Annotated in this window: 51 protein-coding genes (1 of these 51 only partly in view); 21 read left to right on the top strand and 30 right to left on the bottom strand. The window is 65.2% G+C overall.

The genetic code is table 11. The features are described from left to right. The 3 genes from F3J45_RS21035 to F3J45_RS21025 form a co-directional block, all read right to left on the bottom strand. Positions 1-1,190, bottom strand: the 5' portion of a protein-coding gene (locus tag F3J45_RS21035; protein ID WP_167067288.1) for an NEL-type E3 ubiquitin ligase domain-containing protein. It extends 3,289 nt beyond the left edge of the window; 1,190 of the gene's 4,479 nt are visible here — the first part of the coding sequence; the start codon lies at positions 1,188-1,190; its stop codon lies off the left edge, out of view. 64 nt (positions 1,191-1,254) lie between these two features. Then, positions 1,255-2,277: an AraC family transcriptional regulator gene (locus F3J45_RS21030; protein WP_167067285.1), complete on the bottom strand. Its 1,023-nt coding sequence runs from the start codon at positions 2,275-2,277 to the stop codon at positions 1,255-1,257. 57 nt (positions 2,278-2,334) lie between these two features. Then, positions 2,335-3,198: a LysR substrate-binding domain-containing protein gene (locus tag F3J45_RS21025; protein ID WP_167067282.1), complete on the bottom strand. Its 864-nt coding sequence runs from the start codon at positions 3,196-3,198 to the stop codon at positions 2,335-2,337. Positions 3,199-3,310: 112 nt separating this feature from the next. On the opposite strand from F3J45_RS21025, the gene F3J45_RS21020 reads away from it, so the two are divergent. Both F3J45_RS21020 and phnX read left to right on the top strand, forming a co-directional pair. Further along, entirely contained in the window at positions 3,311-4,417 is a 1,107-nt protein-coding gene (locus F3J45_RS21020) for a 2-aminoethylphosphonate--pyruvate transaminase (RefSeq protein ID WP_167067279.1), read from the top strand. A 35-nt stretch (positions 4,418-4,452) separates the two neighbouring features. Continuing rightward, entirely contained in the window at positions 4,453-5,280 is an 828-nt protein-coding gene (phnX, locus tag F3J45_RS21015; RefSeq protein ID WP_167067276.1) for a phosphonoacetaldehyde hydrolase, read from the top strand. Positions 5,281-5,391: 111 nt separating this feature from the next. On the opposite strand, the gene F3J45_RS21010 is transcribed toward phnX, so the two are convergent. Then, a complete protein-coding gene (locus tag F3J45_RS21010) occupies positions 5,392-5,952 on the bottom strand; it encodes an NADPH-dependent FMN reductase (protein WP_167067273.1) in 561 nt (186 codons plus the stop codon). A gap of 158 nt (positions 5,953-6,110) precedes the next feature. Between F3J45_RS21010 and F3J45_RS21005 the strand changes: the two genes are divergently transcribed. Further along, a complete protein-coding gene (locus F3J45_RS21005; RefSeq protein WP_167067270.1) occupies positions 6,111-6,329 on the top strand; it encodes a hypothetical protein in 219 nt (72 codons plus the stop codon). On the opposite strand, the gene F3J45_RS21000 is transcribed toward F3J45_RS21005, so the two are convergent. From F3J45_RS21000 to F3J45_RS20985, 4 genes are all read right to left on the bottom strand, one after another. Next, a complete protein-coding gene (locus F3J45_RS21000) occupies positions 6,313-8,562 on the bottom strand; it encodes an Orn/Lys/Arg decarboxylase N-terminal domain-containing protein (RefSeq protein WP_167067267.1) in 2,250 nt (749 codons plus the stop codon). The genes F3J45_RS21005 and F3J45_RS21000 overlap by 17 nt on opposite strands. A gap of 159 nt (positions 8,563-8,721) precedes the next feature. Next, a complete protein-coding gene (gene dnaQ / locus F3J45_RS20995; protein WP_167067263.1) occupies positions 8,722-9,480 on the bottom strand; it encodes a DNA polymerase III subunit epsilon in 759 nt (252 codons plus the stop codon). 55 nt (positions 9,481-9,535) lie between these two features. Next, a complete protein-coding gene (gene rnhA / locus F3J45_RS20990) occupies positions 9,536-9,982 on the bottom strand; it encodes a ribonuclease HI (RefSeq protein WP_167067261.1) in 447 nt (148 codons plus the stop codon). A 13-nt stretch (positions 9,983-9,995) separates the two neighbouring features. After that, positions 9,996-10,769 (bottom strand): class I SAM-dependent methyltransferase, encoded by a 774-nt coding sequence (locus F3J45_RS20985; RefSeq protein WP_167067258.1) that lies wholly within the window; start codon positions 10,767-10,769, stop codon positions 9,996-9,998. An 85-nt stretch (positions 10,770-10,854) separates the two neighbouring features. Here F3J45_RS20985 and gloB point away from each other — a divergent pair, with 85 nt between their 5' ends. From gloB to F3J45_RS30565, 8 genes are all read left to right on the top strand, one after another. Further along, positions 10,855-11,634, top strand: a complete 780-nt coding sequence (gene gloB, locus F3J45_RS20980; protein ID WP_167067255.1) for a hydroxyacylglutathione hydrolase — start codon at positions 10,855-10,857, stop codon at positions 11,632-11,634. Positions 11,635-11,734: 100 nt separating this feature from the next. Beyond that, positions 11,735-13,159 (top strand): lytic transglycosylase domain-containing protein, encoded by a 1,425-nt coding sequence (locus tag F3J45_RS20975; protein WP_167067252.1) that lies wholly within the window; start codon positions 11,735-11,737, stop codon positions 13,157-13,159. 205 nt (positions 13,160-13,364) lie between these two features. Beyond that, positions 13,365-15,194, top strand: a complete 1,830-nt coding sequence (locus F3J45_RS20970) for an extracellular solute-binding protein (RefSeq protein WP_205300622.1) — start codon at positions 13,365-13,367, stop codon at positions 15,192-15,194. Continuing rightward, positions 15,191-17,017 carry an extracellular solute-binding protein gene (locus tag F3J45_RS20965; RefSeq protein ID WP_167067248.1) on the top strand — a complete coding sequence of 609 codons (1,827 nt, stop codon included), beginning with the start codon at positions 15,191-15,193 and terminating at the stop codon, positions 17,015-17,017. Before F3J45_RS20970 ends, F3J45_RS20965 begins: the two co-directional genes overlap by 4 nt. A 1-nt stretch (position 17,018) precedes the next feature. Continuing rightward, positions 17,019-18,092 carry a microcin C ABC transporter permease YejB gene (locus F3J45_RS20960; protein ID WP_167067245.1) on the top strand — a complete coding sequence of 358 codons (1,074 nt, stop codon included), beginning with the start codon at positions 17,019-17,021 and terminating at the stop codon, positions 18,090-18,092. 1 nt (position 18,093) lies between these two features. Continuing rightward, positions 18,094-19,113 (top strand): ABC transporter permease, encoded by a 1,020-nt coding sequence (locus tag F3J45_RS20955; RefSeq protein ID WP_167067242.1) that lies wholly within the window; start codon positions 18,094-18,096, stop codon positions 19,111-19,113. 1 nt (position 19,114) lies between these two features. Then, on the top strand, positions 19,115-20,716 hold the full coding sequence (locus tag F3J45_RS20950) for an ABC transporter ATP-binding protein (protein WP_167067239.1): 1,602 nt from the start codon (positions 19,115-19,117) through the stop codon (positions 20,714-20,716). 257 nt (positions 20,717-20,973) lie between these two features. Next, the gene (locus F3J45_RS30565) at positions 20,974-21,051 is read left to right on the top strand and encodes a DUF3077 domain-containing protein (protein ID WP_370526440.1); all 78 of its coding nucleotides are present in this window, start codon (positions 20,974-20,976) and stop codon (positions 21,049-21,051) included. A gap of 332 nt (positions 21,052-21,383) precedes the next feature. Here the strand turns inward: F3J45_RS30565 and F3J45_RS20940 are convergent, their stop codons facing one another. Both F3J45_RS20940 and F3J45_RS20935 read right to left on the bottom strand, forming a co-directional pair. Then, positions 21,384-21,767, bottom strand: coding sequence for a GFA family protein (locus tag F3J45_RS20940; protein WP_167067236.1), 384 nt, complete (start codon positions 21,765-21,767; stop codon positions 21,384-21,386). Then, complete coding sequence (locus F3J45_RS20935; protein WP_167067233.1) at positions 21,751-22,200, bottom strand: hypothetical protein; 450 nt, start codon at positions 22,198-22,200, stop codon at positions 21,751-21,753. The genes F3J45_RS20940 and F3J45_RS20935 overlap by 17 nt, the downstream gene beginning before the upstream one ends. A gap of 85 nt (positions 22,201-22,285) precedes the next feature. Between F3J45_RS20935 and F3J45_RS20930 the strand changes: the two genes are divergently transcribed. The 3 genes from F3J45_RS20930 to F3J45_RS20920 all read left to right on the top strand — a co-directional run bounded on the left by F3J45_RS20930 (position 22,286) and on the right by F3J45_RS20920 (position 26,801). Beyond that, positions 22,286-22,672, top strand: a complete 387-nt coding sequence (locus F3J45_RS20930) for a MerR family transcriptional regulator (protein ID WP_167067230.1) — start codon at positions 22,286-22,288, stop codon at positions 22,670-22,672. A 136-nt stretch (positions 22,673-22,808) separates the two neighbouring features. Next, positions 22,809-25,736: an aminotransferase gene (locus F3J45_RS20925; protein ID WP_167067228.1), complete on the top strand. Its 2,928-nt coding sequence runs from the start codon at positions 22,809-22,811 to the stop codon at positions 25,734-25,736. Between the two features lie 159 nt (positions 25,737-25,895). Further along, positions 25,896-26,801, top strand: a complete 906-nt coding sequence (locus F3J45_RS20920; protein ID WP_167067224.1) for a LysR family transcriptional regulator — start codon at positions 25,896-25,898, stop codon at positions 26,799-26,801. 23 nt (positions 26,802-26,824) lie between these two features. Here F3J45_RS20920 and F3J45_RS20915 read toward each other — a convergent pair whose 3' ends face one another. The 14 genes from F3J45_RS20915 to F3J45_RS20850 form a co-directional block, all read right to left on the bottom strand. Continuing rightward, the gene (locus tag F3J45_RS20915) at positions 26,825-27,517 is read right to left on the bottom strand and encodes a response regulator (protein ID WP_167067221.1); all 693 of its coding nucleotides are present in this window, start codon (positions 27,515-27,517) and stop codon (positions 26,825-26,827) included. Next, positions 27,514-30,168 carry a sensor histidine kinase KdpD gene (locus tag F3J45_RS20910; protein ID WP_167067218.1) on the bottom strand — a complete coding sequence of 885 codons (2,655 nt, stop codon included), beginning with the start codon at positions 30,166-30,168 and terminating at the stop codon, positions 27,514-27,516. Before F3J45_RS20910 ends, F3J45_RS20915 begins: the two co-directional genes overlap by 4 nt. 124 nt (positions 30,169-30,292) lie before the next feature. Continuing rightward, positions 30,293-30,838, bottom strand: a complete 546-nt coding sequence (kdpC, locus tag F3J45_RS20905) for a potassium-transporting ATPase subunit KdpC (RefSeq protein ID WP_167067215.1) — start codon at positions 30,836-30,838, stop codon at positions 30,293-30,295. Between the two features lie 10 nt (positions 30,839-30,848). Continuing rightward, entirely contained in the window at positions 30,849-32,897 is a 2,049-nt protein-coding gene (kdpB, locus tag F3J45_RS20900; protein ID WP_304623197.1) for a potassium-transporting ATPase subunit KdpB, read from the bottom strand. A gap of 16 nt (positions 32,898-32,913) precedes the next feature. Then, complete coding sequence (gene kdpA / locus F3J45_RS20895; protein WP_167067209.1) at positions 32,914-34,608, bottom strand: potassium-transporting ATPase subunit KdpA; 1,695 nt, start codon at positions 34,606-34,608, stop codon at positions 32,914-32,916. A 9-nt stretch (positions 34,609-34,617) separates the two neighbouring features. Next, positions 34,618-34,707, bottom strand: coding sequence for a K(+)-transporting ATPase subunit F (gene kdpF, locus F3J45_RS20890; protein WP_033696222.1), 90 nt, complete (start codon positions 34,705-34,707; stop codon positions 34,618-34,620). Between the two features lie 186 nt (positions 34,708-34,893). Continuing rightward, the gene (locus F3J45_RS20885) at positions 34,894-35,943 is read right to left on the bottom strand and encodes an AI-2E family transporter (protein ID WP_205299857.1); all 1,050 of its coding nucleotides are present in this window, start codon (positions 35,941-35,943) and stop codon (positions 34,894-34,896) included. Positions 35,944-35,952: 9 nt separating this feature from the next. Further along, positions 35,953-36,747, bottom strand: a complete 795-nt coding sequence (locus tag F3J45_RS20880) for a DUF4892 domain-containing protein (RefSeq protein WP_167067206.1) — start codon at positions 36,745-36,747, stop codon at positions 35,953-35,955. Positions 36,748-36,856: 109 nt separating this feature from the next. Continuing rightward, the gene (locus tag F3J45_RS20875) at positions 36,857-37,711 is read right to left on the bottom strand and encodes an alpha/beta hydrolase (protein WP_167067203.1); all 855 of its coding nucleotides are present in this window, start codon (positions 37,709-37,711) and stop codon (positions 36,857-36,859) included. Further along, positions 37,708-38,496: an alpha/beta fold hydrolase gene (locus tag F3J45_RS20870; RefSeq protein ID WP_167067200.1), complete on the bottom strand. Its 789-nt coding sequence runs from the start codon at positions 38,494-38,496 to the stop codon at positions 37,708-37,710. The genes F3J45_RS20875 and F3J45_RS20870 overlap by 4 nt, the downstream gene beginning before the upstream one ends. Before the next feature lie 94 nt (positions 38,497-38,590). After that, on the bottom strand, positions 38,591-38,959 hold the full coding sequence (locus F3J45_RS20865) for a hypothetical protein (protein ID WP_167067197.1): 369 nt from the start codon (positions 38,957-38,959) through the stop codon (positions 38,591-38,593). Between the two features lie 100 nt (positions 38,960-39,059). Further along, a complete protein-coding gene (gene sixA / locus F3J45_RS20860) occupies positions 39,060-39,518 on the bottom strand; it encodes a phosphohistidine phosphatase SixA (RefSeq protein WP_167067194.1) in 459 nt (152 codons plus the stop codon). Continuing rightward, the gene (locus tag F3J45_RS20855; RefSeq protein ID WP_167067191.1) at positions 39,515-39,862 is read right to left on the bottom strand and encodes a DUF4389 domain-containing protein; all 348 of its coding nucleotides are present in this window, start codon (positions 39,860-39,862) and stop codon (positions 39,515-39,517) included. The genes sixA and F3J45_RS20855 overlap by 4 nt, the downstream gene beginning before the upstream one ends. A gap of 23 nt (positions 39,863-39,885) precedes the next feature. Further along, positions 39,886-40,911 carry an NAD(P)H-dependent glycerol-3-phosphate dehydrogenase gene (locus F3J45_RS20850; RefSeq protein WP_167067188.1) on the bottom strand — a complete coding sequence of 342 codons (1,026 nt, stop codon included), beginning with the start codon at positions 40,909-40,911 and terminating at the stop codon, positions 39,886-39,888. A 423-nt stretch (positions 40,912-41,334) separates the two neighbouring features. Here F3J45_RS20850 and F3J45_RS20845 point away from each other — a divergent pair, with 423 nt between their 5' ends. The 6 genes from F3J45_RS20845 (at position 41,335) to F3J45_RS20820 (ending at position 49,264) form a co-directional block, all read left to right on the top strand. After that, on the top strand, positions 41,335-43,482 hold the full coding sequence (locus tag F3J45_RS20845; protein ID WP_205300621.1) for a TonB-dependent siderophore receptor: 2,148 nt from the start codon (positions 41,335-41,337) through the stop codon (positions 43,480-43,482). Continuing rightward, positions 43,482-44,372, top strand: a complete 891-nt coding sequence (locus F3J45_RS20840; protein WP_167067185.1) for an ABC transporter substrate-binding protein — start codon at positions 43,482-43,484, stop codon at positions 44,370-44,372. The genes F3J45_RS20845 and F3J45_RS20840 overlap by 1 nt, the downstream gene beginning before the upstream one ends. After that, a complete protein-coding gene (locus F3J45_RS20835) occupies positions 44,369-46,300 on the top strand; it encodes an ATP-binding protein (RefSeq protein WP_167067182.1) in 1,932 nt (643 codons plus the stop codon). The genes F3J45_RS20840 and F3J45_RS20835 overlap by 4 nt, the downstream gene beginning before the upstream one ends. Before the next feature lie 202 nt (positions 46,301-46,502). Next, positions 46,503-47,018: a 3-hydroxyacyl-[acyl-carrier-protein] dehydratase FabA gene (gene fabA / locus F3J45_RS20830; protein WP_054899906.1), complete on the top strand. Its 516-nt coding sequence runs from the start codon at positions 46,503-46,505 to the stop codon at positions 47,016-47,018. Positions 47,019-47,029: 11 nt separating this feature from the next. Continuing rightward, the gene (gene fabB, locus F3J45_RS20825; protein WP_167067179.1) at positions 47,030-48,247 is read left to right on the top strand and encodes a beta-ketoacyl-ACP synthase I; all 1,218 of its coding nucleotides are present in this window, start codon (positions 47,030-47,032) and stop codon (positions 48,245-48,247) included. A gap of 153 nt (positions 48,248-48,400) precedes the next feature. After that, positions 48,401-49,264 (top strand): pirin family protein, encoded by an 864-nt coding sequence (locus F3J45_RS20820; protein ID WP_167067177.1) that lies wholly within the window; start codon positions 48,401-48,403, stop codon positions 49,262-49,264. A gap of 81 nt (positions 49,265-49,345) precedes the next feature. Here the strand turns inward: F3J45_RS20820 and F3J45_RS20815 are convergent, their stop codons facing one another. The 4 genes from F3J45_RS20815 to F3J45_RS20800 form a co-directional block, all read right to left on the bottom strand. After that, a complete protein-coding gene (locus tag F3J45_RS20815) occupies positions 49,346-50,071 on the bottom strand; it encodes a dienelactone hydrolase family protein (protein ID WP_167067174.1) in 726 nt (241 codons plus the stop codon). A 79-nt stretch (positions 50,072-50,150) separates the two neighbouring features. Continuing rightward, entirely contained in the window at positions 50,151-52,058 is a 1,908-nt protein-coding gene (htpG, locus tag F3J45_RS20810; RefSeq protein WP_167067171.1) for a molecular chaperone HtpG, read from the bottom strand. A gap of 69 nt (positions 52,059-52,127) precedes the next feature. After that, positions 52,128-52,610 carry a PaaI family thioesterase gene (locus F3J45_RS20805; RefSeq protein ID WP_167067168.1) on the bottom strand — a complete coding sequence of 161 codons (483 nt, stop codon included), beginning with the start codon at positions 52,608-52,610 and terminating at the stop codon, positions 52,128-52,130. Beyond that, positions 52,607-53,083, bottom strand: a complete 477-nt coding sequence (locus F3J45_RS20800; RefSeq protein ID WP_167067165.1) for a PaaI family thioesterase — start codon at positions 53,081-53,083, stop codon at positions 52,607-52,609. The genes F3J45_RS20805 and F3J45_RS20800 overlap by 4 nt, the downstream gene beginning before the upstream one ends. 154 nt (positions 53,084-53,237) lie before the next feature. On the opposite strand from F3J45_RS20800, the gene F3J45_RS20795 reads away from it, so the two are divergent. Next, complete coding sequence (locus F3J45_RS20795; RefSeq protein ID WP_167067162.1) at positions 53,238-53,522, top strand: hypothetical protein; 285 nt, start codon at positions 53,238-53,240, stop codon at positions 53,520-53,522. 68 nt (positions 53,523-53,590) lie between these two features. On the opposite strand, the gene F3J45_RS20790 is transcribed toward F3J45_RS20795, so the two are convergent. Further along, positions 53,591-54,340 (bottom strand): DUF599 domain-containing protein, encoded by a 750-nt coding sequence (locus tag F3J45_RS20790; RefSeq protein ID WP_167067159.1) that lies wholly within the window; start codon positions 54,338-54,340, stop codon positions 53,591-53,593. A gap of 266 nt (positions 54,341-54,606) precedes the next feature. Next, positions 54,607-55,920: a branched-chain amino acid transport system II carrier protein gene (gene brnQ, locus F3J45_RS20785; protein WP_167067156.1), complete on the bottom strand. Its 1,314-nt coding sequence runs from the start codon at positions 55,918-55,920 to the stop codon at positions 54,607-54,609. Positions 55,921-56,541 lie beyond the last annotated feature (621 nt).

Below are 56,541 nucleotides of genomic sequence, written 5' to 3'. Positions count from 1 at the left end.
CCGGCCAGGTTGACCAGCGTCAGGCCCGCCGAGGCCAGTTGCGCCAGGCGTTCGGAGGTTTGCCGCGCCTGCACCTGGGCGGTGGGCACCGCAAGAAAGCGGGCATCGTCACGTATACGGTTGATCCGCAGGCTGGCCAAGCTCGCGAACAGTGAACCTTCCAGGTAGGCAGGCGCCGGGGCGAGGTCTGGCGCGGCATCCAGCAGGCGCTTGCCCAGGGTTTCAAGAAAGGCGCCCCGATCCTGCAAGGCAACACGCGCGAGCAACAATGCCCGCTTTTGCGGGTCGTTCATCCACTGCAGCAAGGTCGCATTGACCGCGCCCCAGCTCGCCAGGTGCAGCACCGGTTGCAACGGGTCGTCGGGCACGCACAGCAGCACCGCGTTCACCTGCGTGCGCGTGCCGATACCGCTCAGGTTGGGCGCCCACGAGCCACTGAGCTCGACCAGCCACATGCCAGACAACGTGCTGCCCAACAACTGAAGCTCAGCGCAGCGTATGAGCGGGCTGTTGATGTGGGCCGGCACCTGCCCCGTCCCCAGCGCACGCAACACCCCCAATTCGTCAACAGGCAGCAAGCGCCGCGTCGCGGCAACCTCGGTCATCACCTGGAACGTGCAGCGTATGTGCTCGGTAAGGTCGTGGGTGAAATCGCCGCTGAACAGCTGCTGCAGGTGGTCCTGGTATCGTTTGCCCGCATCGACCTGGCGGCACAGTGCCACAACCTGGTCAGATGCCTTGGTGATAACCTGTTCTTCGGCCCCGGTTGCGGCATCTGCCGGGTACACCAACGCGGTTTCGCTATAGAACGACTCACCCGCCTTGAAGTTCTGCATCAGCACCTGCAGCGCAGGCACCGTTACGAAGTACGAATCCCCCGTGGGCAGCTCGCCTGGCTTGACGACAAAGGTTCGCCGCTCTTCCCGCCAGCAGGCCAGGGCCAGGTCGATTTCCAGCCCCATCTCACGGCTGATGTGCGACTGCAGCACGCCCCGGACGAAATCGTCTGGCGCCAGCAGGCGCTCGTACACGCTCGCTACCTTGCGCAGGCTTTGCATGTGCGCGGCAAACGCACGGCGCAGGGTGGCCAGCTGGGCAGGGGGCGCCGCCTTCAGCCAGGGCGGCAGGATCTCGCCGATGAACTGGTCGGTGGCCTGTTCGATTTTGCTGGGTAATGTGGTTGTAGGCATTGCGGATAACCCCTGGAGGAAACCCGCAACGCTGGGCCATCGGCAGGCCGCGAAGCAGAGGGAATCAGTGACTGCATTGCCGCGCCAGGATCAACGCACGGTAGTGCCCGGGGTTGCAGCCGAACCACTTGCGAAACGCCTTGTAGAACGAGCTGCTGTCGGCAAACCCCAGGCGTTCGGCCACCTCCCCCATGGCCAGCTCCGGGGTGGCCAGCCAGGCGATCGCCAACTCCCGGCGCACGCTGTCCTTGAGCCCCTGGTAGGTCTGCCCTTCCTCGGCCAGGCGCCTGCGCAAGGTCGATGCCGACAGGCACAGGCGCTGTGCCAGAAGCTCGGCATCGGGCCACAGGCTGGGCGGTTGCTGTGACAGGTCGTGGCGAATACGCCGGCCCAGGCTGGCCGGGTCGCGGTACTTGACCAGGATGTTGCCCGGCGCTTCGGCCAGAAAGCGCTGCAGTTCTTCTTCCGTGCGCCGCAGCGGCACGTCCAGGCAGTCGGCGGCAATGATCATGCGGGTGCGCGGGCGCTCGAACTGCAGGTTCTCGGAAAACATCACCCGGTAGTCGTCGCAAAAGGGCGGCTCGGCGCAGCGCAGTTCGATGGCCAGAATCGGAATGCGCCGGCCCGCCAGCCAGCAGGCGACGCCGTGCACGATCATCCAGAAGGTGAAATAGGTAAAGGCCCGGCGCGGCGCATCGCGGGGTTCGTTGATTACCACCTCGGCCAGGCTCTGCTGGCGCACCAGGCCAGGCTGCAGGTCTTCGAGCATCAGCGACAGGAAACCCAGCGCGGTTTCCAGCCCCGCGCCCAGGGTCGGCTGGGCCATGCTCGCCCGGCACATGAAGGCCAGGCTGCCGCTGCGCAGGCCGCGTGGGTCCATGGCGAAGAACTCATCGTTGCAGCGCCGCGCCAGCAGGCGCCAGAGCCGGGCGTAGGCGTCGGCGCTGACCCTTGCCGCAGGCAAGTGCAATTGCTCGACGGCTATCCCGGCCCGTGCCAGCAAGCCACGGTCGGGCTCGCCGGCGGGGCAGGTTTGCAACAGCGCTTCGCGCACCAGCTGCATGGAAATGGTGTCTTTCTCGCTCATCGACGGTCCTGTCGGCTCAATGCCGGGCATCTTAGACCGCCCTGGGCGCCACGGCCATCACAGGCCGGCCGCCAAACCCAGGAACGCCTGAATCAGGCGCAACTCGCGGCGGCGCTCCAGGCAACCGATCAGGTGCTGGTTGACCAGGCCTTCGCCCACCAACGGCCGCGCCACCACCCGTGGGTCGTTGGCCACCTCGGTGGACGACACCACGCCGATGCCCAACTGCGAAGCCACCGCCTCGGTAACCGCTTCACGGCTGTCCAGCTCAAGCAGCACGCGCGGCTGCACCGCGGCCTTGGCGCAGGCCTTGTCGAAGGTGCGCCGGGTGGTGGAGCTGGGCTCGCGCAGCACCATGATCTGCTGGTGCAGCTCGGCCAGCGGCAGGTCGTGCTCGCCGCTGGCCCAGGCATGCCCGGCTGGCAGCAAGGCGCACAGCCGCGACTCGCACAGGGCCTGCAGGTGCAGGCCCTTGCGCGGCTCGATTTCGGTCAGCACGGCCACGTCGGCGTGCTCGCTGAGCAGCGCGGCCAGGGTTTCCTGGGCATTGCCCAGGCGCAGGTTGACGGTGATGCCCGGGTAGCGCTCGCGCAGCAGCGCCAGCATCGGCATGACCCGGTGCGGGCCGTCGGCGGCCACCTCCAGGCGCCCGGTCAGCAGCTGGCGGTTGGCTTCGAGCATGGCCTGGGCCTCCTCGGCCAGGCCAAACATGGCGCGGGTGATCGCCGCCAGGCGTGTGCCTTCCTCGGTCAATTCCACCCGCCGGGCGGTGCGCCGCAACAGGGTGATCTGGTAGTGCTCTTCCAGTGCCTTGACGTGCCCGGTCACCGCCGGCTGGCTGATGAACAGGCGTGCGGCGGCGCGGGTAAAGCTGCCCTCACGGGCGACGGCATCGAAGGCGCGTAGTTGGAACAGGTTCATTCGTATCGGCCTGACTTATAGCTCGGATAACAACAAACAATTTGATTGATAGCAGCCGCAATTGCAACCTAGGCCCCGTAGTTTCAGCCCACCGCTTGTGAGGAATAACGGAATGAGCAACGCCCCGATTCTGCTGACCCCAGGTCCACTGACCACATCAATCCGCACCCGCCAAGCCATGCTGGTGGACTGGGGCTCCTGGGACCGCGACTTCAACCAGCTGACCGCCAGCGTCTGCGAGCAACTGCTGGCGATCATCGACGGCAGCGCCAGCCACCACTGCGTGCCCCTGCAAGGCAGCGGCACCTTCGCCGTGGAAGCGGCCATCGGCACCCTGGTGCCGCGCGACGGCAAGGTGCTGGTACTGATCAACGGCGCCTACGGCCAGCGCCTGGCGAAGATCTGCAAGGTGCTCGGCCGCACCTACAGCACCTTCGAAACCGCCGAAGACCAGCCCACCACCGCCGCCGATGTCGACCGCCTGCTGGCCGCCGACCCGGCCATCACCCACGTGGCGCTGATCCACTGCGAAACCAGCACCGGCATCCTCAACCCGCTGCCGGACATTGCCCAGGTCATCAAACGCCACGGCAAGCGCCTGATCATCGATGCCATGAGTTCGTTCGGCGCACTGCCCATCGATGCCCGCGAGATTCCCTTCGAGGCGCTGATCGCAGCCTCTGGCAAGTGCCTGGAAGGCGTGCCCGGCATGGGCTTCGTATTTGCCGAGAAAACCGCCCTGGCCGCCGCCGAAGGCAATGCCCACTCCCTGGCCATGGACCTGCACGACCAGCATGCCTACATGGCCAAGACCGGCCAGTGGCGCTTCACCCCGCCTACCCACGTGGTCGCCGCCCTGCACGAAGCGCTGCAACAGTACAACGAGGAAGGTGGCCTGCCGGCTCGCCACCAGCGCTATGCCGACAACTGCAAGACCCTGCTCGACGGCATGGCCGCCATTGGCCTGCGCAGCTTCCTGCCCGCCGAGATCCAGGCGCCGATCATCGTCACCTTCCACGCCCCGAACAACCCGCGCTACCAGTTCAAGGACTTCTACGAGCGGGTCAAGGCCAAGGGTTTCATCCTCTACCCCGGCAAGCTGACCCAGGTGGAAACCTTCCGCGTCGGCTGCATCGGCGTAGTAGGTGCCGATGGCATGCAAGCCGCCGTGAATGCCGTGGCCCAGGTGCTGCGGGAAATGGAAGTGCTGGACATCTAACCCCTTTGCCCACCCGAATTCAGGAAAACGCGCACATGAACTACAGCAACCCTACCCAGCTGCAAGCCGCCATCCTTGACTGGGCCGGCACCGTGGTCGACTTCGGCTCCTTCGCCCCCACCCAGATCTTCGTCGAGGCGTTCGCCGAATTCGACGTGCAAGTGTCCATCGAAGAGGCCCGTGGCCCGATGGGCATGGGCAAGTGGGACCACATTCGCACCCTGTGCGACGTGCCGGAAATTGCCGAGCGCTACCGCAAGGTGTTTGGCCGCACGCCGACCGACGATGACGTCACCGCCATCTACAACCGCTTCATGCCCCTGCAGATCGAGAAGATCGCCGTGCACTCGGCGCTGATTCCCGGCGCCCTGGACACCCTGACCGGCCTGCGTCAGGACGGCCTGAAGATCGGCTCGTGCTCGGGCTACCCAAAGGTGGTGATGGACAAGGTGGTGGAGCTGGCGGCGAACAACGGCTACGTCGCCGACCACGTGGTGGCCACCGACGAAACCCCCAATGGCCGCCCGTGGCCGGCCCAGGCCCTGGCCAACGTGATTGCCTTGGGGATCGATGACGTGGCGGCGTGCGTGAAGGTCGACGACACCGTGCCGGGCATCCTCGAAGGCCGCCGTGCCGGGATGTGGACCGTGGCACTGGTGTGCTCGGGCAACGCCCTGGGGCTGACCTGGGAAGGCTACCGCGCCTTGAGCGCGGAAAAGCTGGAAAGCGAGCGCAAGCGCATTCACCAGCTGTTTGCCGGGTCGCGGCCGCACTACCTGATCGACACCATCAACGAGTTGCCGGAAGTGATTGCCGACATCAACCGCCGCTTGGCCAAGGGTGAGATGCCGCAGGCGTTCTGACAGATCGATGGTGGATCATTCGCGGGCAAGCCCGCTCCCACAGGGTATTGCGTTTGCCCCTGTGGGAGCGGGCTTGCCCGCGAATGCGTCAGCTCAAGAAACGCAGAAGGATCAAACTGCCCGGTTCAACTTCACCCAGGACGCAAACTTGTCGATAAACCCTTGCAGGAACGGCCGGGTCTTGTCATTGAGCTTGCCAGCCTCGTCGAACAGCGTGGCCGCCCCACCGATATATGCTTCGGGCATCTGCATGCACGGCATGTCGAGAAACACCAGCGACTGGCGCAGCGCATGATTGGCACCAAAGCCGCCAATGGCCCCCGGCGACACGCTGGCCACCGCGGCTGGCTTGCCGCTCCAGGCACTTTGCCCATAGGGCCGCGAGCCCACGTCGATGGCATTCTTCAGGCCGCCGGGCACCGAGCGGTTGTACTCCGGGGTCAGGAACAGCACCGCATCGCTGCGGCGGATCTCGTCGCGAAAGCGCTTCCACGCCTCGGGCACACCTTCGGCCTCGACATCTTCGTTGTACAGCGGCAGGTCGCCGATCTCGACGATTTTCAGGGCAAGGCTGGACGGCGCCAGCTCCGAAAGTGCGCGGGCCACCTTGCGGTTGTAGGAATCCTTGCGCAAGCTGCCGACGACGACCGCTACCGAATACACCTGGCTCATGGCGATTTCCAACCTTTGCTGGGGAAAGGGACGTCAGTAGTTATAGATGACCGTTCCTCGGCACCTTGGTTTTTTTTCCGCAAGGCGAAAACTTCCAGGTATCTTTCACGGTCTATCCCTGCAGACATTTCCTACGTAATTCAGAGGTTTTCACCCAAATGGCAGCAGTAATGGTCGGCCAATTCCACGCCCGTGACGCCGAAGGCCGTATCTACCCCGTCCACGAATTCCAGGAGTCCACCCTCCAGGCCGACGGCAGTATCCAGGGCGCCCCGATCACCACCTATCGCCTGGCCATCGGCGACCGCGTCAACCACCTGGGTGAAGACCGCTTCGAGCTGGCGCAGTCGGGCGTCGAGATCATTCGCATTCCTTGATGCAGTCCACCGTGTACTGGCCCCGCTCGTTCTGCAGGCCGTGCACATCGGCGACGAAGCCTGGGAAACCACGGTTGAACGCCCGGGCGAACGCCAGGTAGTCGAGGATCGAGCGGGTCGCTTCGGTGAACCGCTCGCCCGGCATAATCAACGGGATGCCGGGTGGGTATGGCACCAGCATCACGGCCGCAACCCGGCCTGACAGGGCCTCGATCGGCACCGCCTCCACCTCTCCCCGCACCATCTGGTCATAGGCCTGCGCAGGGCTCTGGGCCACCTCCGGCAAGCGGCTGAACAGGCGCTTGAGCTGCTTGGCCGTGGCATTGCTGCGGTAGCATTCATGCAACTGGCCGCACAGGTCACGCAGGCCCAACCCCTGGTAACGCGCAGCGTCCACCGCGACAACGCTGGGCAGGCAGCTCGCCAGTGCGGTATTGGCGTCGTAGTGGCGCTTGAACTCCAGCAGCTCGGTCAGCAGCGTGCTCCATTTGCCCTTGGTGATGCCCATCGAGAACAGCACCAGGAAGCTGTACAGGCCCGTCTTCTCCACCACCAGCCCACGCTCCCACAGGAACTTGCTGACCACCGCCGCGGGAATGCCACGCTCGCCCAGCACCCCGTCGGCACTGAGCCCCGGCATCACCAGGGTGACCTTGAGCGGGTCGAGCAGCACATAGCCTTCGGCCACCTCGCCAAAGCCATGCCAGGGCGCCCCCGGTTGCAGTTGCCAATCCTGGGCTGCCAGGCGGTGGATACCTTCGGTGGCCGGCGGCTGCCAGATGCTGAACCACCAGTCGTCGGCAGCAATGTGCTCGCGCAGGTTGGCCAGGGCGCGGCGAAAGCTCAGGGCCTCGTCGAACATTTCCTGCAGCAGCGAACGCCCCGCCGGGCCTTCCATCATGGTCGACGCCACGTCCAGCGAGGCAAGGATGCTGTACTGCGGCGAGGTGGAGATGTGCATCATGAAGGCTTCGTTGAAGCGGTCGCGGTCCAGCTGGCGCTGGGCCCCGTCCTGCACGTGAATCATTGACGCCTGGCTGAACGCCGCCAGCAGCTTGTGGGTGGAATGGGTGCTGAACACCAGCGGGCTGTCGCCGCTGCAGGCGGTGCCCATGGCAAAGCGCCCTTCGAAGAAATCATGGAATGCGGCGTAGGCGAACCAGGCCTCGTCGAAGTGCAGCACCTCGACACTGGCGCCCAGGGCCTGCTTGATCAGCCCGGCGTGGTAGCACAGGCCGTCGTAGGTCGAGTTGGTCACCACCGCCAGTTTGATCCGCGGCTCGCGGCCCCTGGCCAGCGGGTTGGCGTGGATCTTCGCCTGGATCGACGCGGGGCTGAACTCGCTGAGCGGGATGGGGCCGATGATGCCCAGCTCGTTGCGTTCCGGGCACAGGTACAAAGGGATGGCCCCGGTCATGATGATCGCGTGGACCACCGACTTGTGGCAGTTGCGGTCGACCAGCACCAGGTCGTCGCGCCCGACCATCGCGTGCCAGACGATCTTGTTCGCGGTGGAAGTGCCATTGATGACGAAGAAGGTGTGGTCGGCGCCGAAGTTGCGCGCAGCGCGAGCCTCGGCTTCTGCCAGAGGGCCAGTATGGTCGAGCAGCGAACCCAGCTCCGGCACCGACACCGACAGGTCCGAGCGCAGGGTGTTTTCCCCGAAGAATTGGTGAAACGCCTGCCCCACCGGGCTCTTGCGGTAGGCCACGCCACCGCCGTGGCCGGGGGTGTGCCAGGAATAGTTGGACTGCGCGGTGTGCTGCACCAGGGCCTTGAAAAACGGTGGCAGCAGGCCGTCGAGGTAGTTGTGCGCGGCGCGGGCCACTTGCCGGGCGAGAAACGGCACGGTGTCTTCGAACAGGTAGAGGATGCCGCGCAGCTGGTTCAGCTCGCTCATGGCCTCGGCAGGGGCGTTTTCCAGGGTGACCTGCTCGCCCAGGGCGAAAATCGGCAGGTTGGGTGCACGCAGGCGGGCCAGGCGGATCAGCTCGGCCATGTTCTGCAGCAGGTGGGTGTTGTCGCCGGCGCCTTCGGCGGCGATCAGCATGCAGGCCAGGCCATGGTGGGTGGTGGCGACCAAGCGCGCCTCGGCGTGGTCGGCGGCCTTGATAACGGCAAAGCCGTCCTGGCTCAGTTCATCGGCAATGCCCCGCACGCGCTCGCCAGCGACGCTGTCGGCCTTGATGGCGCGGTGCACGATGAGAATCGGGAACTTGAGGTCCTTGTACATCCGGCTACTACCCCCGCAGGACTGGTTGTCCTATTGAGGGTAGTAGAGCGTTGTGTTGCCTGTGCGGGCCCTATCGCGAGCTGCGCTCGCTCCTACGGGGGCGGCGTGCACCTGGTAGGAGCGAGCGCAGCTCGCGATAGGCCCACGCAGGCGAACACGTCAACCCGCAGGCGTCTCGGTCAAGGCCTGCCACATCGAAGGCCCCCCCGCCGACTTGGCCACTGCCGCCAACCGCTCGGCATGGGCCTCCAGTTCCTCGGCCGAGGCCATGATCACCCGCCCCGGCGCCCGCCCGACAATCCGGCGGATCTCGCTGCCTGTCCCGCCCTGGCCATCCCCCTCACCGTCGGCCCCATGCCCTGCCAGCGACAGGCTGGTCTGGCCACCGGTCATTGCCAGGTAGACGTCAGCCAGCAACTCGGAGTCGAGCAGTGCGCCGTGCAGTTCACGGCCGGAGTTGTCGATGTCGTAGCGTTTGCACAACGCATCGAGGCTGTTGCGCTGCCCCGGGTGGCGGGTACGGGCCAGCAACAGGGTATCGAGGATGGTGCAGTGGTTGGCGATATCGGCCCGGTCGGCCTGCCCCAGCAAGGCGAACTCGTTGTTGATGAAGCCAACGTCGAACGCTGCGTTGTGGATGACCAGGGTGGCGCCCTGGATGAAGTCGAAGAACTCCTCGGCCACATCGGCAAAGCGCGGCTTGCCGACCAGGAACGCATCGGTGATGCCGTGGACGTTGATCGCCCCCTCGTCACTTTCGCGGTCGGGTTGCAGGTAGACGTGGAAATGCCGCCCGGTCAGGCGTCGGCCCATGACCTCGACACAGCCGATCTCGATGATCCGGTGGCCTTCGCTGACCGGCATACCGGTGGTTTCGGTATCGAGAATGACCAGGCGTTTATCTTGCTGCTGCTCCACGCGGGGCGCTCCAACTTGCATCAGTTACAAAGGCGGTGAGTATACCCCAAGCGCATCAGCGCTTGGCGCGCACTTCCTCGACTCCACGGTTGGCCAACTGGTCGGCACGCTCGTTGCCCGGGTGGCCGATATGCCCGCGCACCCACTTCCAGGTGACCTTGTGGCGGTTGACCTGCTCATCGAGCAGCTGCCACAGGTCGGCATTTTTCACCGGTTCCTTGGCGGCGGTCTTCCAGCCGCGCTTCTTCCAGTTGGCCATCCATTCGTTGATGCCCTTCATCACGTACTGCGAGTCGGTGGTCAGCACCACCTCGCACTCACGCTTGAGCGCCATCAGCCCCTGGATCGCGGCCATCAGTTCCATGCGGTTGTTGGTGGTTTCGCGCTCGCCGCCCCACAGTTCCTTCTCGACACCCTTGAAGACCAGCAGGACACCCCAGCCGCCTGGGCCGGGGTTGCCCTTGCAGGCGCCATCGGTATACATCTCGACGCTTTCGCTCATGTACCACTCATGTTCAGTGCTTTTCGGTATCCGGGTTGACGGCAGTACGGTTGACCTTGGCCAACGGCAGGGGCAGCAGCTTGCCCATCGGTTCGCGGCGCACCTGGCGCAGCGGCCGCAGGCCGACCACCATCTTGCGCGCCACCAGCAGGTAGACCCCGCCGCCAGCACCTTGCCAGCCCCCCGCCACCCGCTCCCAGCCTGCCAGGCGTTGCTGCCAGGCCGGTGAAGTGAGCGGCGGACGATAGCACCCGAAGCGGCGTTTCTCCAGCGCGAAGCCCAGCAGGTTGAGCCAGTCGCCCACCCGCGAGGGCGAGATGCAGCGCGCCTTGCGCAGGGCCCCGTGGCTGAAGAAATGGCGCAGGCCCCAGCCGCTCCAGGGGTTGATGCCGACGATCAGCAGGTGCCCGCCGGGGCGCACCGCGCTGGCCGCCTCACGCAGCAAGCCGTGGGGTGACAGGCTGAAGTCCAGGCCATGCTGCAGCACCACCACGTCGGCGGCGTGCTCGCCCAGCGGCCAGGCCTGCTCCTCACACACGATTTCCACCCCCGGCAGCGGCGCGCCAAGGCGAACGTTGCGCTGCACCTGGGGCGCGCTGGGCGGGGCCTCGGCGCACGGGCCGTAGTGCACGAGGTAGCCGCCGAAGAAGCGCCCGAGCTCTTCTTCCAGCAGTTTTTCCTCCTCCTTGAGCATCAGCTGGCCGAGTGGGCCGTTGAACCACTCACGGGCCAGGCTGATCAGCTCGACCCAATCCGGGTCGGCCTGGGCAAAGGCTTGGTCGGTCATTGCGCTCTCCCTCGAAGGTTCATTCACCGCGCCATCGCGGCTAAGATGCCTTCATGTGCCACGCTAGGCGATACGGATCCGCACCATGATACAGATCGACGCTCTCCCCGCTTTCTCCGACAACTACATCTGGTTGTTACAGGATACTGCCAAACGCCGCTGCGCGGTGGTCGACCCGGGCGATGCCGGCCCGGTGGAAGCCTGGCTGGCGGCCCACCCGGGCTGGGCGCTGGAAACCATCCTGGTGACCCACCACCACAACGACCATGTCGGCGGCGTGGAACGCCTCAAGCACCTGAGCGGCGCACGGGTGCTGGGCCCGGCCCACGAGCGCATCCCAGGCCGCGACCAAGCCCTGGACGACGGCGACCGGGTCAACGTGCTGGGCGTCGACTTCCAGGTGCTGGCGGTGCCTGGGCACACCCTGGGGCACATTGCCTTCTACAGCGATCAACCCGCAACACCCGTGCTGTTCAGCGGCGATACCCTGTTCGCCGCCGGCTGCGGGCGCATGTTCGAAGGCACGCCCGAGCAGATGCAGCCGGCCCTCGCCCGCCTGGCCGCGCTGCCCGCGCACACCGAGGTGTACTGCGCCCACGAATACACCTTGAGCAACCTGCGCTTCGCCAAGGCGGTGGAGCCCTCTAACCCGCACGTCCTGCAGCGTTTCGAGGACGTTACCCGGCTGCGCGCCGACAATCGCATCACCTTGCCATCAACGATTGGCCTGGAGCGCCAGACCAACCCCTTCCTGCGTACTTCTGAAACATTAGTTAAACAAAAAGCAGACGAATGGAAGGGCCAGCCAAACGACTCGCAGGTCGCTGTTTTTGCTGCTTTGAGGTCTTGGAAAGACACCTTCTGATAACCTCAAGATATATCGCAGAGGGCTGACAACGGTTGACCCAGGCGGGTGCGGTTCCTAGAATCGCCGAAATTTTTTGCCCGGACCCCCCTGCCCGCCGATGTCTTCCCGTAGCCGCAGAACCGCTCATTCAGTCGCCCTGACGCGCCTGGCCCAAATCAGTGCGCTGGCGCTGGCCGCCACCCTGGTGGGCTGCCAGAGCACCCGTCAGGTCGACGAAGCCGACAGCGTTCGCGCGCATACCTACCAGGCGCGGATCAAGCACAAGCCTTCGCCGCTGGCGGTGAAGCCGGCCGAACCGCCGCAGGACGTGTGGGAGCGCATGCGCAGGGGCTTTGCCCTGCAAGACAGCATCGACGTCAACCCGCGCATCGAGCAGCAGCGCCTGTGGTTCGCCAGCAACCCGTCATTCCTGGAAAATGCCGGCGAACGCGGCAGCCTCTACCTGCACTATATTGTCGAGCGCCTTGAAGAACGGGACATGCCGCTGGAGCTGGCGCTGCTGCCCGCCATCGAAAGTGCCTACAACCCAATGGCCTATTCGCGGGCAAGCGCGGCGGGGATGTGGCAGTTCATGCCCGCCACCGGCCGCCACTTCAACCTGCGGCAAACCAACTTCTACGATGGCCGTCGCGACATCACCGCCTCGACCAACGCCGCGCTGGACTACCTGACCCGCCTGCACGACATGTTCAACGGCGACTGGCTGCTGGCCCTGGCTGCCTACAACGCCGGTGAAGGCACCGTCAGCCGCGCCATGGAGCGCAATGAAAAGCTCGGCCTGCCGACCGATTACTGGAACCTGCCGCTGCCCCAGGAAACCCGCGACTACGTGCCCAAGCTGCTGGCCCTGTCGCAGGTGGTGTCCACGCCAGATGCCTACGGCGTGAACCTGACCCCAATTGCCAACGAACCCTATTTCGAGGCGGTGGCCATCAACGACCGCCTCGACCTGTCGCGCGTGGCGGCCTTCGCCAACATCGACGAAGACGAACTGCTGCAACTGAACCCGGCGTTCAAGAAGCGCATGACCGTGGATGGGCCCAAGCAACTGCTGGTGCCCACCGCCAAGGCGCAACTGCTGAGCAACAGCTTGTCCAACCTCAAACCCGAGCAATTGGTGAGCCTGCAGCCGAACAAGGCCGTGTTCGCCGCTGCCGTGGCCGAAGGCAAGGCGCCGGCAGCGCGCAGCTACCGGGTCAAGCGTGGCGACAACCTGAGCAGCATTGCCCAGGCCAACCGGGTGTCGGTGAAGGACATCCAACGCTGGAACAAGCTGCCGGGCAACCGTGTCAAGGCCGGCCAGGTACTGGCCCTGCGCGGCGGCAGTGCACCGAGCGCCGCCGGCAACCGCGTGGCGGCGGCGGGCAAGCGCTCCACCCAGTACAAGGTACGCAAGGGTGATTCGCTTTATCTTGTAGCCAAACGTTTCAACGTCGAGATGCAACACCTCAAGCGCTGGAACCCGCGCAGCGGCCATGCACTCAAGCCAGGCCAGACCCTGACCGTTTACCTGTCGCATTGATAGGCGCCCTGGGGCTGCCTTGCAGCCCATTCGCGGGACAAGCCCGCTCCTACAGAGGTTGAAGCTACCTGTAGGAGCGGGCTTGTCCCGCGAATGGGCCTGAAAAAACCTCACTCGACTTCCCCCAAAGCGCCTCTTTTTCCAACCCCACCAAGCTGTTACTGTACCCCGACCCAAGCCCAACGCCCCTGGATCGGATGCCGACTTGATACGTCCCCTCCTGCTGACCCTCAGCCTGGCCTTGAGCTTCCCCGCCGTCGCGATGGTGAGCGAAAGCCACGGATACGCGCAGTTCGGCACGCTCAAGTACCCAGCCACCTTCACCCACTTCGACTGGGTCAACCCGCAAGCGCCCAAGGGCGGCACCTTGCGGGCGATGGCGTTCGGCACCTTCGACACGCTCAACCCCTACACCTTCAAGGGCACCAGCCCCGTCACCACGCCGAACTTCCTGCAATACGGCGTCAGCGAGCTGAACGAAACGCTGATGGTCGGCACCGGCCAGTACGACCCCTCCGGTGATGAGCCCACCTCCAGCTACGGCCTGATTGCCCGCAGCGTGGAATACAGCGAGGACCGCAGCTGGGTGGTGTTCAACCTGCGCCCGGAAGCGCGCTGGCATGACGGCACGCCGATCACCGCCGCGGACGTTGCGTTCACCTACCGCACCTTGCTCAAGCAGGGCCACCCGATCTACCGCACCAACCTGCAGGAAGTGCAGCGCGTCAATGTGCTCGGCCCGCTGCGCATCCGCTTCGTGTTCAAACGCGCCGGCAACCCGCTGCTGATCCTGCGCCTGGGCGAGATGCCGGTACTGCCCAAGCATTACTGGCAGAAGCGCGACTTCGAGGCCACCACCTTCGAGCCGCCCCTGGGCAGCGGGCCGTACCGCATCACCCAGGTAGAGCCGGGCCGGCGCCTGGTGTTCGAGCGGGTGAAGAACTACTGGGGCAAGGACTTGCCGGTAAACCGTGGCAAGTACAACTTCAACCGCGTCGAATACGAGTTCTACCGCGATGCCACCGTGGCCTTCGAAGCCTTCAAGGCTGGCGAGTTCGACATCTACATCGAGCACCAGGCGAAGAACTGGGCCAACGGCTACAACTTCCCGGCCGTGCGCCGTGGCCAGGTGATCAAGGCGCAGATCCCGCACCAGATCCCCACGCAAACCCAGGGCCTGTTCATGAACAGCCGGCGGGCCACCTTCAGCGACCCCCGGGTACGCCAGGCGCTGGGCCTGATGCTCGACTTCGAGTGGACCAACCGGGCGCTGTTCAGCAGCGCCTACCGCCGCGCGACCAGCTATTACCCCAACAGCGAGTTCGCCGCCTCCGGCCTGCCCACCGGCAAGGAATGGCTGCTGCTGGCACCGTTTCGCGACCAGCTGCCCGACCAGCTGTTCACCCAGCCCTACCAGGTCAGCCACACCGACGGGCGCGGTATCGGCCGGCAAACCCTGCGCCAGGCCCTGGGCCTGCTCAACCAGGCCGGCTGGAAGCTCGACGGCCAGCGCCTGGTCGACGCCAAGGGCCAGCAACTGCGCCTGGAGCTGCTGCTGGTGAACCCCAGCCTCGAACGCATCCTGCAACCTTATGTCGAAAATCTGGCCAGCATCGGCATCGATGCGCGCTTGCGCACCGTGGACCGCGCCCAGTACAAACAACGCCTGGACCAATTCGACTTCGACATGATCCTGATGACCCTGAACCAGACGCTGAGCCCGGGCCTTGAGCAATGGCTGTACTTCCACTCAAGCCAGGCCGCCATCAAAGGCAGCAAGAACTATGCTGGGGTCAAGGACCCGGTGGTCGACCACCTGCTCGACACCTTGCTCGCCGCGCGCACCCGCGACGACCAGGTCGCCGCCGCCCGCGCCCTGGACCGCGTGCTTTCATGGCAGTACTACATGATCCCCAACTGGTACCTCGACAACCATCGCCTGGCCTACCGCAACCGGTTCGCCTTCGTCACCACGCCGCCCTACACCCTGGGGCTGAACAGCTGGTGGATAAAGCCTTCGGAGAAAGCCCAATGAAGCCAACGCATCGCCTGGCCTGCAGCCTGCTGTTCGCCTGCCTGAGCCTGCCCGCGCTGGCCGCGCCGCAACACGCGCTGACGCTCTATGACGAGCCACCGAAATACCCGGCCGACTTCAAGCACTTCGACTACGTGAACCCCGACGCGCCCAAGGGCGGCACCTTTCGCCAGTCCAGCTTCGGCGGCTTCGACAGCCTCAACCCGTTCATCAACAAGGGCGTCTCGGCCGACAACGTCAGCATCATCTACGACACCCTGATGCGCCAAAGCCAGGACGAGCCGTTCACCGAGTACGGCCTGGTCGCCGGCAAGATCGAAAAAGCCCCCGACAACAGCTGGGTGCGTTTCTACCTGCGCCCCGAAGCGCGCTTTCATGATGGCCACCCGATACGCGCCGAAGACGTGGTGTTCACCTTCAACGCCCTGATCAAGGACGGCGCGCCGCTGTACCGCCAATACTACGGCGATGTCGCCGAAGCGGTCGCTGAAGACCCGCTGCGGGTGCTGTTCAGGTTCAAGCACAAGAACAACCGCGAACTGCCGCTGATTCTTGGCCAACTGCCGGTGCTGCCCAAGCACTGGTATGAAAACCGCGAGTTCAACCGCGGCAACCTGGAAATCCCGTTGGGCAGCGGCCCGTACAAGGTGGCCGAGGTCAAGGCCGGGCGCACCATCCGCTACGAGCGGGTCAAGGACTACTGGGCCAAGGACCTGCCGATCAACCGCGGCTTCTACAACTTCGATGCCATGACCTTCGACTCCTACCGCGACACCGCCGTCGCCCTGGAAGCCTTGAAGGCCGGCGCTTTCGACTATGCCCTGGAAGTCAGCGCGAAGAACTGGGCCACCGCCTACAACGTGCCGGCGGTGCGCGAGGGCCGCCTGATCAAGGAAGAGTTGCCCAACGGCAACCCCACCGGCATGCAGGGCTTCGTCTTCAACATCCGCCGCCCCCTGTTCCAGGACGTGCGCGTGCGCGAGGCCCTGAGCCAGCTGCTGGACTACGAATGGACCAACAAGCAGCTGTTCAACGGCGCCTACACCCGTACCGGCAGCTATTTCGAAAACTCTGAAATGGCCGCCCACGGCCTGCCCAGCGCCAGCGAGCTGAAAATCCTCGAACCGCTGCGCGGCAAGATCCCCGAGCAGGCCTTCACCGAGGCCTTCCACAACCCGGTCAGCGACGCCAGCGGGATGATCCGCGAGCAACAGCGCAAGGCCTACAAGCTGCTGCAGGAAGCGGGCTGGAAGATCGTCGACGACAAGATGGTCGATGCCCAGGGCAAGCCGGTGGTGATCGAATTCCTGCTGGCGCAAACCGAGTTCGAGCGCATTCTGCTGCCGTTCAAGCGCAACCTCGCCGACCTTGGCATTGACCTGAACATTCGCCGCGTCGACGTTTCCCAGTACATCACCCGCCTGCGCTCGCGCGACTACGACATGATCGTCGGCGGCTTCGCCCAGTCCAACTCGCCCGGCAACGAGCAGCGTGAATACTGGAGCAGCGCCGCCGCCGACAACCCCGGCAGCCGCAACTTCATCGGCCTGCGCGACCCGGCCATCGACCAGTTGGTGGAAGAGCTGATCAACGCCGACTCACGCCAGAGCCTGATCGACCACTGCCGGGCGCTGGACCGCGTGCTGCTGTGGGGGTACTACGTGATCCCCAACTGGCACATCAAGACCTGGCGCGTGGCCTACTGGAACCACATCGGCCACCCGAAGGTGTCACCCAAGTACGACGTCGGCATCGATACCTGGTGGATCAAGCCCGGTGTAACGCCGGCGGTCAGCCAACCGCCTGCGCAAGAGGCCCAATGACATGCTGGCCTATATCCTGCGCCGCCTGCTGCTGATCATCCCGACCCTGTTCGGCATCCTGATAATCAACTTCATCATCGTCCAGGCCGCCCCCGGCGGCCCGGTGGAACAGATGATCGCCAAGCTCGAAGGCTTCGAAGGCGCCACCAGCCGCATTGCCGGCGGCGGCGCCGAGGTGTCCGTGGCCGGCTCCAACTACCGTGGCGCACAGGGCCTGGACCCGGCACTGATCGCCGAAATCGAGCACATGTACGGCTTCGACAAGTCGGCGCCCGAGCGGCTGTGGATCATGATCAAGAACTACGCCACGCTGGATTTCGGCGACAGTTTCTTTCGCGACGCCAAGGTCATCGACCTGATCGTGGAGAAGATGCCGGTGTCGATCTCGCTGGGGCTGTGGAGCACGCTGATCATGTACCTGGTGTCGATCCCCCTGGGCATCGCCAAGGCCGTGCGCCATGGCAGCCACTTCGACGTCTGGACCAGCTCGGCGATCATCGTCGGCTACGCCATTCCGGCGTTCCTGTTCGCCATCCTGCTGATCGTGCTGTTCGCCGGCGGCAGTTACTTCGACTGGTTCCCGCTGCGCGGCCTGACGTCCAACAACTTTGACGAGCTGTCCAACACCGGCAAGGTGCTGGATTACTTTTGGCACCTGGTGCTGCCCATCACCGCACTGGTGATCGGCAACTTCGCCACCATGACGCTGCTGACCAAGAACAGCTTCCTCGACGAGATCAACAAGCAGTACGTGGTAACCGCCAAGGCCAAGGGCCTGAGCCGGCCGCGGGTGCTGTACGGCCACGTGTTCCGCAACGCCATGCTGCTGGTGATCGCCGGTTTCCCTTCGGCCTTCATCGGCATCTTCTTCACAGGTTCGCTGCTGATCGAGGTGATTTTCAGCCTCGACGGCCTGGGCCTGATGAGTTTCGAGGCGGCCATCAACCGCGATTACCCGGTGGTCTTCGGCACCCTGTTCATCTTCACCCTGCTCGGGCTGGTGGTGAAACTGATCGGCGACCTGACCTACACCCTGGTCGATCCACGCATCGACTTCGCCAGCCGGGAGCACTGACATGGCCCTGTCCCCTCTCAACCGCCGGCGCTTCGAGCGCTTCAAGGCCAACCGCCGTGGCTGGTGGTCGCTGTGGCTGTTCCTGATCCTGTTCGGGCTGAGCCTGGGCGCGGAGCTGATCGCCAACGACAAGCCCATTGCCGTGCGCTACGAAGGTTCGTGGTACTTCCCGGCATTCAAGCGCTACCCGGAAACGGCCTTTGGCGGTGAATTCCCGCTGGAAGCCAACTACAAGAGCCCCTACATCCGCGAGCTGCTGGCCAAGAAAGACAGCTTCGTGCTGTGGGCGCCGATCCCGTTCAGCTACCAGAGCATCAACTACGACCTGCGTGTGCCGGCCCCGGCGCCGCCCTCGGCGGACAACTGGCTGGGCACCGACGACCAGGGCCGCGATGTGCTGGCGCGGGTGATCTATGGTTTTCGCGTGTCGGTTCTGTTCGCCCTGACCCTCACCGTGCTCAGCTCCATCGTCGGCGTGATCGCCGGTGCCTTGCAGGGCTTCTACGGTGGCTGGGTAGACCTTGCCGGGCAGCGCTTCCTGGAAATCTGGTCGGGGCTGCCGGTGCTGTACCTGCTGATCATTCTCGCAAGCTTCGTGCAGCCCAACTTCTGGTGGCTGCTGGGGATCATGCTGCTGTTCTCGTGGATGAGCCTGGTGGACGTGGTGCGCGCCGAGTTCCTGCGCGGGCGCAACCTGGAATACGTGCGCGCCGCCCGCGCCCTGGGGATGCGCAATGGCGCGATCATGTACCGGCATATCCTGCCCAACGCCATGATCTCGACCATGACCTTCATGCCCTTCATCCTCACCGGTGCCATCGGCACCCTCACCGCACTGGATTTCCTGGGCTTCGGCCTGCCGCCAGGCGCCCCGTCGCTGGGCGAGCTGGTGGCCCAGGGCAAATCCAACCTGCAAGCCCCGTGGCTGGGCATCAGCGCCTTTGCCGTGCTGGCGATCATGCTGAGCCTGCTGGTGTTCATCGGCGAATCGGCCCGTGATGCCTTCGACCCGAGGAAGTGATATGAGCGAACAGAACCTGATCGAAGTGCGCGACCTGGCGGTGGAGTTCGTTACCGGCGAGCAGGTCAACCGGGTGGTCGACGGCATCAGCTTCGACATCCGCAAGGGCGAAACCCTGGCCCTGGTTGGCGAAAGCGGCTCGGGCAAGTCGGTGACCGCCCACTCGATCCTGCGCCTGCTGCCCTACCCCCTGGCCCGCCACCCCAGTGGCAGCATCACTTATGAAGGCAAAGACCTGCTGCAGCAGAGCGAGAAGGCCATGCAGCGCATTCGCGGCAACCGCATCGCGATGATCTTCCAGGAACCGATGACCTCGCTGAACCCGCTGCACAGCATCGAGAAGCAGATCAACGAAATCCTGCTGCTGCACAAGGGCCTGACCGGCAAGCAAGCCACCGCGCGCAGCCTGGAGCTGCTGGAGCTGGTCGGCATTCCCGAACCGCACAAGCGCCTGAAAGCCCTACCCCATGAGCTGTCCGGCGGGCAGCGCCAGCGGGTGATGATCGCCATGGCCCTGGCCAACGAGCCGGAGTTGCTGATTGCCGACGAGCCGACCACGGCGCTGGACGTGACCGTGCAGTTGAAGATCCTCGACCTGCTGAAAGCGTTGCAGGCGCGCCTGGGCATGGCGCTGCTGCTGATCAGCCACGACCTCAACCTGGTGCGGCGCATCGCCCATCGGGTCTGCGTGATGCAGCGCGGGCAGATCGTCGAGCAGGCCGACTGCGCCACGTTGTTCAGCGCGCCGCAACACCCGTACACGCAGATGCTGATCAATGCCGAGCCCAGCGGCTTGCCGGCGCATAACCCGGTGGGGGCGCCGCTGCTGGAGGTGAATGACCTGAAAGTGTGGTTCCCGATCAAGAAAGGGCTACTGCGCAAGACGGTCGACCATGTGAAGGCGGTGGACGGCATCAACTTCAGCCTGCCCCAGGGGCAGACGCTGGGCATCGTCGGCGAGTCGGGCTCGGGCAAGTCGACCCTGGGCCTGGCGATTCTCCGGTTGATCTCCAGCCAGGGCGCCATCCGCTTCCACGGGCAGCAGCTCGAAGGGATGAACCAGAAGGAAGTGCGGCCGCTGCGGCGGGAAATGCAGGTCGTGTTCCAGGACCCCTTCGGCAGCCTGAGCCCACGCATGTGTGTGGCGGACATCGTTGGCGAGGGGCTGCGGATTCACAAGATCGGCACGCCTCAAGAGCAGGAGACAGCGATTATTGCGGCGCTGGAGGAAGTAGGGTTGGACCCGCGCACCCGCCACCGCTACCCGCATGAGTTCTCCGGCGGCCAGCGCCAGCGCATCGCCATTGCCCGGGCATTGGTGTTGAAGCCGGCACTGATTCTGCTGGATGAACCCACCTCGGCGCTGGACCGCACGGTGCAGCGGCAGGTGGTGGAGTTGTTGCGCAACCTGCAGGCCAAGTACAACCTCACCTACCTCTTCATCAGCCACGACCTGGCGGTGGTCAAGGCGTTGAGCCACCAGCTGATGGTAATCAAGCATGGGCATGTGGTGGAGCAAGGGGATGCACGGGAAGTCTTCCATGCGCCGCAGCATGCTTATACAAAACAACTGCTGGAGGCAGCGTTTTTGCGGGACGTTTGAAGCATCAAGAATCAGATTTAACGGCTGGTTTGTAGTCCATTTCCCAAAGATGCTCTGGGCGCTCTTTTTCCGTTGCGGCCGCGTGGGTGGAGCCCTAGTCTCGGTTAGTCGCCCTCAATGGCGGCTGTGCGTGTGGGCACGCTTGCGTGCGCCGGTCTTTCCTATCTTCCACCGGTCTGTCAACCCGCGCACAGCTGCCACCCAACCGTTTGACAGTGGACGGATGGCAGCAGAACCGGAAGAAAGGAGATGCTGTGATGATCTGGGCTTCGCACTACTTGATCGCGATGGCCAAGGCGCTGATGGATGATGCTGAGCTGGGCATGAGGTATTGATGGGCCGGGGTTGAGGGCGCGTTAGGGCTGCCAGGTGCATGCCACAACCTCTTCAGTGCCTATGAGATCGAGCGCCGCCCGCGCGGCGCATCGCAGGCAAGCCTGCTCCTACATTTGTTTCGGGCCAGTTACGCCTATGCAATTGCGCGCGAACGCCTTGTTTGTTCACCTCGATATCCTGCCATGCGCCAAGGGGCCGCGCGCTTTTGCCACATGAACATTGGCCTGAAACAAATGTAGGAGCAGGCTTGCCTGCGATGCGCCGCGCGGGCGGCGCTCGATTTCCGCCACCCTGCAAAACCCAAGGCAAGCACTTGGCAGCCTTGACACTATTATTCGGCGGGACTCTGCCAGAGCACTGCGCTCTCCCTGTGCACGTGCGCCTGCTTACCGGGCTTGAACGCCGTATCCAGCGTCCCCAGCGCGATGGATATCCAATCTGAATAATCTCCCTGCGACCGCGACCAGAACAGGTTCGACCCACACCGTGAACAGAACTCACGCCGCACCGCCTCCGAAGACGCATAGACGCTGATCGCATCCGCCCCACTGACCACCTGCAACGCCGACCGGGGCACGCTGCCATAACTGGCAAACGCCGCACCATGGCCTTTGCGGCATTGGCTGCAATGGCAATGGCTCACCGCCTTCGGCGCGCAAAGCAACGTGTAGCGCACCGCGCCACACAGGCAACTTCCCTCATACACCTGCGTCATGGTTCAACCCTTCCTGGGAAACCGCCAAGCTTACCCGCGACGGCTTGACCGGCGCCAACTGCACGATCGCCCAAGCCACCTCAAGTACTAGAAAAGCCCACAACAAACCAGACGCCCCGTGCAACAGGGCATACCACTGCCAACTGGCAAACAGCACCCTCCCCACCGCGTCGTAGCGCCCGAAACGCTGCAGCGGATGGCGTATCCTCAACCACGCCCAAACGCACACGATCGACCCCATCAGGTTGGCCATCAGCATATGCATCGGGCCGAACGCCGGAATCTGCCCGTGCAAGCCCAAGGTGGCGTGCAGCGTGCCGAGCGCGTCGTGCAACAGGGCGAAGGTCCACGGCGTGGCAAAGCCTGCCGTGACGATCAGGTCGTAAAGGCCGCTGGCACGGACCAGCTTGCCGTATTGGGCCCTGCTCCACATGGTGATTGCTCCTCTGGTTTCAATGAAGCGAGCAGGCTAAAGCCTGGGGTATGCTCCAAGGTCAAGCCCGTACAAGGAGAAAACCGTGCGAATTGGTGAATTGGCCCAGGCCTGCGAAGTAAGCCGCGACACCTTGCGCTTCTATGAGGAGCGCGGGTTGATCCAGGCGCGGCGCCTGGCTAATGGTTATCGCGACTACCCGCAGGAGACGGTGCAGTTGGTAGGGTTTATTCGCACGGCGCAGCAGCTGGGGTTCAGCCTGGGGGAAATTGGCAGCAACGTGGCTCAATTGTGGCAGGCAGAAGCCCCCGATCAGGCGGTGGAAGGGTTGCTGCGCGACAAGCTGGCGCTGGTGGAGCAGCGGGTGGAGGCATTACTGCAACTGCGCGCCGTGTTGCTGCAACGCCTGCAGATGGCCTGCCCATTACGCCCCGCCCCCAACCCCAACCCCAACCCCAACCCCGACCCGTAGGAGCGAGCAAAGCTCGCGATGCGATATCAGCCCCAAGCCAACTAATCATCAAAAAATCTGATCACAATCATCTTTCATCATCAGTTAAATCGGGCATACAGTCGCCTCTGTCACCCATGCACCCACGGTAGAGCCCATGCCCAACCAACACCTGCCCGCCTCCCCTGCCCTCGACACGCTGATCCAGCGCGCCGGCCTGCCCAGCCCCGTGCTCGGCGAAGCCCAGGCCCACGCCCTGCTCAAGGCGCATTACGGTCTGCACGGGGAGTTGTCGGCAATGGGCAGCCAGCAGGACCTGAACTACCGCGTAAACACGGCCCAAGGGCGCTTCGTGCTCAAGGCCTGCCACGGCAGCTACGCCGAGGCCGAGCTGCAGGCCCAGCACGCCGCCCTCGCCTACCTGCGTGAACAAGGCCTGCCCGTGCCCAGCGTGCAACCGGCCAGCAACGGCGAAACCCTGCTGGCCCTGGAGATCGACGGCCAACCGCTGCGGGTGCGCCTGCTCAGCTACATCGACGGCCAGCCACTGACCCGCCTCAAGCACCTGCCCGCACGCCTGGCAGCCGAGCAGGGCAAGCTCTGCGCGCAACTCGGCAACGCGCTGGCAGGTTTCGACCACCCAGGCCTTGTGCGTACCCTGCAATGGGACCCGCAACATGCCCAGGCGCTGATCGCGCACCTGCTGCCGGTGCTGCAGGACGCCGCGCAACGCACCCGCATCACACAGGCCGCGCATTTGGCCAACGCGCGCCTGGCCCCCTTGGCGCAGCACCTGCCGACCCAGGCCGTGCACCTGGACATCACCGACGACAACACCGTGTGGGCCCGCGACGACCAGCGCCAATGGCAATTGCAAGGGGTGATCGACTTCGGCGACCTGTCGCGCACCTGGCGCATCGCCGACCTCTCGGTCACCTGCGCAGCCTTGCTGCACCACGCCGAGGGCGACCCGCTGCGTATTCTGCCGGCAGTCAGCGCCTACCAGGCCCTCAACCCACTGACCGAAGCCGAACTGCGTGCCTTGTGGCCGCTGGTCGTCAACCGTGCGGCGGTGCTGGTGCTGAGCAGCGCGCAGCAATTGGCCGTGGACCCTGACAACCAGTACACCCGCGACAATGTCGCCCATGAATGGGAAATTTTCGATACCGCCACGGCCGTGCCGTTCGCCTTGATGGAGGTGGCCATTCTCCAGGCGGCCGGCCTGCAAGCCGACGTCGCCGACCTGACGGGCTGCGCCGCCCTGCTTCCTGAGTTGGCCGGGCAACCCGTCGGGCGCGTCGACCTGGGCGTGCTCAGTGCCCACTGCGAAGCCGGCAACTGGGAACAGGCAGGCTTCGACCAGCACCTGTTGAGCGCGCAACCTGCACCGGCCTGCAGCCTGCACGGCCAGTATCGCCTGTCACAAACCCATATCGATCGCCCTGAAGAACCTGCGACCTGCGCGCTGGGCGTAGAGCTGCATGTGCCCAATGGCAGCCCCGTTCAGGCGCCAGAAGCGGGCACCTGGCAACGCCACGGCGACGGCCGCGGTTGCCTGCGCACCTCACACTGGGCCTTGTGGTTGCACGGCCTGGAGGATGCCCCGGCGGATGGCCAGGCGGTGGAAAAAGGGCAACCCCTGGGCAGCAGCTGCGGCTTTCTCAGTGTCCAGCTGTGCTTGGACAGCGGCATCCAGCCGCCGTTCTTCGCCACACCGTCCCACGCTGCCGCCTGGCTGGCCCTGTGCCCGTCACCTGCGGCGTTGCTGGGGATCGATTGCGATGCCGAACCGCTGGCCGACCCGCAGGCCCTGCTGGCCCGGCGCGACGCCAGCTTCGCCCGCTCGCAAAAGCATTACTACGCCCAGCCGCCGCAGATCGAACGCGGCTGGCGCAACTACCTGATCGACCTGCAGGGCCGTTCTTACCTGGACATGCTCAACAACGTCGCCGTGCTTGGCCATGGGCACCCACGCATGGCTGCTGAGGCGGCGCGCCAGTGGTCGCTGCTCAATACCAACTCGCGTTTTCACTATGCCGCCATCACCGAATTCTCCGAGCGCCTGCTAACGCTTGCGCCCGAGGGCTTCGATCGGGTGTTCATGGTCAACAGCGGCACCGAGGCCAACGACCTGGCCATCCGCCTGGCCTGGGCCTACAGCGGCGGGCGTGACCTGTTGAGCGTGCTGGAGGCCTACCATGGCTGGTCGGTGGCCACCGACGCCATTTCCACCTCCATCGCCGACAACCCGCAGGCCCTGGAAACCCGCCCGGACTGGGTGCACCCGGTCGAGGCGCCGAACACCTTCCGTGGCCGCTTGCGCGGCGCCGACACCGCCGCCGGCTACCTGCGCGACGTCGACGCCAAGCTGGCCGACCTCGACGCCCGTGGCCGCCAGCTGGCTGGCATCATTTGCGAGCCGGTGTATGGCAATGCCGGGGGCATCTCGCTGCCGGCGGGCTACCTGCGCGAGGCCTACGCCAAGGTCCGTGCGCGCGGTGGGGTGTGCATCGCCGATGAGGTGCAGGTCGGCTATGGCCGCCTGGGCGAGTACTTCTGGGGTTTCGAGGAACAGGGCGTGGTGCCGGACATCATCACCATGGCCAAGGGCATGGGCAACGGCCAGCCGCTGGGTGTGGTCATCACCCGCCGCGAGATTGCCGAGGCACTGGAGGCCGAGGGCTACTTCTTCTCGTCGGCTGGCGGCAGCCCGGTGAGCTGCCGCATCGGCATGGCCGTGCTCGATGTGATGCAGGAAGAAGGCCTGTGGGACAACGCCCGAGACACCGGGCGCTATTTCAAGGCACGCCTGCAGGCGCTGGTCGACACGCACCCGCTGGCCGGCGCGGCCCATGGCTCAGGGTTCTACCTGGGGCTTGAGCTGGTGCGCGACCGTGAAACGTTGGAGCCGGCTACCGAGGAAACCATGGCCCTGTGCGACCGCCTGCGTGAGCTGGGGATTTTCATGCAGCCGACGGGGGATTACCTGAACATTCTCAAGATCAAGCCGCCGATGTGCACGACGCGGGCCAGTGTCGACTACTTCGTCGACAGCATTGACCGGGTGTTGGGGGAAGGGTTGTAGCGTTTGGTTTGGGATGTTTGGCGCCTGGGAGATCGAGCGCCGCACGGGCGGCGCTTCGCGAGCTACGCTCGCTCCTACGGGGATCTGCGCTGTCCTGGTAGGCGCGCAGCGGCGCTCAATCCATTACTCTCAATCACCCCAATCCCAGGCGCGAGCACCATGGCCTTCACCAGCGACTCCCTGACCATCTTCCTCGCCGTGCTGGAAGCCGGCTCGTTCTCTGCCGCCGCCCGCAAGCTGGGCCGCGTGCCGTCAGCCGTGAGCATGGCCATCGCGCAACTAGAGGCGGAACTGGACCTCGCCCTGTTCGACCGCGCCACCCGCAAAGCCCTACCCACCAGCGCCGCGTTGGCCCTGGAGCCCCAGGCGCGCCAGGTGATCTGCCAGCTCAACCTGCTCGACGCCCAGGCCCTGCAACTGCACCAAGGGCTGGAAAAACGCCTGACCATCGCCATGGCCCCCGAGCTGCAAACCGGCCGCTGGAGCCAGCCGCTGGAAACCCTGGCCAGGGAATTTCCCAGCCTGGAAATCGAAGTGCGCTCGGCCACCCAGACCGAAGCGGTGCGCTTGCTGCATGAAGGCAGCGTGCAACTGGCGCTGGTGTTCGAACGGCCAGGCATCGATGAGCGCGAATCCTTTCTCGAAGCTGGCAGCCAACTGCTGGTAGCCGTCGCCTCGCCGCGCCACCCTGCTGGCAGCAACAGCGGCATGCCCATGCCAGAGGAAGCGTTCGCCGAACAGCGGCAGATCATCGTGGCCTCGGGCAAGGCGACCGGTTCGGACCCACGCATGGTGCTGTCGCGGCGCATCTGGTTGACCGACAGCTACCTGGCGACCCTGGACCTGGTGCAATCCGGCTTGGGCTGGGCCTACCTACCGCAGCCGTTGGTGGAGCCATTGATCGCCTCGGGGGCGCTGGCCGAAGTGCGTTTCGACAACATGGCCAGCCGTTTGCGGCTTTGGGTGGATATCATCTGGCTCAAGCCAAGGCCGCTGGGGTTGGGTGCCAGGCGTTACCTGGAAGTGATGCGCCAGCTGTTCGAAAAGGAACCACCAAGAGCCTGAATGCACACGCGCCTACACGATCATCAGGCCGGCGCCACCAGGCGATAGCCCACTCCCGCCTCGGTAATGATGAACCGTGGCGCCGTCGGGTCATCGCCCAGCTTTTGCCGCAAATGCCCCACCACGATCCGCAGGTAATGGGTATCGTCCACATGGGTCGGCCCCCAGATGTCCTTGAGCAGCTGCTGCTGGGTAATCACCCGCCCCGGGTGCCCCGCCAGTTGCGCCAGCAGCGCGTACTCCTTGCGCGTCAGTGCAACCTCCACGCCGTCCAGCGTCACTTTGCGAAAGGCAAAGTCCACCCGCAAAGGCCCGAAGCTCGCCGTCACTTCGCTGCCGCCCGACTGCGGCACCTGGCGTAGCAAGGCCCTCACCCGGGCAAGGAATTCCTGGATGCCAAACGGCTTGGTCACATAATCGTTGGCACCGCCATCCAGGGCATCGACCTTCTGCACCTCGCTGGCCCGCACCGACAGCACCAGCACCGGCACCGCGCTCCATTCGCGCAGCTCGCGCAGCACCTGCTGGCCGTCCATGTCGGGCAGGCCAAGGTCGAGCACCACCAGGTCCGGCTTGGCCAGGGCCGCCTGGGCCAACCCCTCGCCGCCGGTGGCCGCCTCGATCACCTTGTAGCCCTGGGAGCTCAGGCTGATGCGCAGGAACTTGCGGATCTGCGGTTCGTCATCGATGACCAACAGGGTGGCGGACTGGCTCATGGGGTTTCGCTTTCGGCTTCAGGTTGCGGGGGCAGCGGCAAGCATAGAGTGATGCAGGTGCCGTGGCCATCGATGCCTTCACCGACCAGAATCTGCCCGCCATGGGCTCCGATCATGCCCTGGCAGATCGCCAGGCCCAGGCCGGTGCCCTGCCCGCCGCGGTCGCCACGGGCAGCGGTGTAGAACATGTCGAAGATCTTCTCGCGCTCGGCCACCGGAATGCCCGGGCCTTGGTCGCTGACGGCGAAATGCAGTTGCTCGCCGTGCACGGCGAGCTGCAGCTCAAGGCGGCCCTGGGCTGGGGAAAAGCGTGCGGCGTTTTCCAGCACATTGATCAGCGCCTGCTCGATCAGCGCGGCGTGCACGAACAGCAGCGGCAGCTCAGCGGGCACCTCGGTGTGCACGCGCAGGGGCGCCAGCACCGCGCGCAGGCGGTTCAAGGCGCTGCCGACGATATCGGCCGGGGCCACCCAGTCGCGCGCAAGCTTCAGGCCGCCATGGCCCAGGCGCGTCATGTCGAGCAGGTTCTGGATGTAGCGGTCCAGGCGCTCGGCTTCGTTGCGGGTGCCTTCGAGCAGTTCACGGCGGTCTTCCAGGGGGATGGCCTCGCCCAGCGCCAGCAGGCTGTCGATGCTGCCACGCATGGCCGTCAGCGGCGTGCGCAGGTCATGGGACACCGAGGCCAACAGGGCGCTGCGCAACTGCTCGGTTTCACCGTGCAGCCGCGCCGCTTCAAGCTGCTCGGCCAGACGCGCCCGGGCCAGGGCCTGGGCCAGCGGTTGGCCAAGCGCCATCAGCAGGCGCCTGCGCTGGGCGCTCAGCGGCTCGCCAGAACGTGGGCGCACGCCAAGCAGTGCCAGCGGCTGCTCATCGACCGCCAGCGGCCACCACCACCAGCGGCCATTGGGCAAGGTGTCGCTGCCGTGGCCGGCGGCCTGGCCATGCTGCCAGGCCCACTCGGCGGCGGCGCGCTCGTTGTCGCTCAAGGCCTGGGCTTCGCCGCTGGCCAGCTGCAGCAGGCCTTCAGTGTTGCGCTCCAGCAGGCACACCTGCACGTCCTTCCAGCCATTGAGGTGGCGGCCAGCAGCGTTGAACACCGCCTGGCGGTCGGTGGCCACGGTCAGCCGGCGGGACAGGTCGAGCAGTTGGTTGGTCTGCGCCTGGGTTTCGCGCAGGGCCTGCAGTTGGCTGCGCTGGCGGGCGGCAAGGTTGCCGGTAAGGGCCGCCATCAGCAGGAAGAACACCAGCGTCAGCACGTCTTCCTCGCGCTGGATGCTGAACGAGAAATTCGGGGGAATGAACAGGAAGTCGTAGGCCAGGAACGACAGCGCCGCGCAGGCCAGTGCCGGGCCCAGGCTGCTGCGCACGGCCACCAGCAGCACGGCGGCGAGGAACACCAACGAGATGTTCGGCAGCGCCAGCACGCTGGCCACTGCCCAGGCCAGGCCCGCAGCCAGCCCGGTAGCCAGCAGCGCCAGCAGATAGTGGCGCCAGACCCAGATCCGGCTCACCGCCGCCCGCGCCGGGCGCGCCTGGCTGTCGCGGTCGAGCACGTTGATCTCCAGCCCATGGCTTTCACGTAGCAGCCGGGTGGCAACGCCTGCACCGAACAGGCGCCGGCGCAAGCGGTCGCGCGACTGCCCCACCAGCACCAGGCTGGCGCGCCGTTCAGCGGCGTGCTGGATCAACGTGCGGGCCACTTCGCCTGCACGCAGCACCACCACTTCACCACCCAAGCGCTCAGCCAGCTGCTGCGCTGCCTGCAGGCGCTGGCGGGCAGCTTCGTCGCGCAGCCGGCCGTTGTCCACATGCACCAGGCTCCAGGGCAGGTGACGGCGCAGGGCGACACGGCTGGCGTGGCGCACCAGGCGCTCGGCTTGTTCATCGCCGTCCACCCCGACCAGCAGTCGCCCGCGCAGGGCCGGCGCTGCTTCACCGCGCAGGCGGTAACCATGGGCCAGGTCGGCGTCCACCTGCGCGGCGGCGGTCTGCATGGCCAGCTCGCGCAGGGCGGTGAGGTTGGTTGGCGAGAAGAACGCATCGATGGCGGCGCGCGCCTGCTCCGGCACGTACACCTTGCCTTCGCGCAGGCGCTCAAGCAGTTCACGTGGCGGCAGGTCGATCAGGACCAGCTCGAAGGCCTCCTGCAGCACCCAATCCGGCAGGGTTTCGCGCACCTGCACGCCGGTGATGCCGCGAACTTTGTCGTTGAGGCTTTCCAGGTGCTGGACGTTGACCGTGGTGTACACGTCGATGCCGGCGGCGAGCAGTTCCTGCACGTCCTGCCAGCGTTTGGCATGGCGGCTGCCGGGGGCGTTGGTGTGGGCCAGCTCGTCGACCAGGGCCAGGGCCGGGGCGGCCTTGAGCAGGCCATCCAGGTCCATTTCCTCAAGGGTGACACCGCGGTACTCGCTGCGCAGCAGGGGTTGCTGGAGCAAGCCGCCGAGCAGGGCCTCGGTTTCGGCCCGGCCGTGGGTTTCGACCACCGCCGCCAGCACCTGCACGCCCTGGCGTTGCTGGGCGTGGGCGGCCTGGAGCATGGCGAAGGTCTTGCCCACGCCGGGGGCGGCGCCGAGAAAGACCTTCAGGCGGCCGCGGCCAGCACGCGGGAGGGTGGCCAGCAGTGCGTCGGCGCGGGTGGAATCATTCATGTTCGATCCTTAGATGTGCACAGGCTTCTTGGGCCTCATCGCGAGCTTCGCTCGCTCCTACGGGGGCATGTGTTCACCGGTAGGAGCGAGCGAAGCTCGCGATGAGGCCCGCAAGGCCGGCCCTTCAAAGCCGCTCAAGCGCCTGGTTCAACGCCAGCACATTGACCACCGGCGGCCCGATCAATGGGTGGAGGGTGGCCTGTTCCAGCAAGGCTTGCAAGCGCGCCTGGGGTACCTGCCGCGCTGCCGCCACGCGCGGAATCTGATACGCCACGGCTTCAGGCGGCAGGTGCGGGTCCAGGCCGCTGCCCGAAGTGGTCAGCAAGGCCTGGGGCACCGGCCCCAGCGCCGCCTGGTACAGCGCCGCGGCATCGCCCTTGACCCGCTCGGCCAAGGCCGGGTTGCTCGGCGCCAGGTTGCTCGCGCTGCTGGCCACGGTGGCGTAGGCACCTGCCGAGGGCCGCGCATGGAACCAGCCATCGCTCTGGAAATCCTGGGCGATCAGCGCCGACCCACGCACCTGCCCTTGTTCATCGCGCACCAGGCTGCCATTGGCCTGTTCGGGGAACGCCAACTGGGCAACCCCGGTCACGGCCAGTGGGTACAGCGCGCCGGTGACCACGGTCATCAGCACAATCAGGCTCAAGGCCGGGCGTACATAGGTGTTCATGGTGGCCTCCTCAGACCAGGTGCAAGGCAGTGAGCAGCAGGTCGATCAGCTTGATCCCGGCAAACGGTACGACGATGCCGCCCACCCCGTAGATCAACAGGTTGCGCCGCAGCAGGTGCGCCGCGCTCGCCGCCTGCACGCGCACACCGCGCAGCGCCAGCGGAATCAGCACGACGATGATCAGCGCGTTGAACACGATGGCCGACAGGATCGCGCTCTGCGGGCTGGCCAGGTGCATCAGGTTGAGCACACCCAGTTGCGGGTAGATGGCGGCGAACAACGCCGGCAGGATGGCGAAATACTTGGCCACGTCGTTGGCAATGGAGAAGGTGGTGAGTGCGCCACGGGTCACCAGCAGTTCCTTGCCCACCTGCACCACATCCAGCAGCTTGGTCGGGTCGCTGTCCAGGTCGACCATGTTGGCCGCCTCGCGCGCCGCCTGGGTGCCATCGTTCATGGCCATGCCGACGTCGGCCTGGGCCAGCGCCGGGGCGTCGTTGGCGCCGTCGCCACACATCGCCACCAGGCGGCCATCGTTCTGTTCCTGGCGAATGCGCGCCAGCTTCTTCTCCGGGGTGGCTTCGGCAAGCACGTCGTCAACACCGGCCTCGGCGGCGATGGCGGCGGCGGTCAGCGGGTTGTCGCCGGTGACCATCACCGTGCGAATACCCAGCTTGCGCAGTTCGGCGAAGCGTTCGCGGATGCCGGGCTTGACCACGTCCTTGAGGTGGATCACGCCCAACAGGCGCCTGTCCAGGCACACCAGCAGGGGCGTGCCGCCGCTCTGGGCGATGCGCTCCACTTCACGGGCCAGGGCGGCCGGCATCTCCAGGCGCTGCATGCCGACGAAGGCCAGCAGCGCATCGACGGCGCCCTTGCGGTAGCGGTGCTGCTGGAAGTCGATGCCCGACAGGCGCGTTTCGGCGCTGAAGGCGATGGCCGTGTACTGCCCAGGCGCCGGCTCGGTGAAATCGTGCAACTGGCGCAGGTACTCGACCACCGACTTGCCTTCGGCAGTGTCATCGGCCAGGGAGGCGAGCAAGGCGCCCTCCCCCAGCTCCCGGGCAGTGACCCCAGGGGCGGCGTGCAGGGCGCTGCAGCGGCGGTTGCCAAAGGTGATGGTGCCGGTCTTGTCGAGCATCAGCGTGTGCACGTCGCCAGCCGCCTCGACCGCACGGCCGGAGCGGGCGATCACGTTGAGCCGCACCAGGCGGTCCATGCCAGCGATGCCGATGGCCGAAAGCAGGCCGCCGATGGTGGTCGGGATCAACGTGACCAGCAGCGCGGCGAGGAAGATCAGCGGCAGGCTGCCACCGGCGAAATGGGCGAAGGGCTGCAGGGTCACCACCACGATCAGGAAAATCAGGGTCAGGCCGATCAGCAGGATATCCAGGGCGATTTCGTTCGGGGTTTTCTGCCGTTTGGCGCCTTCGACCAGGGCGATCATGCGGTCCAGGGTGGACTCGCCGGGGTTGCTGGTGATGCGGATCAGCAGCCAGTCGGACACCAGCCGGGTATTGCCGGTCACCGCCGAGCGGTCGCCACCGGACTCACGAATGACCGGCGCCGACTCACCGGTGATGGCCGCCTCGTTGACCGCCGCGATGCCTTCGAGCACCTCGCCGTCAGCGGGGATCATCTCACCGGCCACCACGCGCACCACATCGTCCTTGCGCAGCGCCGTGGCCAGGACGGTTTCGAAGCTGCCATCGCGCTTGCGCCGCTGCGCCGTCAGCCCCTGGCTGCCGGCCTTGAGGCTGTCGGCGCGGGCCTTGCCGCGGCCTTCGGCCAGTGCTTCGGCGAAGTTGGCGAACAACACGGTAAACCACAGCCACAGGGCGATCTGCGCCGCCACGCCGCTGCTGACGCCGTTGCCGGGGGCAAAGCACAGGGCCGTGGTGAGCACTGCGGTCAGGGCCACCACCAGCATGACCGGCGCGCGTTTGAGCTGGCGCGGGTCGAGTTTGACGAAGGCCTGCACCAGCGCCGGGCGCCACAGGGCGGCGAAGCGGGTCTGGTCCTTGGCAGCGTGGGGCGCGTTCATATCGGGAATGGGCATGTTCATGGATGATTCCTCAGAAACCCAGGCTCAACTGCTCGGCAATCGGCCCAAGGGCCAAAGTCGGCAGGAAGGTCAGGCCACCGACCAGCAGGATGGTTACCAGCAACAGGCTGGCGAACAGCGGGCCGTGGGTGGGAAAGCTGTTCAGGCCCTGGGGCGCGCTGTTCTTGGCCGCCAAACTGCCGGCCAGGGCGAGAACCGGCAGGATGTAGCCGAAGCGGCCGATCAGCATGGCCAGGCCGATCATCAGGTTGTGAAACACCGTGTTAGCGCCGAAACCTGCGAACGCCGACCCGTTGTTGGCAGTGGCCGAGGTGTAGGCATACAGCAGCTGGCTGAAGCCATGGGCGCCAGGGTTGCTTACCGCCCCTGCCGGGCCCGGCAGGCTGGCGGCGATGGCGCCGAGCACCAGCACGCCGACCGGCATCACCAGCAAGGTTGCCACCAACAGTTGCACCTCCCGCGCCTGCAGCTTCTTGCCCAGGTATTCCGGGGTGCGGCCGATCATCAACCCGGCCAGGAACACCGCGATCAGCACGAACAGCAGCATGCCGTAGAGCCCTGCGCCAACCCCGCCGAAAATCACTTCGCCGACCATCATGTTGACCAGCGCGACCATGCCGGTCAGCGGGTTGAGGCTGTCGTGCATGGCGTTGACCGAGCCGTTGGAAGCCGCCGTGGTGGTGACCGTCCACAGCACCGAGCCGGTGGTGCCAAAGCGGCTTTCCTTGCCTTCCATGGGCGGTGCCTGTTGCACCTGGGCGCTTGCCAGTGCCGGGTTCGGCTGGTACTCCGCCCACAGCGCAGTGGCGCCGCCGAGCAGGAACAGGGCCAGCATGCAGGCGATGATCGCGCGGCTCTGGCGCAGGTCCTTGACGTAGTGGCCGAAGGTGAACACCAGCGCCACCGGAATCAGGATGATCGACGCCACCTCGAACAGGTTGCTCCAGGCGGTGGGGTTTTCGAACGGATGGGCCGAGTTGACGCCGAAGAAGCCACCGCCGTTGGTGCCCAGTTGCTTGATGGCGATCTGGCTGGCGGCCGGGCCCAGTGGGATGACCTGGTCGGCGCCCTGCAGGGTTACGGCATGGGCATAGTCGGCGAAGGTTTGCGGCACGCCCTGCCACACCAGCAGCAGTGCCAGCAGCAGGCACAGCGGCAGCAGCCCGTAGAACGTGGCGCGGGTCATGTCGACCCAGAAGTTGCCCAGGCTGGTGGTCGAGCGCCGGGCAATGCCACGGCACAGGGCAACCAGCACGGCAAGGCCGGTGGCGGCGCTGACGAAATTCTGCACAGTCAGGCCGAGCATCTGGCTCAGGTAGCTGACCGAGGCTTCACCGCTGTAGGCCTGCCAGTTGGTGTTGGTGACGAAGCTCACCGCCGTGTTGAAGGCCAGCGACCATTCCTGGCCAGGCAGGTGCTGCGGGTTCAGGGGCAGGTAGCCTTGCAGCAGCAGCACGGCGAACAGCAGCAGGAAGCCGGCCAGGTTGAAGGCCAGCAGGGCCAAGGTGTATTGCTTCCAGTTCTGCGCCTGTTCGGCGCGTACCCCGGCCAGGCGATAGCAGCCCCGCTCCACAGGCCCGAGCAGCGGCGTCAGCCAGGTGCGCTGGCCTTCCATGACCTTGTAGTAGAAGCGCCCAAGCCAGGGTGCCGGCAGCAGCACGATGGCGAAGAAGGCCAGTAGCAATGCGTAGTCGTAACTGTGCATGGCGGCTCCCTAGCTGCGATCGGCGCGCAGCAGCGCCACCAGCAGGTATACCGCCAAGGCCACTGCCAACAGCAGTGACAGACCGTCGAGCATGTACATGATTGCAACTCCCCTGTTCGCGGTTTCTTACCGCTTTGGGGGAATTGTCCGAGGGTGGGGCGTAAAGGGGCGAGATGGGCAGGTTGGGGTAGGAATAAAGAATGCGTAAAAATCGAAGGTGGGGTTGTCTGGGCCGGCCTCTTTGCGGGGCAAGCCCGCGTCTACACGCGAAGAGGCCGCCACAGGTTACTGCCGAGCCTGCTCCGAGTGCCTGCTCCAATCCAGCAGCAGGCTATACCCCACCGCCAGCAAGGTTGGCCCGATGAACAGGCCGATGAAGCCAAAGGCTATCAACCCGCCAAACACCCCCAGCAACACGATCACCAGCGGCAGGTTGCCGCCGCGGCTGATCAGGTAAGGCTTGAGCACGTTGTCCACACCGCTGATGACGAACGTGCCCCAGATGCCCAGGAACACCGCCATCCCGTACTCGCCCTTCCACGCTAGCCAGCCGGTCGCGGGGATCCACGCCAACGGCGGCCCCATCGGGATCAGGCTGAGCATGAAGGTCACCAGCCCCAGCACGATGGCACCGGGCACACCGGCGATCAGGAAGCCGATCAGCGCCAGCAGGGCCTGCGCCGCCGCCGTACCGATCACCCCGTTGACCACACGCTGCACGGTACCGGCCACCAGGTCCAGGTAGTAATCGGCGCGCTCGCCCACCAACCGCTGCAGCAGGCGCAGCACGAAGGCCGACAGGCGCGGGCCGTCGCGGTAGAAGAAGAACACGAACACCAGGCTCAGGGTCAGTTCCAGTATGCCGCTGCCGATCTGCGCGCTGCGTGCCAGCAGCCAATTGCCGACCTGGCCCAGGTAGGGCTTGGCCGTGGCCAGCAAGGCCGCGCCCTGCTGGTCGAGCGATTGCCAGCCACTGACCAGGCGCTCGCCAACCAAGGGAATGCTGCCGAGCCAGTCGGGGGCATCGGGCAGGCCGTCGACTTGCACATCGCGCACGAACGCGGTGGCATCGCGAATGTGGTCGGCCAGGTTGAAGCCCAGCCACACCAGCGGCAGCGCCACGATCAGGATCCAGGCCGTGGTCAGCAGGCTGGCAGCGAGGGTTTCACGCCCGCCCAGCAGGCGCGTGAGCAAGCGCATCAGCGGCCAGCTGGCGAAGGCCAGGATAGCCCCCCACAGCAGGGCGGAAATGAACGGTGCCATTACCCACAGCGCGGCGCCCAGCAGTGCCAGCAGCAGAATCTGGATCAGCAGGCGGTCATTGTTGACCATCATGGGGCTCACTCAACGGATCAGTTCCAGGTGCAGGCCATCGGTCGGCGCGCTGCCCACCTCAAGCCGGCCGTCACGCACGCCAGCCTTGAGCAGTTGCTCGCGCCAGGCCTCGGCCTGGGCGCCGCTCAGGCTCGCGCGCAAGGTGCTGTCGAGGTTCAGGCTGCGCGCCAGCAGCGCCACCCAGTTGGCCTGTGGCTCGGCAAGGTCAGGGTAGTCGAGCTTGCCGGTGTCGCGCATCTCGCGCAGCACCGTGGCGGCGGTGGGCAGTATGTCGCCCAGCGCACTGGCGGCGACGAACTCTTCGACATGCAGGTAGGCACGGCGGTTGCCACGGGTAACGCTGTACAGCGCGACCAGGGTATCGGCTTGCTCGGCCGACCGGCGCAGCAGGATGAACGCCTGTTGCTCGTCGCCACCGTTGAGGCGGGCGTTGGCGAACACGTCGTTGGCCCACAGGCTGGCCTCGCCGCAGTCGCGGCCCTGGCACCAGAACAACGGGTAGCCGCCATCCTGCTGAAGGGCTTCGCGGGCACTGGTGAAGGCTTCGCGGGCGGTGCGCTCGACAGGCAATTCATAGGTTACCGAGCTGACCAGGCCGCGGCTCTCGACCTTGTCCTCGACCCGCAGCCTGCCGCTGATCTTGCGCAGCGGGCCCAGTGGGTACACGCGCTCCTGCTCCACGGCCGGGCGTTCGTCCACCACTTTGCCGTCGACCGGAACCGGCAGGGTGCCGGCCAGCAGCAGCGGGCTGGCCAGCGCCAGGCAGGCCGCGAAGGCCAGGCGCAGGGTTGTGGGCGCGCTCATCGGCGGCCCAGGCGGCGCTCAGCGCCGAAGTGAAGCTCCAGGATGTCTGGCAGTTGCATGGTTGTCTCCCTGTTCAACCCGCCAAGCCTCGGCACTTGGCCGATGCAAGTCAAGCAAAGCCAAGGAAGCGATTGAAACAGTCTGCGACAAGGGCCGCGCCTGCCTCGTCATTCAAGTGCAGGTGATGGCCGCCGGGCAGCACCGTCTGCTGGAAGGGTAGCTGCTCCAGCAGCTCGGTGTGCCGCGCCAGCATGCCATCGGCCGCCACCACCAGGCTGGCCGGGCAACCCACCCGGCGCACGTAGGCCATGGCCTGGGCCTGGCTCAGGCGCAGCGGCGAAGGCAGGGTCAGGCGGCTGTCGCTGCGCCAGCTATAGCCCCCGGGCACCGGCATCAGCCCACGCTGGGCCAACAGTTCGGCAGCCTCGCGGCTGACCGCGACCATGCCCTTCATGCGCGCCTGCACACCCTCCTCGACAGTGGCGTACACCGTCTTGCGCTTGCCATCCAGGCGCAATTGGGCCTGCAGGGCCATGCCCAGGCGCTCGCCGGCGTCCTGCTCGGCGCCGGTGGGCGGAATAACCCCGTCGATCAGCAGCAGGTGGCTGACCCGCTCGGGCAAGGCGCCTGCCAGTTGCACGGAAATAATCGCCCCCAGCGAATGCCCGAGCAGGGCAAACCGGCTCCAGCCCAGCTGCTCGGCAACGCGCAGTACATCATGGGCGTAGTCGGGCAAGGCGTAGCCGGCACCCGGCGGGCGGTGCTCGGAATAGCCATGCCCGGCCAGGTCGAGCGCAACAATGCGCAGGCCCTTCAAGCGTGGCGCCAGCCGGGCAAAACTGTTGGCGTTGTCCAGCCAGCCGTGCAGGGCGATCACCGGCAGGCCATCTGCCGGGCCGAACAGGTGCGCCGCCAGTTCGATATGCCCAAGGCTCAGGCGAGTTTCCTCGACGTGCGCGCTCATGCCTGGCTCCAGCGGTCGAACAGGCCCTTGATCAGGCTGGCGGTGTCGGTGGGCCGCTCCAACGGGAACATGTGCCCGCCCGGCACACTGTGGTACTCGCCCCGGGGCATGCTGCGCACCGCCAGCGCATGGTGGCGGCGGATAACGTTGCTGCGCTCGCCGCGCACCATCGCCAACGGCACCTGCAGCTGGCGGGCCGGTGCCGGGCTGGTGTGGGGGATATTGCGGTAGATGCTGATTTCGGTGGCTGGGTCGAAGCGCAGGCGCAAGCCTTCATTGGCCGCCTGTAAGCCATGTTCCAGGTAGGCCTCTAGGCAATCGGGGTCGAATTGGCGGAACAGCGACTTGCTGGCGAAGTAGTCGCGGGCGCTGTCACGGTCAGCGAATGCCTCGCGCCGACCCAGGGTGCGCCCGGCCGGGGTGATGCGGTCGATGAAGCCAAAGCGCTTGGCGGTGCGCAGCAGCCACTGGTCGGCGCGGGTGAGCACGGGTGAATCGAGCATGACCACGCCACGGTAATACTCAGGCCGGCGCAAGGCCGCGTGCAGGTGCAGCACACCGCCCAGGGAATGGCCAACGCCCCACACCGGCGCCTCTTGTTGCGCCAGGTGGTGCAGCAGTTCGTCCACCAGTTGTTGCCAGTTCTCGCCCACCGGGAAGCGTGGGTCATGGCCATGCTGCTCCAGGTGCCCTACCCGGTAATCCGGCGCCAGGGCCGCGAACAGCTTGCCGTAGGTCGCAGACGGAAAGCCGTTGGCATGGGCGAAGAAAATCTGCTGCGACATGGCGGCGAGTCCGGGCCAAGGGATGATGGCCCATTGTCAGCGCTGGCGGGTCACTCGGCAATGTCTGGAAAGGTCATCGGCAACGGCGATCAGGTCATGCCTGGGCGTCGAAACTGCCCAGCGAGCGGCGCAGGCAGGCTTGCATGCAGGCCAGTTGCCCTTCCAGGGCCTCACGGGCCAGGCGCTGGTCTTGCGGGGGCAGTTGCAGGCGGCGCAGGGTCAGGCAGCTGGCTTGCAGCAAGTGGGCGAGCTGCTGGCAGGCTTCCTGCAACGTCTGCAGGTCGTGGGCGGCCTGCGCGGCGGGCTCGCCCTGCAACCTGCCCAGCAATTGGTAGAGCTTGGCGTCCGCCCCTTCGCGCAGCAGGCTGTATTGGGCAAAGTCCAGGGCAATACCGTTGTGGACCTTGTCCATCGTCGGTTGCAGGTCCATCGAGCCCACCAATTCCAAGCGTCGCCCAAACATTCATCGCACCTCGGCCCAGTCATGTACCTGTCATGTGGGGCCAAGGCTAGCAATGGATCCAAAGCCCCGGCAACTGACAAAAATGCCAGTTGCAATGGCCTCAGGGGGCGTGGTGGAGGTGGTTCAGGGTCATCAGCCCGGCCAGCGGCCAGTCACCCTCAAGCACGGCCAGGCTGGCGGTGCCCATGGGCGCCGCCTGCTGCACATGGCCATGTTCGAGCAGGCCCACCAGCGCCCCCACCAACGGCTGGTGGCTGACCAGCAACACATGCTCAAGGCCCAGGCGTTCGAGCTGCCCGAGCACCTGCTGCACATTGCTTTCCGGGGTCAGCCAGGGCACGGTGCGCACCGGCTCGGCGAAGCCCAGGGTGTCATGCACCAGGGCCGCCGTCTGCTGGGCGCGCACGAAGGGGCTGGCGTAGATCGCCTGCAACGGCTGGCCGAGCAGGTGTGCGGCGCTGTGCAGCACTTGCTCGCGGCCGTGGCCGGTCAGGCGCCGTTCGGCATCGGTATTGGCCCGCGGCTCGGCTTCACCATGGCGCAGCACCCACAGCTTCACAGCTTCGGCTCCTCGTCACGCACTGGGTGCGGCGCCGGGGCCACGGCATGGGGCGCCTCGCCTTCCGGGGCACGCGGGGTTGGCCAGTCGGCGAACGGCCAGGGTTTCTGGTCGGTGTGGAAGCTGCCGAAGCGGCCGATCTGTGCCAGGTACTGGCTCAGGCTGTCGCCAAAGTTCATCAGGCTGGCGCTGGGCGCAGCGTAGATCAGGCGGTAGACCAGTTGCACCAGCACCAGGCCACCCAGCAGCAGCTCGGCCAGCTGCCAGACCACCAGGAACACCAGCATCCACAGCACCCGCAGGATGATCGACTCGCGCTGGGCGCGCTCTGGGGTATCGTTCATGTTTCGCTCCTTGCTCGGGGCTTTCAGTTGAAGCCGCTGATGGAAATGAAGTCGACGTCGGTCTTGGGTTCGGCGCGCATCAGGTGCTCGATCACCTGGTTCAACGTGCGGCCTTCGAACAGGATGGCGTGCAGGCCCGCCACCAGCGGCATGTACACCTGCACCTCCTGGGCCTTGGCCTTGAGCACCTTGAGGGTATTGACCCCTTCGGCCACTTCGCCCAGGCGGCTGACGGCCTCTTCCAGGGTCAGGCCCTGGCCGAGGGCATGGCCCACCTGGTAGTTGCGGCTCTTGGGCGAGGAGCAGGTGACGATCAGGTCACCGACCCCGGCCAGGCCCAGGAAGGTCATGGGGTTGGCGCCCTGGCTCACGGCGAAGCGGGTCATCTCGGCCAGGGCGCGGGTAATCAGCATGCTCTTGGTGTTCTCACCCATGCCCAGGGCAACGGCCATGCCGGCGATGATGGCATAGACGTTTTTCAGCGCCCCGCCCAGCTCGACGCCAAAGCGGTCGGCACTGGCATAGACGCGGAAGGTGCGGCCATGCAACACGGCCTGCACGCGCTGGCACAGGGCCTCGTCTTCGCTGGCGACCACGGTGGCGGTCAGCGCATGCTCGGCGATCTCACGGGCCAGGTTGGGGCCGGACAGCACGCCGATGCGTGCGTGGGGGGCGATTTCTTCAAGGATCTGGCTCATCAGCTTGAAGCTCTGCGCCTCGATGCCCTTGGTCAGGCTGACCAGGCACTTGCCGCTGAGCAGGTCGGCGTGGGGCGCCAGCACGCTGCGCAGGGCACTGGAGGGCAAGGCGACGAAAATCAGGTCGCTCGCTTGCAGGGTGGCCAGCAGGTCGTTGACCGGCTCGACACCGTCCAGCAGGCGGATACCCTTGAGGTAGCGCGGGTTCTCGCGGTTGACGCGCATCGCCTCGGCTTGTTCGGGGTCGCGCATCCATTGGCGCACTGGCACGCCGTTCTCGGCCAGCAGGTTCGCCACGGCGGTGCCGAAGCTGCCGCCTCCCAGAACTGCAACAGGTTGCTGTTCAGTCATAATCGATCCGTTAAAGCCATTAGTGAAGTGGCGACCCGTTCATTATACGGGTCGTCTGCTACAGAGCCAGTGTCGGGGTGGTTGCAAGGGTTTGCCTTGGGATTGGCGGTGCCTGGGAGATCGAGCGCCGCCCGCGCGGCGCATCGCGAGCTGCGCTCGCTCCTACGTTTGTTTCGGGCTAGTAACGCCTGTGGCAGGCGCGCGCGGCCGTCGCGCCATGCGCCAGGGCGCTCGCGCGCAAATCCCCCAGGACTCACTGGCCCGAAACAAACGTAGGAGCGAGCGCAGCTCGCGAAGCGCCGCGCGGGCGGCGCTCGATATACGCCCCACTGCAAATCCCAAGGCAGGCCCCCCCAACCCAATCACCATTCCAAGCCGCAAAACCGCCGCAGATCACTGGCAAAACCCCCACGGTCAGTTACCATGCCTGTTTCAAACCTGAGACAAGGCTGTCCTGTGTTCCCTGGCTCGCCCCCTTACCCTCGCCTGCTGCTGCTGACCGCCCTGCTCGGTGGCTCGGCCGTGGCCGATGACTTGTTCATCGACAACACCGACCTGCCGCAGGTTCTGACCGCCACGCGCCTGAAACAATCCCCGGCGGCGGTTCCCGGCAGCATGACCGTGCTCGACAGCGAGCTGATTCGCGCCAGCGGTGCCCGTGACATCCCTGAGCTGCTGCGCCTGGTGCCGGGCATGATGATCGGCTACGGCGCCGGCAACCAGCCAACCGTCAACTACCATGGCAGCAACGTCAACGACGCCCGGCGCATGCAGGTACTGATCGACGGCCGCTCGGTGTACCGCGCAGGCCTGGCCACGGTGGACTGGAGCGACATCCCGGTGGCCATCGAGGACATCGAGCGCATCGAGGTGTTCCGCGGCCCCAACACCGTCAGCTACGGCGCCAACGCGCTGATGGCGGTGGTCAACATCCTCACCCGCAACCCGGCCGACAGCCACGGCACGCGCATGAAGCTGACCCGCGGCCAGGACGGCATCAACGATTACTACCTCAGCCACGGCTTCGGCTGGGAAGGTGGCGACCTGCGCCTGTCGGTGTCAGGCCAGCAGGACGATGGTTTCGACAAGAACCAGCTCGGCCAGGACTACCGCGACAGCCGCCGCCTGAACCGCTTCAACCTCAGCGTCAGCCACACCCTGGCGCCAGACCAGACCCTGGAATGGCAACTGGCGGCCAAGGAAGGCAGCAACCAGCGCCCCTACACCTACCAGGCAGTGTTCCCCTTCGTCACCCAACGGGGCGACAACGCCGACGTCGACGCCAAGGACTACGCCGGGTCGGTGCGCTGGAGCATCGACTTCAACCCTGAGCACAGCCTGTACGTGCAAGGTTCGGCGCAGCACTTCGACCGCCAGCAAGTGTGGCGCGCCTGTGACGCGGCGCTGTCGTTCAGCCCCGAGCTGACCCGCCTGTGGCAAATGAACCCGGATTACGCCGAAAAAGTCGCCCGCGGGGCCAACAACCCGCCCAGCAGCAGCAACCCCGAGGAACAGGCGCTGGTCGATGCGATCAAGAACCAGTGGAACAACCTGGGTGGCAGCAACGTGGTCTGCGGCGATGTCGACCAAAGCACCCGGGAATCGCGCTACGACCTGGAAATCCAGGACACCCTGAGCCTCACCGACAGCCTGCGCCTGCTCAGCGGCATGAACTACCGCTATGATCGGGCCAATTCGCAAACCTATTTCAACGGCAGCATCGACGACCAGACCTGGCGCCTGTTCAGCCAGCTGGAGTGGCGGGCCGACGAGCACTGGATCGTCCAGGGCGGGGCGATGTTCGAGAACTCGCAGCTGTCGGGCAGCTCGCTGACCCCGCGCATGGCGGTGAACTACCTGATTACCCCGCGCCACGGCCTGCGCGCGGTGTACTCCGAGGCGGTGCGTTCGCCCGACATGTTCGAGAACAACGTCAACTGGAGCTACACCGTTCGCAACCTGACCCCAACCGCGTTCGGCCAGAACAACGCCCAGTATTTCGTCAAGACCCGCGGCCCAGGCAACCTCGACCAGGAGCGCATGCGCTCGCGCGAGCTTGGCTACAACGGCTATTTCAGCGATATCGACCTGAGCATGGATGTGAAGCTGTTCTACGACGAGATCACGGGAATGATCAGCGAGCCGCTGAAGAACAACCAGTACATCGCCAGCAATGCCAACAAGGCCCGCTTCAGCGGCAGCGAAGCGCAGTTCGACTGGCGCGCGAGCCAGCGCGACCGCCTGCGCCTGACCTACGCCTACGTCGATGCCTGGGCCAGCAACCCCGCCGACCGCCGCCTCAGCGCCCGCAACAGCGGCTCGGCCGGGTGGATGCGCGAGTGGGGCGAGGGCTGGTCGAGCGCGCTGTTCTACTACGGCGACGATGCCCTCAACCAGTACCGATACGAGCGTGTCGACCTGCGCGTGGCCAAGCGCTTTCGTATCCAGGGCAGCACCCTGGAGCTGGCGGCGCTGTGGCAGCAACGCCTGGACGACCAGCCCACCACGGTCGAGCAGAACCTCTACGACAGCCGTCATCGCCTGAGCGTGAGTGCGGAGCTGGAGTTCTGATGGCCCGTCTGCTGCGCCTGTTGCTGTTCTGCCTGCTGCCGTTGGGTTCGCTGTCTGCCAGTGAAATCCTGCTGGTCGGTGGCGAAGACCAGCCAGGCATCCGCAGCTTCGTCGCCGCCCTTGAAAGCCGCCGCAGCCACGACCAGGTGCGCTTCCAGACGGTCGACAGCCTGCCCCATCCCGGCCAGCTCAAGGCCGACCTGCGCCTGGTGCTGCTCGACAGCACGGCGCTGGACTGGCGCCTGCACGAAACGGCCGGCCCACCTGCGCTGGCCATGCGCATCAGCCGGGTGCAGGCCGAGCAGCGCCTGGGAAAGTCACGCCCCGGCTACCTGACCTTGCTATGGAGCGACCCGCCGCTGGCCCGCCAGCTGCGCCTGGCCCGCTACCTGCTGCCGCAGGCCCAGCGCATCGGCGTGCTGTATGGCGAGCACAGCCACTTCCTGCTGGATGAACTGCGCCAGGCAGCGCGCCCACTGGGCCTGGAAATCGTCGCCCAGGACTGGCCCGACCAGCGCGACAGCCGCCCGCTGCAGCACCTGCTGGCCAGCAGTGACGTGCTGCTGGGCATCGATGACCCCGACCTGTTCAACTCCAATACGGCGAAGAACGTACTGCTCAGCAGCTACGGCCGGCAAATGGCGCTGATTGGCCCCAATGCCGGCTTCGTCCGCGCCGGCGCCCTGGCCAGCACCTTCAGCGACCAAGGCGACTGGCTGGCGGTGCTCGACCAGTTGCTCGACCAGCCGCCGGCACGCTGGCCGCGCAGCTTGTACCCTGCACGCTATGGCGTCAGCGGCAACCAGCAGGTGGCGCGCGCCCTGGGGCTCGAACCCATCGATCCGAACGCCACTGCCAAGGCCCTGGCCGAAGGAGAACCCACCCCATGAGCAAACGCCTGAGCTGGGATATCCACACCCGTACCCAGATCATCAGCCTGGGCCCGGCGCTGCTGCTGACCTTGCTGTTGATCAGCTTCTTTACCTTCGTGCGCATCCAGGACTTGCGCCAGGAGCTCAACCACACCGGGCAACTGATCGCCAACCAGCTGGCGCCGGCCTCCGAGTACGGCGTCATATCCGGTAACAATGAAGTGCTCGAAGGCCTGATGCGCGCCACCCTGAGCATCCCCCACGTGCGTTTCCTGGAAGTGCAGGACAGCCGCAACCATATCCTGGTCTATGTCGAGCAGTCCGATGAAAGCAGCAACCGCGCCCAGCAGGTGGAAGTGTTCCAGGCGCCCATCCGCCTGCAGCAAATCCGCCTGGACAACGACTTCCTGCAGCAAGGCAGGCCAACCACACCGGCCATCGGCGACGATTACCTGGGCCGGGTGATCGTGGGCATGTCCGACGATGCCTTCAGCCAGCGCCAGCAGGAAATCGTCATCAAGGCCGCGATCCTGGCGCTGTTCGCCCTGCTGTTCACCTTCCTGCTCGCGCGCCGCCTGGCCATGAGCCTGGCCAAGCCGATCAGCGACATGGGCCACGCGGTCAAGGCCATCCAGGAGGGCGAATACAACGCCCCGCTGCCGGTGGTCGACGACAGCGAGCTGGGCCACCTGGCACGCCACATCAACAACCTCGCCGCCGCCCTCGACCAGGCCAGCGCCGAACAGAAGCAAGCCATCGCCGAGCTGATCCAAGCCCGTGAGGAAGCCGAGCAGGCCAACGGTGCGAAGTCGGAATTCCTGGCGATGATGAGCCACGAGCTGCGCACGCCCATGAACGGTGTGCTGGGCATGCTGCAACTGCTGGAAACCACCCAGCTGACCAGCGAGCAGGCCGACTACACGGCCGTGGCCAGCGAGTCCACCGGGCACCTGTTGAAGGTAATCAACGACATCCTCGACTTCTCGCGCATCGAACGCACCACCCTGCAACTGGAGCACATCGACTTCAACCTCGGCGAGCTGATCGCCAGCAGCGTGCAGTCGTTCCAGCACAGCGCCCAGCAACGCGGCCTGGAGTTGCACCTGCAACTGCCCGGCGGCGACACGCCAACCCTGGTCACCGGCGACCCGACGCGGATCCGCCAGATCCTGCTGAACCTGGTGGGCAACGCGCTGAAGTTCACCGAACGCGGCCAGGTGCAGGTGGAGGCCCGCTGGCAGCTGCTCGACCGCGGCATGCTGTGGCTTTCCTGCAGCGTGCGCGACACCGGCATCGGCATCGACAGCGAGCGCCTGGAAATGATGTTCGTGGCTTTCCAGCAGGCCGACAGCTCGATTTCCCGGCGCTACGGCGGCACCGGCCTGGGCCTGTCGATCGCGCGCACCCTGGCCGAACGCATGGGCGGCAAGCTGCGCGGCGAGAGCCGCGAAGGCCTGGGCTCGACCTTCACCCTGGAAATGCCGCTGCCCTTGGCCAGCAACGCACCGGACGAGCTGCCTGGCACGCCACCGGCCAGCGTAGCGGTCGATGCCGGCACGCGGATCCTGCTGGTGGAGGACAATCCGGTCAATCAAAGCGTCATCGAAGCCATGCTGCGCAGCCTGGGGCTTGAGGTCAGCGTCGCCCATGACGGCCTGCAGGCCGTGGAACACGCAGGTTCGCAGCGCTTCGCCGCGGTGCTGATGGACTGCCGCCTGCCGCAGATCGACGGCTACGAGGCCACCCGGCGCATCCGCCAGCTACCCGGTGGCGGGCAATTGCCGATCATCGCCCTGACCGCCAACGCCCTGCAGGGCGACCGCGAGCGCTGCATGGCCGCGGGCATGAACGATTACCTGAGCAAACCGTTCCGGCGCACCGAGCTGCAGCGGGTGTTGCAACGATGGTTACCCGGCCAGACAGCCGCGACTGGCGATAAATGCTAAAGTGCGGCAGTCTTAAAGACTGGACAGGACCCTCGTCGGCCCTGAAAATAGACGTTTCAGTGCACACCTGTACTTCTTTTGCCAGGTGCACTGTGACTTTCACCACAACGCAATAGTCTACCTGTAGGCTGCCGCCCTGGACTCATCTCGGGCCGGACGGGAAGATTCATCCCCTGCCACAGGGGGTTATTGAGGAGCTCGCATGACCAAACAACACGCCTTTACTCGGGAAGACCTGCTGCGCTGCAGTCGCGGTGAGCTGTTCGGCCCAGGTAATGCGCAACTGCCCGCGCCGAACATGCTGATGGTCGATCGCATCACCCACATCAGCGAAGAAGGCGGCAAGTACGGCAAAGGTGAATTGGTCGCCGAGCTGGATATCACCCCGGACCTGTGGTTCTTCGCCTGCCATTTCGAAGGCGACCCGGTCATGCCAGGCTGCCTGGGCCTCGACGCCATGTGGCAGCTGGTCGGTTTCTTCCTCGGCTGGCAGGGCCTGCCAGGCCGTGGCCGCGCGCTGGGCTCGGGCGAAGTGAAGTTCTTCGGCCAGGTACTGCCTACCGCCAAGACCGTCACCTACAACATTCACATCAAGCGCGTCCTGAAGGGCAAGCTGAACATGGCCATCGCCGATGGCTCGGTCAGCGTCGACGGCCGCGAGATCTACACCGCCGAAGGCCTGCGGGTCGGCGTGTTCACCTCCACTGACAATTTCTAAGGGTTATTCGCATGCGCCGCGTCGTTATCACTGGTCTGGGCATCGTATCGTGCCTGGGCAATGACAAAGCTACCGTCACCGAAAACCTGCGCAACAGCCGTCCGGGTATCCGCTACAACCCGGAATACAAGGAAATGGGGCTGCGTAGCCAGGTTTCCGGGTCCATCGACCTCAACCTCGAAGAATTGATCGACCGCAAGGTCTACCGCTTCGTCGGCCACGCCGCTGCCTACGCCTACCTGGCGATGCAGGACGCGATCAAGGATTCCGGCCTGACCGAAGAGCAGATCTCCAACCCGCGTACCGGCCTGGTGGCAGGTTCCGGCGGCGCCTCGACCCTGAACCAGATGGAAGCGCTGGACACCCTGCGCGAGAAAGGCGTCAAGCGCGTTGGCCCGTACCGCGTCACCCGCACCATGGGCAGCACCGTGTCGGCTTGCCTGGCCACGCCGTTCAAGATCAAGGGTATCAACTACTCGATCTCGTCGGCCTGCGCCACTTCCGCGCACTGCATCGGCACCGCCCTGGAGCAGATCCAGTGGGGCAAGCAGGACATCGTCTTCGCCGGTGGCGGTGAAGAAGAGCACTGGAGCCAGTCGTTCCTGTTCGATGCCATGGGCGCCCTGTCGACCAAGCGCAACGAAACCCCGGAACTGGCCTCGCGTGCCTACGACGCCGACCGTGACGGCTTCGTGATCGCTGGCGGCGGCGGCATGGTAGTGGTCGAGGAACTCGAACACGCCCTGGCCCGTGGCGCGAAGATCTACGCCGAAATCGTCGGCTACGGCGCCACCTCCGACGGCTACGACATGGTCGCCCCGAGCGGCGAAGGCGCCATCCGCTGCATGCAGCAGGCGCTGTCCACCGTCGACACCCCGATCGACTACCTCAACACCCACGGCACCTCGACGCCGGTGGGCGACGTAGCCGAGATGAAGGGCGTGCGCGAAGTGTTCGGCGCCAAGGCACCGAAGATCAGCTCGACCAAGAGCCTGTCGGGCCACTCGCTGGGCGCCGCGGGCGTGCACGAGGCGATCTACTGCCTGCTGATGATGGAAAACAACTTCATCGCCGGCTCCGCCAACATCGACGAGCTGGACCCGGAAGTTGCGGACCTGCCGATCGTGCGCAAGACCGAAGACGCCAAGCTCACCACCGTGATGAGCAACAGCTTCGGCTTCGGCGGCACCAACGCCACCCTGGTGCTCAAGCGCTGGGAAGGCAAGTAAGGCGCTGATGCGGTAACTGAAAACGCCCCGACTGGTTCGGGGCGTTTTTATTGGTGGCGGCGCGCTTGCGGGCAATGTTCCCTGCGCCACGGTTCAGCAATGCCTGGCGACGCGCTATGCTGTTTGCCTACCCTGCCCTGCCCGGAGCCCACCATGAGCAGCACCCTGGTCATCCGCCCACGCGCCGAATCGGTGGAGGGGCAGCCGATCTTGCGCCCGCTGCCCTCGGCGCAGTGCCGCAGCGTTGGCCCGTTCGTGTTCTTCGACCATATGCTGGAAACCGACTACGCCCCGGGCCATGGCATGGACATCCGCCAACACCCGCATATCGGGCTGTCGACCCTGACCTACCTGTTCGAAGGGGCGATCTTGCACAAGGACAGCCTGGGCTCGGAGCAGCGCGTGCTGCCTGGGGACGTGAGCTGGATGACCGCCGGGCGAGGTGTGGCGCACGTCGAGCGCACCCCCGCCGACGCCCTGGCCCACGGTTCGCGCTTGCATGGGCTACAGGTGTGGCTGGCGTCGCCGCAGGCACTGGAACAGGGTGAGCCGCACTACAGCCATCATCCGGCAGCGAGCTTGCCGGTCAGCGACAGCCTGGGGGTGCGGATCTGCATGATTGCCGGCACCGGCTTCTGCCTGCAGTCACCGGTGCCGGTGCTCTCCCCTACCCTGTATGCGCAGGTGCAGATGCAGGCAGCAACCACCCTGGTGGTGCCGGCCGAACATGCACAGCGGGCGCTGTACCTGCTCGATGGTGAATTGCTGATGGGCGATGAGCCCGTCGAGGCGTGCAGCCTGGTGGTGCTGCCTGAGGGCGAGGACGTGACGCTGTATGCCGAAGAACAGAGCCAGCTGGTGCTGATTGGCGGGGCGCCACTGGATGGGCCGCGGCGGATGAACTGGAATTTCGTGGCCAGCGACCCGCAGCTGATCGAGCGGGCGCGGGTACGGTGGGCGGCGGGGGATTGGCCTCGGGTGCCGGGGGAAACGGCGAGGATCGAGTTGCCTCGCTGAGCGTGGGGCCGCATTGCGGCCCATCGCGGGGCAAGCCCGCTCCTACACAGCGAATGGGCCGCAAAGCGGCCCCGTGCGATCTCAACGCGGGAACACGTCGCTCAGCAGGTTATGCATGGCCCGGAATGCCCGCTCCGAGGTGCGGCGGTCATACTGCATCTTGCCCGGCACATTGGCATGCGGGTCGGTGAACGAATGCACCGCGCCACCGTAGCTCACCAACTGCCAGTCCACCTTGGCCGCGTTCATCTCAGCTTCAAACGCCGGCAATTGCTCCTGGGGCACCAACGGGTCCGAGGCGCCGTGCAGTACCAGCACAGAGCCCTTGATGCGCTTGGCATCCTCAGGGTTCGGCGTATCCAGCGTGCCGTGGAACGACACCGCAGCCTTCAGGTCGGCGCCGGTACGCGCCAACTCCAGGGCGCAGCAGCCACCGAAGCAGAAACCGAACGCCGCCACCTGGCCAGGCTCCAGCAGCGCCTTGGACTGGCCCAGCAGCTGCGACAGGGCTTCCTGCATGCGCTTGCGCAGTTCGCCGCGGTCGTTTTTCAACGGCATCATCGCCGCCCCGGCTTCTTCGGCGCTGGACGGCCGCACCGATTGCCCGTACAGGTCGGCAATCAGCACCACATAACCCTTCTCGGCCACTTCCTTGGCGATGCGCTCGGCGCCTTCGCCAATGCCCATCCAGTTCGGTGCCATCACCAGCCCCGGGCGGCTCAGCGCGCCGGGCTCGTATACCAGGCGGCTTTCATAGGTCTTGCCGGACAGGTGGTAGACCAGCGATTCGACGATTACTTTGCTCATCAAGCACTCCTTAGGCACTTTTTCTTAAAAAGCCCGCCATGAAAAAAGCCCGCCGAAGCGGGCTTTCCTTTGCATCAACTCAAGCAGACAGCTCGACCAGCAGCTTGTTCAGGCGACGAACGTAGGCAGCAGGGTCTTTCAGGCTGTCACCGGCCGCCAGTGCGGCCTGATCGAAGAGAATGTGCGACAGCTCGGCGAAGCGGTCTTCGCTCTGCTCGTGGTCCAGCTTCTCGATCAGCGGGTGAGTCGGGTTGAATTCGAAGATCGGCTTGGAGTCCGGCACCTTCTGCCCGCTGGCTTCGAGGATCTGGCGCATCTGCAGGCCCAGGTCCTGTTCGCCGATGGCGAGGATGGCCGGCGAGTCGGTCAGGCGGTGCGACACGCGCACTTCGGCAACGCTGTCACCCAGCGCCGCTTTCAGGCGCTCGACCAGGCCTTCCTTGTCCTTGGCGACTTCTTCCTGGGCTTTCTTGTCCTCTTCGGAGTCCAGCTTGCCCAGGTCCAGGTCGCCACGGGCGACGTCGACGAAGGCCTTGCCATCGAACTCGTTGAGGTAGCTCATCAGCCACTCGTCGATGCGGTCGGTCAGCAGCAGCACCTCGATGCCTTTCTTGCGGAAGACTTCCAGGTGCGGGCTGTTCTTGACCTGCGCGTACGACTCGCCGGTGAGGTAGTAGATCTTGTCCTGGCCTTCCTTGGCGCGGGCCAGGTAGTCGGCCAGGGCGACGCTCTGCTCGCCGCTGTCGTCCTGGGTGGAGGCGAAGCGCAGCAGGCCGGCGATCTTCTCCTTGTTGGCGAAATCTTCAGCCGGGCCTTCCTTCAGCACCTGGCCGAAGTTTTTCCAGAAGCCTTTGTATTGCTCAGGCTCGTTCTTCGCCAGCTTCTCCAGCATGTCCAGCACGCGCTTGGTCAGCGCGGTCTTCATCGAATCGATGATCGGGTCTTTCTGCAGAATTTCGCGAGACACGTTCAGCGACAGGTCGTTGGAGTCGACCACACCCTTGATGAAGCGCAGGTACAGCGGCAGGAACGACTCGGCCTGGTCCATGATGAACACGCGCTGCACATACAGCTTCAGGCCGCGTGGCGCTTCGCGCTGGTACAGGTCGAACGGCGCACGGGCCGGCACGTACAGCAGCGAGTTGTATTCCAGCTTGCCTTCGACCTTGTTGTGGCTCCACGCCAGCGGGTTCTCGAAGTCATGGCCGATGTGCTTGTAGAACTCCTGGTACTCCTCGTCCTTCACCTCGGAACGCGAGCGGGTCCACAGGGCGCTGGCACGGTTGACGGTTTCCCATTCCTGCGCCGGGGCTTCTTCACCCTCGGCGGCCTCGGCCTGTTCCTTGGGCAGTTCGATCGGCAGGGCGATGTGGTCGGAGTACTTCTTCACCACATTGCGCAGGCGCCAGCCATCGGCGAACTCCAGCTCGTCCTTTTTCAGGTGCAGGACGATGCGGGTGCCGCGCTGCGGCTTGTCGATCGTGGCGACTTCGAATTCGCCCTCGCCCTTGGACGACCAGTGCACGCCTTCGGCAGCCGGCTGGCCGGCGCGACGGCTGTAGACGTCGACCTTGTCGGCGACGATGAATGCCGAGTAGAAGCCCACGCCGAACTGGCCGATCAGGTGTGAGTCCTTCTTCTGGTCACCGGTGAGGTTCTTCATGAAGTCGGCGGTGCCGGACTTGGCGATGGTGCCCAGGTGGGCAATGACGTCTTCGCGGCTCATGCCGATGCCATTGTCCTCAAGGGTCACGGTACCGGCGTCCTTGTCGAAGCTCAGGCGGATCTTCAGGTCGGCATCGTCCTCGAACAGCTCTGGCTTGGCCAGGGCCTCGAAACGCAGCTTGTCGGCAGCGTCGGAGGCGTTGGAGACCAGCTCACGCAGGAAGATCTCCTTGTTCGAGTACAGCGAATGGATCATGAGGTGCAGCAGTTGCTTCACCTCGGTCTGGAAGCCCAGCGTTTCTTTTTGAGTCTCCACACTCATGGTCTTCAAAACTCCGATCTGATGGCAGTGGCGCCTGGCGGCCGACATGGCCTGCTTTAACGGCGGATGTCATGCAGATGGGGGCTGCCCAGACGATTTCAAGGGCTTTTGCGGCTCGATCTTGAAATGCGCACGGGCAGTGGCGATCGGCGCCTGGCGATCACCCTGCCAGGCGGTGATCGCCACGTTGGTCACGCGCCGGCCCTGGCGCCACAGCTGGCACTGGGCGTAGGTGTCGCGAACGTGCCCGGCGCGCAGGTAGTCGATGGAGAAATCGATGATCTTGGGGATGCTCATGCTTTCGCTGTAGATCAGCAGGTACAGCGCCGCCGAAAGCTCCATGAAACCCGCAATAACGCCGCCATGGATGGCCGGCAGCAACGGGTTGCCGATGTTGTCGGCGCTGGCCGGCAGGCGGAACAGCAGGTCGTCATCCTGGCGCTGGCACTCGATGCCGATCAGCCCGGCATAGGGGATCAGTGCCAGCAGGGGGCGGTAGTCGCCAGCTGCATGGGCGGCGCTCAGTTGCTGGCGAACGTCTTCAGGGATCATGCCTTGCCCTCCTTCAGGCTGTTGCCGAAACGAATGCCCCCCTGGATGTCGTGGCCCAGGCGCATGAAGGTGCCCACCACCTGGCAGATCGGCTGCCCGGGGTCGTCCTGGTAGGCGCTGCCGCGGGTGAAAATCACGTCGCGGGTCACCCGGTAGCACTGGGCATGGCCGAAGATGGGCTTGCCGGCCTCGGCCGGGTGCATGTAGTCGATGCGCAGGTCCAGGGTCGGGCACACTTCGAAGCGCGGCAGCACGCACAGGGTGGCCATGCCGCAGGTGGTGTCCATCAGCGTGGTCAGCGCGCCGCCGTGCACCGCGCCGGTTTGCGGGTTACCGACAATCGAGGGTGACCAGGGCAGCTCCAGGGTGATGCCTTGGGCATCGGCCTGGGCCACGCGCATCTGCAACACCTGGCAATGCTTCAACGCCCCCAGGAAACGTTCGGCCATGGCCTGCAAGTTCGAGTCGTTCATACACAGTTTCCCTGCTCACTGCCGAAACGGCATAAAACCCGTAAAAAGTCTATATAGAACGCGGTGTTATATATCTGTAACTGCCGTGGAACTTATCCGCCATGGCTGAACTCGAAGGAACAACTCAGTTATTCCACCAAGGAGAAACAACCCCATGCGTAAACCTTTTGCTTTTGCTCTGATGCTGGCTGCTGCCATGGGCCTGGCTGCTTGCGATAAAGCGAGCGAAGACAAAGCCCAGGACGCACAGAAACATGCCGAGCAAGCCCAGGAAAAGATGGGCGAAGCTCAGGATAAAATGAACGACGCCGCCAAGGAAAACGCCGAAGCCGCCAAAGATCAGGCCGAAGCCGAGCAGAAGGCAGCGGAAGAAGCCGCCCCGGCAACGCCGGCGCCGGAAACCGCGCCTGCTACCCCGGCCGAACCTGCCAAGCAGTAATAAGCCAATACAAAAAAACCCGACGCTTGTCGGGTTTTTTTGTGCCTGTGTTTTATCGATTAAACGTTTCAGTTACCTGCACTGGAACTTTCCCTAGGGACATCGGTCGGGGCACTTTCCGTGGGCGTGAATACCATCACGTCCAGCACATCGGAATGAAACTCACGGCGATAAAGAACCAACACCACGCCCACGCTCATCACCATGAATAACCAGGGGCTGATGAACCAGGTCAGCATGGCCATGCCGAAATAATACGAGCGCAGGCCAAAGTTGAACTGGTTGGCCGCCAGCGACAGCACCCGCGCTGCGCGCGAGGCGAATGCCTTGCGCTCCAGTTCATTGACCAGGCGTTCGCCGATCATCGGCGCCGAACCGACCAGCACGGCGGCGAAGTTGTACTGGCGCATGCACCAACTGAAGGTGAAGAAGGCGTAGACGAACACCATCGCCAGGCACAGCAGCTTGATTTCCGACATGCCCTGGGAGGCCTGCTGCACCAGGGGCAGGTCGGCCAGCAGCGACAGGGCGCGGTCCGAGGCGCCGAGCACGGTAAGGATGCCGGCCAGGATAATCAGGGTACTGGAGGCGAAGAACGAGGCGTTGCGTTCAAGGTTGCCGATCACGCTGGCGTCGGCGATGCGGTTGTCGCGCAGCAGCATGCGGCGCATCCAGTCTTCCCGGTACAGGTGCAGCACGCTGGCCAGGCACGCGGTGTCGCGGCCCTTCCAGATGGCATAACGGGTGTAGCCGCCCCAGCAAAGGGCGAACCAGCAGACGGCCAGGAGGTTGTGGAGGTTGCTTTGGATAAAGTTCATGCAGGGTTCCGCAGGGGCCAGGTGCACAAAGAATAGAGTCCGGGGTTCGACGCTGGCCAGTGGCAAAAGGCACAGGGTTTACTGTGAAAATTGCACAATTCGTGCAGGCCTCTTCGCTTGTAGGAGCGGGCTTGCCCCGCGAAGAGGCCCACACAGGCAATAAAAAACCCCGCATCCTCTCGGACACGGGGCTTTCGCGTTTCCACCCTTGGCGAGCACCCTTCGGCTTGTGGCCGGTGCCGCCCTCAGGCTTCAACATCATGCCATCAGGCTAACGCCTCACGCGGCTTGCCGAGCATGCGGTCGCATGCCACGGCGCCAACCAGCGTTACCACCGACGGCACCAGCCAGGCCAGGCCCTGGTCGCTCAGCGGCAGGTGGGCCATGAAGTCTGGCAGTACGTGGGCAATGCTGCTGCCCTTGATCGCGTCGACCATGCCGAACACCAGCGACACCAGCATCACCGGCGCCAGGATGCGGGTCGGCGAGTTCCACAGGTCCTTCACGAAGCTCAGGCCTACCACCACGATGCACGGCGGGTAGATGGCGGTGAGCACCGGAATCGAGAACATGATCAGCTTGGTCAGGCCCAGGTTGGAGATCAGCAGCGAGAAGCCGGCCAGAATCACCACCAGGGCGCGGTACGACAGCGGCAGGATCTGGCTGAAATACTCGGCGCAGGCGCAGGTCAGGCCCACCGCGGTCACCAGGCACGCCAGGGCGATCAGCACGGCGAGGAAGCCGCTGCCCAAGGAGCCGAAGGTGTGTTGCACGTAGGCGTGCAGCACGGCGGCGCCGTTGGTGGCGTTGGCTGCGATCTCGTGGCTGCCGGCACCCAGGCGGAACAGGCTGATGTACACCAGGGCCAGGCCTACACCGGCGATCAGGCCGGCGATGATGGCGTAGCGGGTAATCAACTTCGGCGACTCCACGCCGCGCGAGCGGATGGCGTTGACGATCACGATGCCGAACACCAGGGCACCCAGGGTGTCCATGGTCAGGTAGCCGTCGGAGAAGCCCTTGGAGAAGGCGGCGGCGGCATAGGCCGGCTGCGCTTCACCAATGGTTCCGGCCGGCAGCGCGAAGGCAGCGATGCCCAGCACCGCCAGGGCGATGATCTTCAGCGGCGCGAGGAAGCGGCCGACGGTGTCGAGCAGCTTGCCTGGGTACATGGACACAGCCAGTACCACGGCGAAATACACCAGGCTGTAGATGAACAGCGCAATCGGGCTTTCACCGGTCAGCGGCGCAACGCCCACTTCGAACGACACGGTTGCCGTACGCGGGGTGGCGAACAGCGGGCCGACCGACAGGTAGCACACAGCCGCCAGCAGGCCGCCGAAGAACTTGCCGATCGGGCTGCTCAGCGCGTCCATGCCGCCACCGACCTTGGCCAGAGCGACCACGGTGATGACCGGCAGGCCCACGGCGGTAACCAGGAAGCCCAGGGCCGCCATCCATACGTGCGGGCCAGACTGCAGGCCAACGATAGGCGGGAAGATAATGTTGCCGGCGCCTACGAAAAGCGCAAACGTCATAAAGCCAAGCGCCAGGATATCCTGGCCTTTGAGAACTTTCATTTAGGGTAGTACCACACTGCTGAAATCGGGATTCGAGAGGGGATTTCCCCATGGGTGAGGGAAATGCTGCCCGGCTTGATAGGCCAGACCCGTTTAGCGTGTCGTTCCCTTTTGGGGTACGGGCACAGAGTGAACGCGTAGATTAACCGTTTTACCCGGTAAACGCACTGGCACAGTGCTGCTTGTCCGATGTGCGTACATGTTTGTCGTCTGTATGACCGAAGACAGTAGGAATTATCCTCGGACTGAAACATTTGTCTGTGTGAAAATTCCTATTAAACCTATCGAAAAATCTTTGCTACCTCGACGACCCTCTTTGCGTAACCCAGATCCAAGGGGCGTGCGCCAACCTGGTAGGAGCGAGCGTAGCTCGCGATGGGGCGCGCAGCGGCCCAGGGGTTTCAGCTTCGCAGCACATGATGCCGGGGCTGCTCTGCAGCCCCATCGCGAGCTACGCTCGCTCCTACCAGGTGGGTTAATACCCGAATCCCTGAATCGAGTAGGAGGCGGGTTCGCACCCGCCGTCCTCTCACACCACCGTGCGTACGGTTCCGTACACGGCGGTTCAGGTTATACGGCTAAGCCGGTTGATCGTATCCAGTATTGAGACCAGTCCGAGTT

The sequence above is a fragment of the Pantoea sp. Ap-967 genome (assembly GCF_011752565.1).
Taxonomy (GTDB): Bacteria; Pseudomonadota; Gammaproteobacteria; order Pseudomonadales; family Pseudomonadaceae; genus Aquipseudomonas.
The sequence above is the reverse complement of the archived record's forward strand: the minus strand, read 5'-3'. Positions and strand labels throughout refer to the sequence as shown.

What these genes read in the sequence shown, in the direction of transcription:
- F3J45_RS21030 (WP_167067285.1), bottom strand. Translation starts at nt 2,277, where the DNA reads ATGAGCGAGAAAGACACCATTTCCATGCAGCTGGTGCGCGAAGCGCTG.
- F3J45_RS21025 (WP_167067282.1), bottom strand. Translation starts at nt 3,198, where the DNA reads ATGAACCTGTTCCAACTACGCGCCTTCGATGCCGTCGCCCGTGAGGGC.
- F3J45_RS21020 (WP_167067279.1), top strand. Translation starts at nt 3,311, where the DNA reads ATGAGCAACGCCCCGATTCTGCTGACCCCAGGTCCACTGACCACATCA.
- phnX (WP_167067276.1), top strand. Translation starts at nt 4,453, where the DNA reads ATGAACTACAGCAACCCTACCCAGCTGCAAGCCGCCATCCTTGACTGG.
- F3J45_RS21010 (WP_167067273.1), bottom strand. Translation starts at nt 5,952, where the DNA reads ATGAGCCAGGTGTATTCGGTAGCGGTCGTCGTCGGCAGCTTGCGCAAG.
- F3J45_RS21005 (WP_167067270.1), top strand. Translation starts at nt 6,111, where the DNA reads ATGGCAGCAGTAATGGTCGGCCAATTCCACGCCCGTGACGCCGAAGGC.
- F3J45_RS21000 (WP_167067267.1), bottom strand. Translation starts at nt 8,562, where the DNA reads ATGTACAAGGACCTCAAGTTCCCGATTCTCATCGTGCACCGCGCCATC.
- rnhA (WP_167067261.1), bottom strand. Translation starts at nt 9,982, where the DNA reads ATGAGCGAAAGCGTCGAGATGTATACCGATGGCGCCTGCAAGGGCAAC.
- F3J45_RS20985 (WP_167067258.1), bottom strand. Translation starts at nt 10,769, where the DNA reads ATGACCGACCAAGCCTTTGCCCAGGCCGACCCGGATTGGGTCGAGCTG.
- gloB (WP_167067255.1), top strand. Translation starts at nt 10,855, where the DNA reads ATGATACAGATCGACGCTCTCCCCGCTTTCTCCGACAACTACATCTGG.
- F3J45_RS20975 (WP_167067252.1), top strand. Translation starts at nt 11,735, where the DNA reads ATGTCTTCCCGTAGCCGCAGAACCGCTCATTCAGTCGCCCTGACGCGC.
- F3J45_RS20965 (WP_167067248.1), top strand. Translation starts at nt 15,191, where the DNA reads ATGAAGCCAACGCATCGCCTGGCCTGCAGCCTGCTGTTCGCCTGCCTG.
- F3J45_RS20960 (WP_167067245.1), top strand. Translation starts at nt 17,019, where the DNA reads ATGCTGGCCTATATCCTGCGCCGCCTGCTGCTGATCATCCCGACCCTG.
- F3J45_RS20955 (WP_167067242.1), top strand. Translation starts at nt 18,094, where the DNA reads ATGGCCCTGTCCCCTCTCAACCGCCGGCGCTTCGAGCGCTTCAAGGCC.
- F3J45_RS20950 (WP_167067239.1), top strand. Translation starts at nt 19,115, where the DNA reads ATGAGCGAACAGAACCTGATCGAAGTGCGCGACCTGGCGGTGGAGTTC.
- F3J45_RS30565 (WP_370526440.1), top strand. Translation starts at nt 20,974, where the DNA reads ATGATCTGGGCTTCGCACTACTTGATCGCGATGGCCAAGGCGCTGATG.
- F3J45_RS20940 (WP_167067236.1), bottom strand. Translation starts at nt 21,767, where the DNA reads ATGACGCAGGTGTATGAGGGAAGTTGCCTGTGTGGCGCGGTGCGCTAC.
- F3J45_RS20935 (WP_167067233.1), bottom strand. Translation starts at nt 22,200, where the DNA reads ATGTGGAGCAGGGCCCAATACGGCAAGCTGGTCCGTGCCAGCGGCCTT.
- F3J45_RS20925 (WP_167067228.1), top strand. Translation starts at nt 22,809, where the DNA reads ATGCCCAACCAACACCTGCCCGCCTCCCCTGCCCTCGACACGCTGATC.
- F3J45_RS20920 (WP_167067224.1), top strand. Translation starts at nt 25,896, where the DNA reads ATGGCCTTCACCAGCGACTCCCTGACCATCTTCCTCGCCGTGCTGGAA.
- F3J45_RS20915 (WP_167067221.1), bottom strand. Translation starts at nt 27,517, where the DNA reads ATGAGCCAGTCCGCCACCCTGTTGGTCATCGATGACGAACCGCAGATC.
- F3J45_RS20910 (WP_167067218.1), bottom strand. Translation starts at nt 30,168, where the DNA reads ATGAATGATTCCACCCGCGCCGACGCACTGCTGGCCACCCTCCCGCGT.
- kdpC (WP_167067215.1), bottom strand. Translation starts at nt 30,838, where the DNA reads ATGAACACCTATGTACGCCCGGCCTTGAGCCTGATTGTGCTGATGACC.
- kdpB (WP_304623197.1), bottom strand. Translation starts at nt 32,897, where the DNA reads ATGCCCATTCCCGATATGAACGCGCCCCACGCTGCCAAGGACCAGACC.
- kdpA (WP_167067209.1), bottom strand. Translation starts at nt 34,608, where the DNA reads ATGCACAGTTACGACTACGCATTGCTACTGGCCTTCTTCGCCATCGTG.
- kdpF (WP_033696222.1), bottom strand. Translation starts at nt 34,707, where the DNA reads ATGTACATGCTCGACGGTCTGTCACTGCTGTTGGCAGTGGCCTTGGCG.
- F3J45_RS20885 (WP_205299857.1), bottom strand. Translation starts at nt 35,943, where the DNA reads ATGATGGTCAACAATGACCGCCTGCTGATCCAGATTCTGCTGCTGGCA.
- F3J45_RS20880 (WP_167067206.1), bottom strand. Translation starts at nt 36,747, where the DNA reads ATGAGCGCGCCCACAACCCTGCGCCTGGCCTTCGCGGCCTGCCTGGCG.
- F3J45_RS20875 (WP_167067203.1), bottom strand. Translation starts at nt 37,711, where the DNA reads ATGAGCGCGCACGTCGAGGAAACTCGCCTGAGCCTTGGGCATATCGAA.
- F3J45_RS20870 (WP_167067200.1), bottom strand. Translation starts at nt 38,496, where the DNA reads ATGTCGCAGCAGATTTTCTTCGCCCATGCCAACGGCTTTCCGTCTGCG.
- F3J45_RS20865 (WP_167067197.1), bottom strand. Translation starts at nt 38,959, where the DNA reads ATGTTTGGGCGACGCTTGGAATTGGTGGGCTCGATGGACCTGCAACCG.
- F3J45_RS20855 (WP_167067191.1), bottom strand. Translation starts at nt 39,862, where the DNA reads ATGAACGATACCCCAGAGCGCGCCCAGCGCGAGTCGATCATCCTGCGG.
- F3J45_RS20850 (WP_167067188.1), bottom strand. Translation starts at nt 40,911, where the DNA reads ATGACTGAACAGCAACCTGTTGCAGTTCTGGGAGGCGGCAGCTTCGGC.
- F3J45_RS20845 (WP_205300621.1), top strand. Translation starts at nt 41,335, where the DNA reads ATGCCTGTTTCAAACCTGAGACAAGGCTGTCCTGTGTTCCCTGGCTCG.
- F3J45_RS20840 (WP_167067185.1), top strand. Translation starts at nt 43,482, where the DNA reads ATGGCCCGTCTGCTGCGCCTGTTGCTGTTCTGCCTGCTGCCGTTGGGT.
- F3J45_RS20835 (WP_167067182.1), top strand. Translation starts at nt 44,369, where the DNA reads ATGAGCAAACGCCTGAGCTGGGATATCCACACCCGTACCCAGATCATC.
- fabA (WP_054899906.1), top strand. Translation starts at nt 46,503, where the DNA reads ATGACCAAACAACACGCCTTTACTCGGGAAGACCTGCTGCGCTGCAGT.
- fabB (WP_167067179.1), top strand. Translation starts at nt 47,030, where the DNA reads ATGCGCCGCGTCGTTATCACTGGTCTGGGCATCGTATCGTGCCTGGGC.
- F3J45_RS20820 (WP_167067177.1), top strand. Translation starts at nt 48,401, where the DNA reads ATGAGCAGCACCCTGGTCATCCGCCCACGCGCCGAATCGGTGGAGGGG.
- F3J45_RS20815 (WP_167067174.1), bottom strand. Translation starts at nt 50,071, where the DNA reads ATGAGCAAAGTAATCGTCGAATCGCTGGTCTACCACCTGTCCGGCAAG.
- htpG (WP_167067171.1), bottom strand. Translation starts at nt 52,058, where the DNA reads ATGAGTGTGGAGACTCAAAAAGAAACGCTGGGCTTCCAGACCGAGGTG.
- F3J45_RS20805 (WP_167067168.1), bottom strand. Translation starts at nt 52,610, where the DNA reads ATGATCCCTGAAGACGTTCGCCAGCAACTGAGCGCCGCCCATGCAGCT.
- F3J45_RS20800 (WP_167067165.1), bottom strand. Translation starts at nt 53,083, where the DNA reads ATGAACGACTCGAACTTGCAGGCCATGGCCGAACGTTTCCTGGGGGCG.
- F3J45_RS20795 (WP_167067162.1), top strand. Translation starts at nt 53,238, where the DNA reads ATGCGTAAACCTTTTGCTTTTGCTCTGATGCTGGCTGCTGCCATGGGC.
- F3J45_RS20790 (WP_167067159.1), bottom strand. Translation starts at nt 54,340, where the DNA reads ATGAACTTTATCCAAAGCAACCTCCACAACCTCCTGGCCGTCTGCTGG.
- brnQ (WP_167067156.1), bottom strand. Translation starts at nt 55,920, where the DNA reads ATGAAAGTTCTCAAAGGCCAGGATATCCTGGCGCTTGGCTTTATGACG.